The sequence below is a fragment of the Microbacterium insulae genome (assembly GCF_042677065.1).
GTDB lineage: Bacteria > Actinomycetota > Actinomycetes > Actinomycetales > Microbacteriaceae > Microbacterium > Microbacterium insulae.
The window spans coordinates 563,977-619,783 of record NZ_JBHTII010000002.1; the positions used below are offsets into that span (position 1 = coordinate 563,977).

General features: G+C 70.6%; 53 protein-coding genes, 2 tRNA genes and 1 pseudogene (2 of these 56 running past the window's edge). 14 read left to right on the plus strand and 42 right to left on the minus strand.

Annotated features, from left to right (window positions below; all coding sequences use genetic code 11):
• The 4 genes from ACFQ0P_RS15295 to ACFQ0P_RS15310 form a co-directional block, all read right to left on the minus strand.
• Positions 1 to 347, minus strand: the 5' end (the start) of a protein-coding gene (locus ACFQ0P_RS15295) for a glycosyltransferase (RefSeq protein WP_378772738.1). 1,336 nt of this gene lie to the left of the window's left edge; 347 of the gene's 1,683 nt are visible here — the first part of the coding sequence; it begins with the start codon at positions 345 to 347; its stop codon lies beyond the left edge, outside the window.
• Positions 344 to 1,504, minus strand: coding sequence for a hypothetical protein (locus ACFQ0P_RS15300; protein ID WP_204979498.1), 1,161 nt, complete (start codon positions 1,502 to 1,504; stop codon positions 344 to 346). The genes ACFQ0P_RS15295 and ACFQ0P_RS15300 overlap by 4 nt, the downstream gene beginning before the upstream one ends.
• Positions 1,505 to 1,610: 106 nt before the next feature.
• The gene (ffh, locus tag ACFQ0P_RS15305; RefSeq protein ID WP_204979499.1) at positions 1,611 to 3,167 is read right to left on the minus strand and encodes a signal recognition particle protein; all 1,557 of its coding nucleotides are present in this window, start codon (positions 3,165 to 3,167) and stop codon (positions 1,611 to 1,613) included.
• 48 nt (positions 3,168 to 3,215) lie between these two features.
• Positions 3,216 to 4,217, minus strand: a complete 1,002-nt coding sequence (locus ACFQ0P_RS15310; RefSeq protein ID WP_204979500.1) for a TetR family transcriptional regulator — start codon at positions 4,215 to 4,217, stop codon at positions 3,216 to 3,218.
• An 81-nt stretch (positions 4,218 to 4,298) separates the two neighbouring features.
• Here ACFQ0P_RS15310 and lipB point away from each other — a divergent pair.
• Positions 4,299 to 4,943 (plus strand): annotated as a pseudogene (gene lipB / locus ACFQ0P_RS15315) (lipoyl(octanoyl) transferase LipB); the annotation flags it as partial.
• The gene (gene lipA, locus ACFQ0P_RS15320; protein ID WP_204979502.1) at positions 4,940 to 5,965 is read left to right on the plus strand and encodes a lipoyl synthase; all 1,026 of its coding nucleotides are present in this window, start codon (positions 4,940 to 4,942) and stop codon (positions 5,963 to 5,965) included. The pseudogene lipB and the gene lipA, both read left to right, overlap by 4 nt.
• A 105-nt stretch (positions 5,966 to 6,070) precedes the next feature.
• Here the strand turns inward: lipA and ACFQ0P_RS15325 are convergent, their stop codons facing one another.
• The 3 genes from ACFQ0P_RS15325 to smc form a co-directional block, all read right to left on the minus strand.
• Positions 6,071 to 6,571 (minus strand): DUF2004 domain-containing protein, encoded by a 501-nt coding sequence (locus ACFQ0P_RS15325; protein ID WP_204979503.1) that lies wholly within the window; start codon positions 6,569 to 6,571, stop codon positions 6,071 to 6,073.
• Between the two features lie 87 nt (positions 6,572 to 6,658).
• Positions 6,659 to 7,531: a signal recognition particle-docking protein FtsY gene (gene ftsY, locus ACFQ0P_RS15330; RefSeq protein ID WP_204979504.1), complete on the minus strand. Its 873-nt coding sequence runs from the start codon at positions 7,529 to 7,531 to the stop codon at positions 6,659 to 6,661.
• 25 nt (positions 7,532 to 7,556) lie between these two features.
• Positions 7,557 to 11,105 carry a chromosome segregation protein SMC gene (smc, locus tag ACFQ0P_RS15335; RefSeq protein ID WP_204979505.1) on the minus strand — a complete coding sequence of 1,183 codons (3,549 nt, stop codon included), beginning with the start codon at positions 11,103 to 11,105 and terminating at the stop codon, positions 7,557 to 7,559.
• A 528-nt stretch (positions 11,106 to 11,633) separates the two neighbouring features.
• Between smc and ACFQ0P_RS15340 the strand changes: the two genes are divergently transcribed.
• The 3 genes from ACFQ0P_RS15340 to ACFQ0P_RS15350 all read left to right on the plus strand — a co-directional run bounded on the left by ACFQ0P_RS15340 (position 11,634) and on the right by ACFQ0P_RS15350 (position 14,145).
• Positions 11,634 to 11,891, plus strand: coding sequence for a hypothetical protein (locus ACFQ0P_RS15340; RefSeq protein WP_204979506.1), 258 nt, complete (start codon positions 11,634 to 11,636; stop codon positions 11,889 to 11,891).
• Positions 11,892 to 11,977: 86 nt separating this feature from the next.
• The gene (locus ACFQ0P_RS15345; RefSeq protein ID WP_204979507.1) at positions 11,978 to 13,051 is read left to right on the plus strand and encodes a GNAT family N-acetyltransferase; all 1,074 of its coding nucleotides are present in this window, start codon (positions 11,978 to 11,980) and stop codon (positions 13,049 to 13,051) included.
• The gene (locus ACFQ0P_RS15350; protein WP_204979508.1) at positions 13,048 to 14,145 is read left to right on the plus strand and encodes a GNAT family N-acetyltransferase; all 1,098 of its coding nucleotides are present in this window, start codon (positions 13,048 to 13,050) and stop codon (positions 14,143 to 14,145) included. The genes ACFQ0P_RS15345 and ACFQ0P_RS15350 overlap by 4 nt, the downstream gene beginning before the upstream one ends.
• Positions 14,146 to 14,155: 10 nt before the next feature.
• On the opposite strand, the gene mutM is transcribed toward ACFQ0P_RS15350, so the two are convergent.
• The 6 genes from mutM to ACFQ0P_RS15380 are packed head-to-tail and all read right to left on the minus strand — an operon-like array spanning position 14,156 to position 19,299.
• Complete coding sequence (gene mutM, locus ACFQ0P_RS15355) at positions 14,156 to 15,067, minus strand: bifunctional DNA-formamidopyrimidine glycosylase/DNA-(apurinic or apyrimidinic site) lyase (protein WP_204979509.1); 912 nt, start codon at positions 15,065 to 15,067, stop codon at positions 14,156 to 14,158.
• Positions 15,060 to 15,761 carry a ribonuclease III gene (gene rnc, locus ACFQ0P_RS15360; RefSeq protein WP_204979510.1) on the minus strand — a complete coding sequence of 234 codons (702 nt, stop codon included), beginning with the start codon at positions 15,759 to 15,761 and terminating at the stop codon, positions 15,060 to 15,062. The genes mutM and rnc overlap by 8 nt, the downstream gene beginning before the upstream one ends.
• A gap of 15 nt (positions 15,762 to 15,776) precedes the next feature.
• A complete protein-coding gene (gene rpmF / locus ACFQ0P_RS15365) occupies positions 15,777 to 15,986 on the minus strand; it encodes a 50S ribosomal protein L32 (RefSeq protein WP_127818873.1) in 210 nt (69 codons plus the stop codon).
• Between the two features lie 2 nt (positions 15,987 to 15,988).
• Complete coding sequence (locus tag ACFQ0P_RS15370; RefSeq protein ID WP_204981446.1) at positions 15,989 to 16,543, minus strand: YceD family protein; 555 nt, start codon at positions 16,541 to 16,543, stop codon at positions 15,989 to 15,991.
• A gap of 59 nt (positions 16,544 to 16,602) precedes the next feature.
• Entirely contained in the window at positions 16,603 to 17,100 is a 498-nt protein-coding gene (gene coaD, locus ACFQ0P_RS15375) for a pantetheine-phosphate adenylyltransferase (protein WP_204979511.1), read from the minus strand.
• 36 nt (positions 17,101 to 17,136) lie between these two features.
• Entirely contained in the window at positions 17,137 to 19,299 is a 2,163-nt protein-coding gene (locus ACFQ0P_RS15380; protein ID WP_204979512.1) for an ATP-dependent DNA helicase RecG, read from the minus strand.
• 76 nt (positions 19,300 to 19,375) lie between these two features.
• On the opposite strand from ACFQ0P_RS15380, the gene ACFQ0P_RS15385 reads away from it, so the two are divergent.
• Both ACFQ0P_RS15385 and rsmD read left to right on the plus strand, forming a co-directional pair.
• The gene (locus tag ACFQ0P_RS15385) at positions 19,376 to 19,957 is read left to right on the plus strand and encodes a 1-acyl-sn-glycerol-3-phosphate acyltransferase (protein WP_204979513.1); all 582 of its coding nucleotides are present in this window, start codon (positions 19,376 to 19,378) and stop codon (positions 19,955 to 19,957) included.
• Between the two features lie 22 nt (positions 19,958 to 19,979).
• Positions 19,980 to 20,546: a 16S rRNA (guanine(966)-N(2))-methyltransferase RsmD gene (gene rsmD, locus ACFQ0P_RS15390; RefSeq protein ID WP_204979514.1), complete on the plus strand. Its 567-nt coding sequence runs from the start codon at positions 19,980 to 19,982 to the stop codon at positions 20,544 to 20,546.
• 1 nt (position 20,547) lies between these two features.
• Here the strand turns inward: rsmD and thiL are convergent, their stop codons facing one another.
• Entirely contained in the window at positions 20,548 to 21,537 is a 990-nt protein-coding gene (thiL, locus tag ACFQ0P_RS15395) for a thiamine-phosphate kinase (RefSeq protein ID WP_204979515.1), read from the minus strand.
• A gap of 55 nt (positions 21,538 to 21,592) precedes the next feature.
• On the opposite strand from thiL, the gene ACFQ0P_RS15400 reads away from it, so the two are divergent.
• Positions 21,593 to 22,072, plus strand: a complete 480-nt coding sequence (locus ACFQ0P_RS15400) for a DUF3515 family protein (RefSeq protein WP_204979516.1) — start codon at positions 21,593 to 21,595, stop codon at positions 22,070 to 22,072.
• 3 nt (positions 22,073 to 22,075) lie between these two features.
• Here the strand turns inward: ACFQ0P_RS15400 and ACFQ0P_RS15405 are convergent, their stop codons facing one another.
• From ACFQ0P_RS15405 to ACFQ0P_RS15435, 7 genes are all read right to left on the minus strand, one after another.
• Complete coding sequence (locus ACFQ0P_RS15405) at positions 22,076 to 23,167, minus strand: D-alanine--D-alanine ligase family protein (protein ID WP_204979517.1); 1,092 nt, start codon at positions 23,165 to 23,167, stop codon at positions 22,076 to 22,078.
• Positions 23,067 to 24,203 carry an NAD(P)H-dependent glycerol-3-phosphate dehydrogenase gene (locus tag ACFQ0P_RS15410; protein ID WP_204979518.1) on the minus strand — a complete coding sequence of 379 codons (1,137 nt, stop codon included), beginning with the start codon at positions 24,201 to 24,203 and terminating at the stop codon, positions 23,067 to 23,069. The genes ACFQ0P_RS15405 and ACFQ0P_RS15410 overlap by 101 nt, the downstream gene beginning before the upstream one ends.
• Positions 24,193 to 24,963, minus strand: a complete 771-nt coding sequence (locus ACFQ0P_RS15415) for a lysophospholipid acyltransferase family protein (RefSeq protein ID WP_378772926.1) — start codon at positions 24,961 to 24,963, stop codon at positions 24,193 to 24,195. The genes ACFQ0P_RS15410 and ACFQ0P_RS15415 overlap by 11 nt, the downstream gene beginning before the upstream one ends.
• Entirely contained in the window at positions 24,960 to 26,327 is a 1,368-nt protein-coding gene (gene murA, locus ACFQ0P_RS15420; protein WP_204979519.1) for a UDP-N-acetylglucosamine 1-carboxyvinyltransferase, read from the minus strand. The genes ACFQ0P_RS15415 and murA overlap by 4 nt, the downstream gene beginning before the upstream one ends.
• Before the next feature lie 74 nt (positions 26,328 to 26,401).
• The gene (gene leuD, locus ACFQ0P_RS15425; RefSeq protein ID WP_204979520.1) at positions 26,402 to 26,998 is read right to left on the minus strand and encodes a 3-isopropylmalate dehydratase small subunit; all 597 of its coding nucleotides are present in this window, start codon (positions 26,996 to 26,998) and stop codon (positions 26,402 to 26,404) included.
• Between the two features lies 1 nt (position 26,999).
• On the minus strand, positions 27,000 to 28,478 hold the full coding sequence (gene leuC / locus ACFQ0P_RS15430) for a 3-isopropylmalate dehydratase large subunit (protein ID WP_204979521.1): 1,479 nt from the start codon (positions 28,476 to 28,478) through the stop codon (positions 27,000 to 27,002).
• A gap of 153 nt (positions 28,479 to 28,631) precedes the next feature.
• On the minus strand, positions 28,632 to 29,750 hold the full coding sequence (locus ACFQ0P_RS15435; RefSeq protein WP_204979522.1) for a TerC family protein: 1,119 nt from the start codon (positions 29,748 to 29,750) through the stop codon (positions 28,632 to 28,634).
• A gap of 278 nt (positions 29,751 to 30,028) precedes the next feature.
• On the opposite strand from ACFQ0P_RS15435, the gene ACFQ0P_RS15440 reads away from it, so the two are divergent.
• Positions 30,029 to 30,583, plus strand: a complete 555-nt coding sequence (locus tag ACFQ0P_RS15440) for an RNA polymerase sigma factor (protein ID WP_204979523.1) — start codon at positions 30,029 to 30,031, stop codon at positions 30,581 to 30,583.
• A complete protein-coding gene (locus ACFQ0P_RS15445; RefSeq protein WP_204979524.1) occupies positions 30,580 to 31,746 on the plus strand; it encodes a DUF4349 domain-containing protein in 1,167 nt (388 codons plus the stop codon). Before ACFQ0P_RS15440 ends, ACFQ0P_RS15445 begins: the two co-directional genes overlap by 4 nt.
• Positions 31,747 to 31,790: 44 nt before the next feature.
• On the opposite strand, the gene ACFQ0P_RS15450 is transcribed toward ACFQ0P_RS15445, so the two are convergent.
• A tRNA-Glu gene (locus ACFQ0P_RS15450) sits at positions 31,791 to 31,863 on the minus strand.
• A 107-nt stretch (positions 31,864 to 31,970) separates the two neighbouring features.
• On the opposite strand from ACFQ0P_RS15450, the gene ACFQ0P_RS15455 reads away from it, so the two are divergent.
• On the plus strand, positions 31,971 to 32,609 hold the full coding sequence (locus ACFQ0P_RS15455; RefSeq protein ID WP_204979525.1) for an MBL fold metallo-hydrolase: 639 nt from the start codon (positions 31,971 to 31,973) through the stop codon (positions 32,607 to 32,609).
• Between the two features lie 84 nt (positions 32,610 to 32,693).
• Here ACFQ0P_RS15455 and ACFQ0P_RS15460 read toward each other — a convergent pair whose 3' ends face one another.
• Genes ACFQ0P_RS15460 through ACFQ0P_RS15475 form a run of 4 tightly spaced genes read right to left on the minus strand, consistent with a single transcriptional unit; the run spans position 32,694 to position 36,849 of the window.
• Positions 32,694 to 32,963 (minus strand): HPr family phosphocarrier protein, encoded by a 270-nt coding sequence (locus tag ACFQ0P_RS15460; protein ID WP_204979526.1) that lies wholly within the window; start codon positions 32,961 to 32,963, stop codon positions 32,694 to 32,696.
• A gap of 36 nt (positions 32,964 to 32,999) precedes the next feature.
• Entirely contained in the window at positions 33,000 to 35,087 is a 2,088-nt protein-coding gene (locus ACFQ0P_RS15465; RefSeq protein ID WP_204979527.1) for a PTS fructose transporter subunit IIABC, read from the minus strand.
• Between the two features lie 29 nt (positions 35,088 to 35,116).
• Entirely contained in the window at positions 35,117 to 36,073 is a 957-nt protein-coding gene (locus ACFQ0P_RS15470) for a 1-phosphofructokinase family hexose kinase (RefSeq protein WP_204979528.1), read from the minus strand.
• Positions 36,070 to 36,849: a DeoR/GlpR family DNA-binding transcription regulator gene (locus ACFQ0P_RS15475; RefSeq protein WP_204979529.1), complete on the minus strand. Its 780-nt coding sequence runs from the start codon at positions 36,847 to 36,849 to the stop codon at positions 36,070 to 36,072. Before ACFQ0P_RS15475 ends, ACFQ0P_RS15470 begins: the two co-directional genes overlap by 4 nt.
• Before the next feature lie 85 nt (positions 36,850 to 36,934).
• Between ACFQ0P_RS15475 and ACFQ0P_RS15480 the strand changes: the two genes are divergently transcribed.
• A complete protein-coding gene (locus tag ACFQ0P_RS15480) occupies positions 36,935 to 37,852 on the plus strand; it encodes an aminoglycoside phosphotransferase family protein (protein ID WP_204979530.1) in 918 nt (305 codons plus the stop codon).
• Here ACFQ0P_RS15480 and ACFQ0P_RS15485 read toward each other — a convergent pair.
• The 4 genes from ACFQ0P_RS15485 to ACFQ0P_RS15500 all read right to left on the minus strand — a co-directional run bounded on the left by ACFQ0P_RS15485 (position 37,801) and on the right by ACFQ0P_RS15500 (position 41,352).
• Positions 37,801 to 38,634 (minus strand): hypothetical protein, encoded by an 834-nt coding sequence (locus ACFQ0P_RS15485; RefSeq protein ID WP_204979531.1) that lies wholly within the window; start codon positions 38,632 to 38,634, stop codon positions 37,801 to 37,803. The genes ACFQ0P_RS15480 and ACFQ0P_RS15485 overlap by 52 nt on opposite strands.
• 88 nt (positions 38,635 to 38,722) lie before the next feature.
• Positions 38,723 to 38,794, minus strand: a tRNA-Gln gene (locus ACFQ0P_RS15490).
• 69 nt (positions 38,795 to 38,863) lie between these two features.
• Positions 38,864 to 40,378 (minus strand): glutamate--tRNA ligase, encoded by a 1,515-nt coding sequence (gene gltX / locus ACFQ0P_RS15495; protein ID WP_204979532.1) that lies wholly within the window; start codon positions 40,376 to 40,378, stop codon positions 38,864 to 38,866.
• 11 nt (positions 40,379 to 40,389) lie between these two features.
• On the minus strand, positions 40,390 to 41,352 hold the full coding sequence (locus tag ACFQ0P_RS15500) for a LysR family transcriptional regulator (protein WP_378772756.1): 963 nt from the start codon (positions 41,350 to 41,352) through the stop codon (positions 40,390 to 40,392).
• A 98-nt stretch (positions 41,353 to 41,450) separates the two neighbouring features.
• On the opposite strand from ACFQ0P_RS15500, the gene ACFQ0P_RS15505 reads away from it, so the two are divergent.
• Positions 41,451 to 42,527: an aminotransferase class V-fold PLP-dependent enzyme gene (locus tag ACFQ0P_RS15505; RefSeq protein ID WP_204979534.1), complete on the plus strand. Its 1,077-nt coding sequence runs from the start codon at positions 41,451 to 41,453 to the stop codon at positions 42,525 to 42,527.
• Between the two features lie 21 nt (positions 42,528 to 42,548).
• On the opposite strand, the gene ACFQ0P_RS15510 is transcribed toward ACFQ0P_RS15505, so the two are convergent.
• From ACFQ0P_RS15510 to ACFQ0P_RS15530, 5 genes are all read right to left on the minus strand, one after another.
• Positions 42,549 to 43,829 carry an MFS transporter gene (locus ACFQ0P_RS15510; protein ID WP_204979535.1) on the minus strand — a complete coding sequence of 427 codons (1,281 nt, stop codon included), beginning with the start codon at positions 43,827 to 43,829 and terminating at the stop codon, positions 42,549 to 42,551.
• Between the two features lie 8 nt (positions 43,830 to 43,837).
• A complete protein-coding gene (locus tag ACFQ0P_RS15515; protein WP_204979536.1) occupies positions 43,838 to 44,605 on the minus strand; it encodes a fumarylacetoacetate hydrolase family protein in 768 nt (255 codons plus the stop codon).
• Between the two features lie 9 nt (positions 44,606 to 44,614).
• Entirely contained in the window at positions 44,615 to 45,721 is a 1,107-nt protein-coding gene (locus ACFQ0P_RS15520; protein WP_204979537.1) for a branched-chain amino acid aminotransferase, read from the minus strand.
• Between the two features lie 63 nt (positions 45,722 to 45,784).
• The gene (locus ACFQ0P_RS15525; RefSeq protein ID WP_204979538.1) at positions 45,785 to 46,837 is read right to left on the minus strand and encodes a 3-isopropylmalate dehydrogenase; all 1,053 of its coding nucleotides are present in this window, start codon (positions 46,835 to 46,837) and stop codon (positions 45,785 to 45,787) included.
• A gap of 7 nt (positions 46,838 to 46,844) precedes the next feature.
• Positions 46,845 to 48,386, minus strand: a complete 1,542-nt coding sequence (locus ACFQ0P_RS15530; RefSeq protein ID WP_204979539.1) for an MFS transporter — start codon at positions 48,384 to 48,386, stop codon at positions 46,845 to 46,847.
• Between the two features lie 63 nt (positions 48,387 to 48,449).
• On the opposite strand from ACFQ0P_RS15530, the gene ACFQ0P_RS15535 reads away from it, so the two are divergent.
• A complete protein-coding gene (locus ACFQ0P_RS15535; RefSeq protein WP_204979540.1) occupies positions 48,450 to 48,995 on the plus strand; it encodes a TetR/AcrR family transcriptional regulator in 546 nt (181 codons plus the stop codon).
• A 106-nt stretch (positions 48,996 to 49,101) separates the two neighbouring features.
• On the opposite strand, the gene serA is transcribed toward ACFQ0P_RS15535, so the two are convergent.
• The 7 genes from serA to ilvD all read right to left on the minus strand — a co-directional run.
• Positions 49,102 to 50,706, minus strand: coding sequence for a phosphoglycerate dehydrogenase (gene serA / locus ACFQ0P_RS15540; protein ID WP_204979541.1), 1,605 nt, complete (start codon positions 50,704 to 50,706; stop codon positions 49,102 to 49,104).
• A 131-nt stretch (positions 50,707 to 50,837) separates the two neighbouring features.
• A complete protein-coding gene (locus ACFQ0P_RS15545) occupies positions 50,838 to 51,203 on the minus strand; it encodes a bacitracin resistance protein (protein ID WP_378772762.1) in 366 nt (121 codons plus the stop codon).
• A complete protein-coding gene (locus ACFQ0P_RS15550) occupies positions 51,200 to 51,733 on the minus strand; it encodes a DNA polymerase III subunit gamma/tau (RefSeq protein ID WP_204979542.1) in 534 nt (177 codons plus the stop codon). Before ACFQ0P_RS15550 ends, ACFQ0P_RS15545 begins: the two co-directional genes overlap by 4 nt.
• A gap of 205 nt (positions 51,734 to 51,938) precedes the next feature.
• Positions 51,939 to 52,964, minus strand: a complete 1,026-nt coding sequence (ilvC, locus tag ACFQ0P_RS15555; protein ID WP_204979543.1) for a ketol-acid reductoisomerase — start codon at positions 52,962 to 52,964, stop codon at positions 51,939 to 51,941.
• A gap of 31 nt (positions 52,965 to 52,995) precedes the next feature.
• Positions 52,996 to 53,505 carry an acetolactate synthase small subunit gene (ilvN, locus tag ACFQ0P_RS15560; protein ID WP_204979544.1) on the minus strand — a complete coding sequence of 170 codons (510 nt, stop codon included), beginning with the start codon at positions 53,503 to 53,505 and terminating at the stop codon, positions 52,996 to 52,998.
• 5 nt (positions 53,506 to 53,510) lie between these two features.
• Positions 53,511 to 55,313: an acetolactate synthase large subunit gene (locus ACFQ0P_RS15565; RefSeq protein ID WP_204979545.1), complete on the minus strand. Its 1,803-nt coding sequence runs from the start codon at positions 55,311 to 55,313 to the stop codon at positions 53,511 to 53,513.
• 35 nt (positions 55,314 to 55,348) lie between these two features.
• On the minus strand, positions 55,349 to 55,807 hold the final stretch of the coding sequence (gene ilvD, locus ACFQ0P_RS15570) for a dihydroxy-acid dehydratase (RefSeq protein ID WP_204979546.1). It continues 1,248 nt past the right edge of the window; the window shows 459 of its 1,707 coding nt (coding positions 1,249-1,707); the start codon falls outside the window, past its right edge — the gene reads right to left on this strand; its stop codon occupies positions 55,349 to 55,351.

A 55,807-nucleotide genomic window follows, 5' to 3' on the forward strand; every position in this document is an offset into this window, starting at 1 on the left:
ATGACGAGCAGGAGGACACCGATCACCTTCTGCGACGTGGACAGCACGTAGCGGGCGGAGAGCACCGGGTCCAGTCGATAGAGGCCATCGGCCGCCTGCTCAGCGTACTCGGCGCGGAAGACCTCGGTGAGAGCGGCGACGATCGCGCCCTGCTCGACCCGTCGCTCCTGGATGGGCGCGTCGACGATCTGCTCGATGCGCGCGCGCCGACGCGGGGCCAGCGGGCTGGATGCGGCCACCTCGACGACGCCGGCGACCCGGCGTACGGGCATCCAGCCCTCGTTCGCGTAGGTGACCCGAAGCTGCGGGTCCAGCAGCCGCCGGTCGACCTCGATGGCGTCGGTCACCACGCGCCTCCCGTCAGCGTCCGCATCCACGCGGCCACGGTCGCGTTGTCGAATGCCTGAGCCCACCCGATCACCCACAGCAGCACCGAGGTCGCGCAGACCACCACGACGCTCGCGACCGTCGCCGGCTGGGGCACGACCGCCACCGCGACGAGGAGCATCAGAAGGTAGTTGATGCCCGCGACCCCCGGAGGCGTCAGCCCCACGATGAAGGCGACGAGGATCATCGCGGTCATCACCGGGGCGACGAGGCCCACGCCGGGATACCTGAGCGCGAGGGAGGTGAGCACGACGACGACCGTCGGGGCCAGATAGAGCAGACCGGAGGGGCTCACGAGGTACGAGGAGACCTCCGCGGCGCGGTCGGGGTTCCACTCCACGGTGCCGCCGACCATCGCGAGCGGGCCGAGCCCGAACGCGACCCCCAACAGGACGAGCGAACCGATCAGCGCAACGGTCGGAAAGGCGACGACGATCGCGTTGGCGGTGCGCGAGGCCGAGCGCGAGCGCACGAGGAAAGCCGCCGCCACGGCCGCCGCGATCGCGACGAACAGACCGGTGGAGTCGGACAGCGCCGAGCACGCGAAGAGGAGGCCGGCGCGGAATCCGGCCTGGGTGTTCGCGTATGTCACGAAGCGCACGAGATCGACCATCCCCACCCCGAAGAAGGTGAGGCCGAGCGCTGCCTCGAAGCTCGTGGTCATCACGTACGCGAACATGGGAGTCAGCGCGAGGGTCAGGATGAACACGACCCGTACCGGCCGGGAGAAGTCCTTGCGCTGCATGGACTGGATGATGAGCTGGATCAGGAAGCCGCCGACCAGGGCACCCGCGATTCCGAGACCGAAGGCGCCGCCGGGGATGATCACCGCGAGAACACTGGTGAGCATGGGGTACAGCTCGGCAAGAGCCACGACGTCGGACGAGCCCCAGGGCAGACTGTCCACCCGCTGCGCGAGCGCGCCGTTGGCCGTTCCGCTCCAATCGCCGCCCGACGCGATCTGGAACCAGACGGCGACGGCCACGAACGGCAGCGCAGCGAGGAGCCGCAGCCCCCAGCGCAGCGACGCCCTGCGCGGGTACTTCTGGATCCGCCCCGAGTCGCTCTCGACGAACAGCGGCGCGTCGCGGGCGAAGACGCTTTCCACCGTGGTCACTTCGTCCTGCCGATCCCCCCAGATCGATTGCGGTCCCCAGTGCGCCGAAACGCTGTCTCCCCCACCGTAGCGAACCGGAGCAGGATCGGGGACGCGTGCGCGCGGGTCAGCCCTTGCCGAGCATCTTCTGCAGCTCGGCGAGGTCCGCCTCGCTCGGTCCGCCCTGTGCGCCGCCGAGGCCGAAACCCGACCCGGTGGGTGCGGCGGGGGCGGCAGCGATGCCGGCGTTCTCGGCGGCGCGCTTGGCCGGGTTGCCCGACCGCGAGCCCTTGGCCTTCTGCTGCTTGCCGCGCTTGGCCGAGGCGCCCGGTCGTCCGGCGCCGGGAATCGGCCCCATGCCGGGGATGTTGGGCACCCCGCCGCGCGCAACGGTCTTCATCATCTTGGCCGCCTGATCGAAACGCTGTACGAGCTGGTTGACGTCGGTCACCGTCATCCCCGAGCCGCGGGCGATCCGCAGTCGGCGAGAGCCGTTGAGCACCTTCGGGTTGCGACGCTCGACCGGGGTCATGGAGCGGATGATCGCCTCGGTGCGATCGATCTCGCGCTCGTCGAAGTTCTCGAGCTGGTCCTTCATGGATCCCATGCCGGGGAGCATCCCCAGCATCTTCTTCATGGAGCCCATCTTCTTCATCTGCTGCATCTGCTCGAGGAAGTCCTCGAGCGTGAAGGTCTCGGTCGCGATCTTCTCGGCGACCTTCATCGCCTCCGCCTCGTCGAACGCCTGCTGGGCCTGCTCGATGAGGGTGAGGATGTCGCCGAGGTCGAGGATGCGGCTCGCCATGCGATCCGGGTGGAAGGCCTCGAGGTCGTCGAGCCCCTCGCCCGTGGAGGCGAAGATGATCGGCCGCCCGGTGACCGAGGCGACCGACAGCGCCGCACCGCCGCGGGCATCGCCGTCGAGCTTGGACAGCACGACCCCGGTGAAGTCGACGCCGTCTTGGAACGCTTTGGCGGTGTTGACGGCGTCCTGACCGATCATCGCGTCGATGACGAACAGCACCTCGTCGGGGTCGGTGGCCTTGCGGATGTCCGATGCCTGCTTCATCAGCTCGGCGTCGACGCCGAGGCGCCCGGCGGTGTCGATGATGACGACGTCGTGCTGCTGACGGCGGGCGACCTCGACTCCGTCGCGCGCGACGCGCACGGGGTCTCCGACGCCGTTACCGGGCTCGGGTGCGTAGATCGCGGCGCCGGCGCGCTCGGCGACCACCTGGAGCTGGTTCACGGCGTTGGGACGCTGGAGGTCGGCGGCGATGAGGAGCGGCGTGTGGCCGTCCTTCTCGAGCATCTTCGCCAGCTTCCCGGCGAACGTCGTCTTGCCGGAGCCCTGGAGTCCGGCGAGCATGATGACGGTGGGCGGGTTCTTGGCGAACCGGAGTCGGCGCTGCTCGCCGCCCAGGATCGCGACGAGCTCTTCGTTGACGATCTGCACGACCTGCTGGGCGGGGTTCAGCGCCCGATTGACCTCGTCCCCCAGCGCCCGTTCGCGCACCTTGGCGGTGAATTCCTTCACCACCGGCAGCGCGACATCCGCGTCGAGCAGGGCGCGGCGGATCTCGCGCACGGTGCCGTCGACGTCGGCGGGCGTGAGCTTGCCCTTGGTGCGCAGATTGCGGAAGGTCTCGGTGAGCCGGTCGGAGAGAGTGCCGAATGTCGCCATGGTTCCCCGATTCTACGCGAGCGGATGCCGCATCCCGGCGCGGCGAGGTCAGTCGGCCGGTTCGGGCCCGAGCTCCTGGAACAGGGTGAGCTGCAGGTCGGCGGGACCGCGCAGACGGGCGTTCAGCGAGCGCCACGGCGTGAGGCGGACGGATGCCTCGACCTCGGCTCCGGCATCCGACAGGCGTTCGGCCGCGGACGCGGTGTCGTCGACTTCGAGCGCGATCCGGATGCGCTCGCTCGGCGCGTCGCCGTCGGTCTCGACGCGGTCGATGAACGCGACCTGGCCGGGGTTGGCGATCTCGAGCGTCGCCCGCCCGGCATCGAGGATCGCCACCCGCGCGCCACCCTCTGCCTCGTACGCCTCGGCCTGCGGCATCCCCACGACGTCGCGGTAGAACGCGAGGGTGTCGTCGAAGTCCGGAGCCTGCACCACAACGCGCAGCTGGCGCACGGCGCCGCGCGTGTGCGACACATCGATCCCCGAGGCCGCGTCGGCGGCGCGCGCGAGGAAGCGCACGAGCGAGGTCACCCCCGCGCCGTCGTGGGACCACGCCTCGATCGCGGAGAGGACCGCCCCGCCCCACGCCGCGCCCGCGACGTCGGCGCGCAGCCGATCGGCTCCGCCCCGTGAGAGACGCGCCGCGACCGTGTGCGCGATGCGCGAGCGCCGGAGCGAGGCCTCGCGCTCCAGTTCGGCCTCGAGCCCCATTGCCGTCGCGTTGACGACGGCGAGAGCCAGGCTGTCCGGCGCGAACCCCGAGGCGATGTCGAGGACCGCGGCGCGCACGGCTGCCGAGGCATCCTCGCCGTCGTCCGCCGCGAGGCGTGCGTCGAGGAGGTCCAGCCGCTCGTCGAGGCCCGCCCAGAGGATGTCCGACTTCGAGCCGAAGTAGTTGAAGAAGCTCGAGCGGCTCACGCCGGCGCGCGTCGTGATGTCGGCGATCGACGTCTGTTCGAAGCCCTTCTCGAGGAAGAGCTCGCACGCCGCCTCGGCGAGCGTCGCGCGCGAGGAGGCCTTGGGCCTGCCGACCCGTCCCGTGCTGCTCATGCCCACACGTTAGCGGTGCACCCGGACGGCGGCGTGGTGGCGTAATCTTGGACGCGATCCAGAAATAGCCGCGAACGAAGGAGCGTCGTGCTCGCCATCCAGACGATCGGCCTCGCCCCCGACTACGTTCCCTACCTCGACGGCTGGAGTCTGCAACGCCGTCTCCACGCCGAGATCGCGTCCGGTGAGCGGGACGACACGCTCCTGCTCCTGGAGCACGAGCCCGTGTACACCGCGGGCGCGCGGACCGCCCGGCACGAACGTCCGACCGACGGCACGCCGGTGATCGATGTCGATCGCGGCGGCAAGATCACGTGGCACGGTCCCGGACAGCTCGTCGGCTACCCGATCGTGCGGCTCGCCGAGCCTGTGGACGTCGTCGCTCACGTGCGCCGCCTCGAGCATCTGCTCATCGAGGCCCTCCGCGAGCACGGGGTCACGGGCTACCGGGTCGAGGGACGGAGCGGCGTGTGGGTGCGCCGCCCGCTCGGCGAGGACAAGGTGGCCGCGATCGGCGTTCGGGTGCAGCGTGGTGTGACGATGCACGGGTTCGCGCTCAACTGCGACAACACTCTCGCGGGGTTCCGCGGCATCATCCCGTGCGGCATCACCGACGCGGGCGTGACGACGATGAGCGAGATCCTGGGCGCGGATGTCTCACCCCGGGACGTCGTGGGGACGGTGTCGCGGGTCTTCGCGGCCGATTTCGCGGCGGTGGCGGCATGAGTGCATGCGGAACCGGCGCAGCCGCACCGTCGACCGGCCCCGACGGGCGCAGGCTCCTGCGCCTGGAGGTGCGCAATGCGCAGACGCCGATCGAGCGCAAGCCGGAATGGATCAAGACCCGCGCGAAGATGGGGCCCGAGTACCAGGCTCTCCACTCGCTGGTGAAGACCGAGGAGCTGCACACGGTCTGCCAGGAGGCGGGGTGCCCGAACATCTACGAGTGCTGGGAGGACCGCGAGGCCACCTTCCTCATCGGCGGCTCGCAGTGCACACGACGGTGCGACTTCTGCCAGATCGACACCGGCAAGCCCGCGGACTACGACACCGACGAGCCGCGGCGCGTCGCGGAGAGCGTCGTGCGCATGAACCTGCGCTACGCGACGGTGACGGGAGTCGCACGAGACGACCTTCCCGACGGCGGTGCCTGGCTCCACGCCGAGACGGTCCGTCAGATCCACGCGATGAATCCCCACACCGGCGTCGAGATCCTCGCGACGGATTTCAACGGCGACCCGTCCCTGCTCAATGAGGTGTTCGACAGCCGCCCCGAGGTCTTCGCCCACAACGTCGAGACCGTCCCGCGCATCTTCAAGCGCATCCGGCCCGCGTTCCGCTACGAGCGCTCCCTGGACGTGCTCACGCAGGCCCGCGCCGCCGGCCTCATCACGAAGTCGAACCTCATCCTCGGCATGGGCGAGGAACCCGAGGAGGTGGTGCAGGCTCTTCAGGACCTGCACGACGCCGGGACCGACATCATCACGATCACGCAGTACCTGCGCCCCTCGCCGCGGCACCTCCCCGTGGCCCGCTGGGTCAAGCCGGACGAGTTCGTCGCCTTCAAGGCCGAGGCGGAGCGCATCGGGTTCCTCGGGGTGCTGGCCGGGCCGCTGGTGCGGTCGTCCTATCGTGCAGGCCGGCTGTGGGCGCAGTCCGTGCTCTCGAAGGGACGCGACATCCCGGCGCACCTCTCCCACATCGCCGAAGGCGTCGACGTCGAGGCCGGGTTCGCGCAGGCGGTGTAACCGCCGGGGCGAACGGCCCGGTTGTCGAGTGCGCCCGAAGGGCGTGTATCGAGACACGCGCAGGCCGTGTGACGCCCTGGGCCGGTGCTGCTGCGCGGCGGGTGGTCACTCCGCGCTGGTGACCGTGAGCACTCCGCCCTCGGAGTCGAGGTTCACCAGCAGCACGTCGTCGGTCGCATCCGGGTCCAGCGCGTACTCGAGGACGGCGAACGGATCCGAGCCGCCGTGCTCATCCGCGAGGATCGTCATGCTCATGAGCTGGAGCGAGCGGATGACGTCGATGTGCACGTCGCCCGAGATGTCGACCAGCAGATCCTCGAGGTCCTCGCCGAGCGTCTCCTGCTGCTGGAGGATGTACTCCGTCACTTCGCTCGTGCGATCGCTGAGCTCGTTCACCATGGCGTTGCGGGCGCTGCGGTCGATGTCCTCGATCGCGGAGATGAGTCCCGCGGCGACGTCCAGCGCCGCTTCCGAGACGTCGTCCTGATCCGGCGCGGTGAGGTCGACCGTGACGGACTGATCCCCCAGCTCGACGTTCTCGGACCAGAAGATCGACCCGTCCGGGCCGGATTCGAGGAGTCCGAAGTAATCGTGCTCGATCGCCATGCCCCCATGAAACCAGCCCGCGCGCCCACACGATAGTCCTGCCCCCGTGTGGCGCGAATCCGTTACACGCGCGACATCCGGGATGGTTCAGTCGACCAGCGCCGAGGCGAAGACGTGGGGGGTGAAGCCCGTGAGATCGCCGATGCCCTCGCCCTGCCCGAGCAGCTTCACGGGGATCCCGGTACGCTCCTGCACGGCCAGCACGAATCCGCCCCTGGCCGAGCCGTCGAGCTTCGTGATGACCAGCCCGGTGACCCCCGCGTGCTCGAGGAACGCCTGGGCCTGCATGACCCCGTTCTGGCCGGTCGTGGCATCCAAGACGAGGAGCACCTCGCTGATCGGCGCCTGCTTCTCGATCACGCGCCGGATCTTCGTGAGCTCGTCCATGAGCCCGCCCTTGGTGTGAAGCCTCCCCGCCGTATCGACGAGCACGATCTCGGTGCCGGTGCGCTTGGCGAACTCGATGGTCTGGAAGGCGACGGATGCCGGATCCTGCCCTTCCTGCTGCGGGCGGACGATCGCGGCGCCACCCCGCTCCGCCCACGTCGCTAGCTGGTCGACGGCCGCCGCACGGAAGGTGTCGGCGGCTCCGACGACGACCGATCGCCCGTACCGCTGCAGGAATTTGGCGAACTTGCCGATCGTGGTGGTCTTCCCCACGCCGTTCACCCCGACGACGAGGACCACGGCGGGTCGTTCGGTGAGCCGCAGCGTCGTGTCGAACTTCGCGAAGTGCTCCTCGAGCGTCTCCTTCAGCATGCGCTGGAGGTCGCGGGGGTCGGTCGTGCGATAGCGCTCGACCTTCTCGCGAAGCTCGTCCACGATGCGCTCGGTGATGTCGGGACCGAAGTCGGCCGTCAGCAGGGCCGTCTCGAGGTCGTCCCACGTGGTCTCGTCGATGGTCGGCTTGACGAACATTCCGCGCAGCGCGCGGCCGAGCGACCAGGAGCTCTCTGCCATGCCTCCAGCCTATGGCGCGGGAGTCTCAGCTCGCCGCGCGCTCGGCGAGCCTCTGGCCGACGACCGCCGACACGCCGTCCTGGCGCATCGAGACGCCGTACAGCGCGTCCGCGATCTCCATCGTCCGCTTCTGATGGGTGATGACGATGAGCTGGCTCGAGGCGCGGAGCTGCTCGAACACCCCGAGAAGCCGACCGAGGTTCGCGTCGTCGAGCGCCGCCTCGACCTCGTCGAGGATGTAGAACGGGCTCGGACGGGCTTTGAAGATGGCGGTCAGCAGCGCGACGGCCGCGAGCGATCGCTCTCCGCCGGACAGCAGCGAGAGGCGTTCGATCTTCTTGCCGACCGGTCTCACGGAGACCTCGATCCCGGTGGTGAGCGGATCATCGGGGTTCGTGAGGGAGATGCTCCCCGACCCGCCGGGGAAGAGGATCGGGAACACCTCGCCGAACGCGGTCCTCGTGTCTTCGAAGGCCGCGAGGAAGATGGTCTGCATGCGCTCATCGAGTTCCTCGATGATCGTGAGCAGGTCCTGTCGGGTCTGGGTGAGGTCCGCCAGCTGCTCGGTGAGGAACTTGTGCCGCTGCTCGAGCGCGGCGAACTCCTCGAGCGCGAGCGGGTTCACGCGTCCGAGCTGAGCGAGCTTCCGCTCCGCCTCGTGAAGACGCCGTCGTTGCTGCGACCGGTCGTACGGGATGGATGCCTCGGCCGGAACATCGCTCTCGATACCCGACTCCTCGGCGCCGGCGGCGACAGGAATCGGCTGATCCGGGCCATATTCCGAAACGAGAATCTCCTCGTCGAGGCCTAGCTCGGATTGGGCGCGTTCCACGAGTCCGGAGACGTGCAGGCGCTTCTCGTGGATCTGGAGCTCGAGGCTGTGGACGCTCTCGGTGAGCCCCGCCAGTCGCTCGCGCGTCTGCGCCTCCTGGCGTCGGAGTTCGGCGAGCTCCGCCGTGAGCGCCGTGCGCTCGGATTCGGCCTGCGCGAGTTCGACGCGCGCCTGCACCAGCGACCGCTCGACCGAGTCGAGCACCGCGGGCAGCTGTGCGGCGACGCCGGCGGCCGTCTCGCGCTGGGCGCGCCGCACCACGGCGCGTCGCGCCGCTTCGGCCGCAGCGACGCGCTCGCGTTCGCGTTGACGCTCGAGAGCTGCGACGCGCGCCTCGCCCGCCCGGATCCGCTCCTTCAGCGTCTCGACATCCAGGCGCGCCCGCATCTCGGCGTCCCGCGCGGCCTCCAGCGAGGCGAGCATGCCGTCGCGGGCGGACGCATCGAGGATCGGGCGCGGCGCTTCGAGAGCCGACGTGAGCTGGTCCTCGGCCGAACGCGCGGACGCTTCGGCTTCGTCGACGGCGGCGGCCGCCTGCGCGAGACCCGCCGCCAGCCGGTCGCATTCCGCCACGGCCGCCTCGTGACGAACGGTGACGCGGTTGACCTGCTCGGTGTGCGCCGCGAGAGCGGCGTCGTGCTCGCGCAGCGTCGTGAGCGCGGACTTCGTCCGCTGGCGTGCCGCCTCGAGACCACGGGTCGCATCGGCGAGGGCCTCGCGCAGCGAGTCCGCGACGACGGTGATCTCGTCCCGGCGCTCGGCCGCGGCATCCCGCTCCGCCGCCAGCTCGAGGCGCGAGCGGCCTTGACCCGAGCCCGCGCGCACCGTGTACTCGGTCACGACCTCGCCCGCGCGCGTGACCACGGTCACCGGACCGCCCACCGGGGCGGCAGCCAGGAGGGAGCCCGCGGCGATCGCCGCGTCGAGATCGTCGGCGACGACGACGTGCGACAGGATGCCGAGCACGCCGTCGGGCGCCGAGACGACGTCGCGCGCCGGGACGACGCCGGCGATGACCGGGAACTCCGGCCTGGTCACGGCAGCTTCCGCGACCGCGATGTCAATCGTGCCGAGGTCGCCGTCGCGGGCGAGCCGCGCCGTCGCGACGGCCTCATCGCGGCTGCCGACCAGGACGCCCTCGACGAGCGGACCGAGGGCGGCGGCGATCGCGGCTTCGTATCCGGCCGTGATCCGGACCGAGTCGCCCAGCAGACCGCGAACCCCCGCCGCGCCGCGCGCCACGATCTCGGCCGCGGCGTTCTTGCCGTCCAGGGCTCGCCCGAGGGCCGATGTCTGCGCCGTCAGCGCCTCGATCTCCCGCTCGGCAGCATGGAGCCGCTCGCGCAGCGTGCCGACCGTGGACTCCGCCTCGGTCGCCTCTCGCTGCGCCCGATCGTACTCGCTGGCGTACTGGGCGGCCGAGCCCTCGGGCACGAGGTCCGGATCGACGCCGGCCAGGGCCTCCTCGGCCTCCGCTCGACGCGCCAGCGCCGCGTCGAGCGCGCGCTGCTGCCGCTCGACACCTGCTCGGACAGCGGCGAGAGCGGATGCCGCGGCCTCCGCCGTGCCGCGGAGAGCCGTGATGCGCATGTCATGCTCGGACACCAGGGCGCTCTGCGCGGCGATGTCGGTGTCGAGGGCGTCGAGCTCGGCCCGCGCGCGGACGACCTCTCGCGAGGCCTCGGCCGCGGCATCCTGCGCGCCACCGAGCCCGTCGCCGATCTCGTCGATCTCGGCGCGCGCCTCGTCGATCGCGGCCTGGGAGACCGTCGTCAGCTCGATGCGCCCGTCGTCCTCCGCTTCGCCCAGCAATGCGAGGCGCTGACCGGCGAGAGCGTAGAGGCCGCGAAGTCGCTCCTGCACCCGCTCGAGTCCGTACGCGACACGCCGCGCCTCGTCCACGATCTCGGACCGCTGCTCCGTCTCGAGCTGCTCCATGCGTCCGCGGACGTTCTCGAGCTGATCCTGCAGCACGAGTCGTTCGGCATGGCGCTCCTGCTCGCTGCGGGAGTGGGCGGCGAGCTCGGCGCGCAGGCCCACGATCTCGTCGGCGAACAGTCGGGCCTTGGCGTCGCGCACGACGGCGGCGATCGTCGCCGCTTCACGCGCGATCTCGGCCTGCCGGCCGAGTGGCTTCAGCTGGCGTCGCAACTCTCCCGCGAGGTCGCTCAGCCGCGTGAGGTTGGCCTCCATGGCTTCGAGCTTGCGGAAGGTCTTCTCCTTGCGACGGCGGTGCTTGAGGATGCCGGCGGCCTCCTCGATGAAGCCGCGCCGATCCTCCGGCGATGCCTGGAGCACGGTGTCCAGTCGGCCCTGGCCCACGATCACGTGCATCTCGCGCCCGAGGCCCGAGTCGCTCAGCAGCTCCTGCACGTCGAGGAGTCGGCACACCTCGCCGTTGATCGCATACTCGCTCGCACCGTTCCGGAAGAGGGTTCGGCTGATCGTGACCTCGGTGTACTCGATCGGGAGGGCGCCGTCGCTGTTGTCGATCGTCAGCTGCACCTCGGCACGGCCGAGCGGCCCGCGTGTCGCGGTGCCCGCGAAGATGACGTCCTCCATCTTGCCGCCGCGGAGGGTCTTCGCCCCCTGCTCGCCCATCACCCAGGCGAGCGCGTCCACGACATTCGACTTGCCCGAGCCGTTGGGCCCGACGATGCAGGTCACTCCGGGCTCGAGCGCGAACGTGGTCGGCTGGGCGAACGACTTGAACCCTTTGAGCGTCACGCTCTTCAGGTGCATCCGTTCGCCTCCGCGCTCACGCCCGCCCCGGCCGGGGACACCCGATGATCGTCGGGCGTCCCCAGGCTACCGGAGCACGGCGACGCTCCCGGGAGGCGAGGCCGGGGCGCCGGGGATGTCCCGACCCGCCGCGACACGCCCGTCGTCCCCCGAATCTGCAAGAATGCTTGACGCGACCTGGCAAACCACGCTAGTGTCACTGCTCGCGTCTGAAGTCGAGAAAGGAGGTCCCGAGATGATGCACATGAACACCACTGGAGTCACCGCCCCCACCGGCGGAATCGCGACTCGTCTGTGCGCCTTCGGGACCGTCTCCTTCGGCGCCTTCCAGAACAGCGGCTTCCACACCGCCGGCTGACCCCCGCAGGGGAGAACTCTGCCCGTTCGCGGGCATGATCCTCCTGCGCCGCCCCGTCTCCGGGTGCTGAGCGCGCATCCTGCCATCCGCCCGTCGTGCTGCGGCATGACATCCCCGCCCGACCGCGCGCGGTTCCGGGCATCCACCTCCCTCCACGGAAGAGATCCACCATGAACACCACACTTCTCGCGCCGCAGCGCCCGTCGGGCATCCCCGATACGCTGCGGCTCCCGAGCCGCGACACCCGGACCACGCTCCTCGACCGCATCGCACTCCACATCGGACTGCGGCTGCTGATCTGGGGCACGCGGTCCCCACGGCTCGCCGACGACCGCGAGCGCCACGCTCGCGCCCGCCGTGCGCACGAGGCCAACGCCGCGCGCCAGCACGGATACCTCCGCGAGGCACTCCTCGCGCCCCGGCCATGACGGCCACCGGGGTCCGCCGACCCGCACCCGGCTCGGCGGACCCCACCCCCTCGACATCCGAAATCATCGCGAAAGACGCAACGACCATGAACACCCTCACCGACATCGAGTTCCGCCCGCTCGTGATCCCCGCATCCATCGACGCCCCCGACGCCGCCGACTTCCTCGAGATGGTCCGCGTGCGCAACCTCGTGTACCGCCAGATCTCCGGTCACGACGACCACGCCATCGCCGCCGACGAGCTGCTCCCCCACTTCGCGCCGAGCGAGTACGAGGAGCGGAACATGTGGATCGTCGTCGACGGCGACGCCGTCATCGGACGCGCCGCCATCGACTTCCCGCTCGAGAACGACTCGAAGGTCGGGTTCTGGCTGATCGAGCTCCAGCAGGATTCCTGGAGCCGCGGCATCGGCACGGCCGCGTACGAGCTCATCGAGCGCACTGCGCGTGATCGCGGCCGCTCCGTGCTTCAGTCCTGGGCGGAGCATCCGGCTGCCCTCGGACCGACCCTCGCCCCGCCGACGGGCTTCGGCACGATTCCCGAAGATCACGCCGCTCGCTTCTTCCTGCGCCACGGCTATTCGCTCGAACAGGTCGAGCGCAACAGCGCCTTCGACCTCACGGCACCGTTCGACACCGTCGAGCGGCTTCTCGCCGAAGCTCGCGCGGCCTCGCCCGAGTATCGCGTCGTCCAGTGGTTCGCCCCCACGCCGGCCGAGTACGTGGACGGATACGCCTGGATGAAGTCGCGCATGGTCACGGATGCGCCAGCGGCCGGGCTCGAGTTCGACGAGGAGACCTGGGATGCCGCGCGCATCGCCGAGCACGACGCCAAGTACGTCGGTCGCACGATGCAGGTCACGGCCGCCCAGCACATCGCCACCGGCGAACTGTGCGCGTTCAACGAGCTCGTCATCGGCAAGGACCGCACCGAAGCCAGCCACCAGGAGGACACCCTCGTCCTCAAGGAGCACCGCGGGCACAAGCTCGGCACGCTCGTCAAGTGCGCGGGGCTTCTGTCGTGGCGCGAGGTCGCTCCTCTGTCGCCTCGCGTCATCACCTACAACGCCGAGGAGAACCGGCCCATGCTCGACATCAACGAGGCGATCGGGTTCGCGCCGATCGCGTACGAAGGCGCCTGGAAGAAGGTCCTGTCATGAGCGATCTCGCATCGCCCGCCACCCTCGTCGTCCATCCCATCGCCGTCCCCGACTCGGTCGACGCCCCCGATGCCGGTCCGTTCCTCGAGATGGTTCGCCTCGCCAACGCGGTGTGCCTCGCGGACGCCGGACACGACTACCTGCGCGAAGAGCCCGAGGAGATGCTCGGCTTCTTCCAGGACCAGTCGGACTGGACGCAGCTCGCTTTCCTCGCCGAGCGAGACGGCAGGGCGATCGGCGCCGTGAAGATGATGATCTCGAAGGAGCCCGGCACGACCGCGCTCGAGTTCGATCTCATGACCGATCCCGACCGCTGGGGCGAGGGGGCCGGGGAGGCGCTGCTCGGCGAGGTGGAGCGCGTCGCGCGCGAGCGCGGCCTCTCCGTCATCCAGACGTGGACACTCCACCGACCCTCGCAGCCCGGCGAGCTCCGGCCGTCGACGGGGTGGGGCGCGGTTCCGGCGAGCGACCGTCAGACGCTCTTCGCGACCGAGAACGGCTTCACATTGGAGCAGGTCGAGCGCAACAGCGTCTTCGATCTCACGGGAGACTTCTCGCTGGTCGAGCGGATGCTCGCGGAGGCCGTCGACCATGCGGGACCGGACTACCGGAGGGTGGAGTGGACCGCGCCGACGCCCGAGCACCACCGGGAGGGATTCGCACGGGTGCTCGCTCGCATGTCGACCGACGCACCGCAGGGCGGCATGGTGGTCGAGGAGCAGCACTGGGACGCCGCCCGCGTGGAGCGGCGTGACCTGCGCCAGCAGCGTCAGGGTCTCACCGTCTCGGTGGCCGCCGTCGAGCACGTGCCCACCGGGACCATCGCGGCTTACAACGAGCTCGTGATCTCGGAGGATCGCACCGGAGCGACCCAGCAGTACGGCACCCTCGTGCTCACCGAGCACCGCGGGCGTCGGCTGGGCACGATCGTGAAGTGCGCGAACCTGCTCCGGTGGCGCGAGCTCGTGCCGGAGTCGCCGCGCGTGTCGACTTTCAACGCCGAGGAGAATCGGCACATGCTCGACATCAACGAGGCGATCGGGTTCGTCCCCGCCTCGTATGCCGGGGCGTGGAAGAAGCTGCTCGACCTCTGATCAGGCCGCGCTAGCGCGGCATCCGCTGGCAGTGAGCGCAGAAGTGGCTCGAGCGGTTGGTGAACGACACGCGCACGATCGGACGGCCGCACCGCGGGCAGGGCTCGCCGGTGCGGCCGTACGCGTTGAGGGAGTGAGCGAAGTAGCCGGCCTGCCCGTTGACGTTGACGTATTGCGAGTCGAAGCTCGTGCCACCCTCGGCGAGTGCCTTCTCGAGCACCTGCCGGATCTCGGCGAGGAGGCGGCCCACGGTGCGGCTGGACAGGTCGCGCGCCACCGCCTCGGGGTGGATCCGCGCCGCCCACAGCGCTTCGTCGGCGTAGATGTTGCCGATGCCGCTGACGACGGTCTGGTCCAGGAGCACGCGCTTGACGGCGGAGGCCTTGCGCCCTAGTGCGCGGCGAAAGGCCGCGTCCGAGAAGGCCGGATCGAGAGGGTCGCGGGCGATGTGCGCCACCTGACGAGGGAGGGATGCCGCGTCCGTGCCGAAACCGCCGGGCGCGCCGTCGGCGGTGGGCACGAGTTCGTCGACCGCGAGCGAGCCGAAGGTCCGCTGATCGGCGAACACGACGGCGATCTCGCCGTGGACGGGATGAGAAAGATCGAGCCGCACGCGCTCATGCCTCTCCGGGGCGGCGCCCGGGGCGCGCAGCAGGAGCTGCCCGCTCATGCCCAGGTGCCCGACGATCGCTTCGTCGGGGGCTCCTGGGGCTCGCGTATCCAACGGCATCCACAGGAACTTGCCGCGCCGGGCGGCTCCCTGGATCACCCGCCCCGTGAGCACGGACTCGAAGTCCGCTCCCCCGCCGTCGTGACGCGTGAGGGCCCGCTCGTCGAGAACGGTGACCGCCAGGATCGTCGCGCCCGTCACCGCGGGTGCGAGGCCGGATCGGACGACCTCGACCTCGGGAAGCTCAGGCACGCCCGCTGAGCTCCTGCCAGGCGCGCAGTGCGGCGGACATCTCCGCCGTCTTCTTGCTCGAGCCGACGCCCTCGGCCGTCACGTCGCCCACCGCGACGATCGCCGTGAATCGACGATCGTGGTCGGGTCCGGTCGACGAGACCGAGTAGGCGGGGGGCTGCACCCCGCTGCGTGCGGCGAGCTCCTGAAGGCTCGTCTTGGGATCCATCGCGGCGCCATAGCGCTCGGGGTCGGCCAGCAGCGGCTCGACGAGTCTCAGGACGAGGGCGGTCGCGGCATCCGGACCCGCCGACAGGTAGGCCGCGCCGATGACGGCCTCCATCGTGTCGGCGAGGATCGAGTCCTTGTCGCGACCGCCGGTGAGATCTTCGCCGCGCCCGAGCCGCAGGTGAGCGCCCAGCCCGATGCCGCGCGCGATCTCTGCCAGTGCGACCGTCGACACGACGCTCGCACGGCGCTTGGCGAGCGCCCCCTCTTCGAGTTCGGGGTGCGCGGTGAACAGGCGAACCGTGACGGCCTGGCCGAGGACGGAGTCGCCGAGGAACTCGAGCCGCTCGTTGTGGGGCACCTGGCCGTTCTCGTATGCCCACGAGCGGTGCGTGAGAGCAAGCGACAGAAGCTCGGGGTCGATGTCGACCCCGAGCTTCTGCGTGAGTTGGGTGAGCGCGCGGCGCTCAGCGATGACGTCGGTCACGTCGCCGGTGGGCGATCAGACGTCGGCGACCTTGCGGCCCTTGTACTCGAGGAACAGCTCCGTGCCCTGCGAGTCGGTGACGACCTTCGCCTGGTGAGGACGGCTGTAGACGACCTTGCCGTTCTCGACCGTCTTGACCAGCGTGGGGGCCTCGGCCTTCCACTGCGCGCGACGCGAGCGCGTGTTGGAACGGGAGACCTTCCGCTTCGGGGGGTTGCCTGCCATAGCTAGCTCTCTTCTGTGTTCTCGACGTCTGGGCGCGGTGCTTCGTCGTCGTGGTCTGTGGTGTAGCCCTGGAGCGCGGCCCAGCGAGGATCGAGGGGCTCGCGCTGCTCTGTGCCGGTGCTCGTGGTCATCCGCTCACCCGTGGCCGGATCGAGGCCGGGGCAATCCGGCTGACACACCGGCTGAAACGGAAGCGACAGGACGATCGCATCCCTGACCAGAGTTTCAAGATCCACGTGGTCGTCTTGAACCTCGAAGTCAGTTGCTTCGTCCCCAGGATACGCGAAAAGCTCCTGAAACTCGACTTGGACGCCCTCGGCGATGTCGGTGAGGCACCGGCCGCAGACTCCGCTGTACTCCGCGTCGGCGGTTCCCGACACGAGAATCCCCTCGTGCACGGACTCCAGGCGCACGTCCAGATCGACCGGGGACTCCGCCGGGACCGACACGAGACCCTCGCCCCATTTCTCGGGGGCGGGCACCTCGAACTCGAACTCCCGCATCTCGCCGGGGCGATGAACGATGTCGCGGACGCGGATCGAGAAGGGACCCGTCACATGCTGTCTGACCACGGTCACCCATCGTAGCCGTGGCCCGCTGTGCACGGCCCGAGCGCTCAGATGTCGCGTGCGCCGGTGTCGAGGAAGCGCGCGACGGCCGGTGGGACGAACGGCGCCACATCGCCGCCGAGCGACGCGACCTGGCGCACGAGCGAGCTCGACACGAGTGCATGCGCCGGATCGGGCAGGAGGAAGACGGTCTCGACGTGCGCGAGGTGCCGGTTCACGATGGCCATGGGAGTCTCGTACGCCACGTCGACCTGCGACCGGATGCCCTTCACCAGCACGCCGGCGTCGACATCCGTGGCGTAGTCCACCAGCAGGCCCATGCTCCACGAGGCGACCACGACATCGCCCTCGATGTCGCTCTCCTCGATGGACTGTTCGAGCAGCGACAGCCGCTGGGCGATCGGCAGCATGGCCTCCTTGCCCGGGTTGTGCACCACGAGGACGTGCAGCTGATCGTAGAGCGACGCCGCACGGCGGATGACGTCGAGATGACCGAGGGTCGGCGGATCGAAGGATCCGGGGACGACGGCGATCCGGCTGTTCATTCGGCCAGCCTATCGGCCGCGGCAGGACCGTCGCCGTCAGCTCTTGGCGAGAGCCGCCCGTTCCTCGGCTCCCACACGCCGCTCGAGCGCGGCGGACAGTCCCGGGTGCCGCGCCAGGGCGGGATCGTCGGCGAGCACGCTCTCGGCCGCCGTGCGCGCTTCCGCGATCACGTCGGCGTCCTTCACCACCCGCAGGAGTCGCAGCGAGGAGCGCGCACCCGACTGCGCGTCGCCGAGGACGTCGCCTTCGCCGCGCAGCTCGAGATCCACTTCGGCGAGCTCGAAGCCGTCGAGCGTCGCGGCGACCGCCTCAACGCGCTGACGCGCGGGGGACCCGGCGGATGCCTCGGTCACGAGCAGGCACAGCCCGGGGACGCCCCCTCGCCCGACGCGGCCGCGCAGCTGGTGCAGCTGGGAGACGCCGAACCGGTCGGCCTCGAGGATCGCCATCGTCGACGCGTTCGGGACATCCACTCCGACCTCGACGACGGTGGTCGCCACGAGCACCTGGACCTCGCCGCGCGCGAAGGCCTGCATGACGGCGTCCTTCTCGTCGGAGGGCATCTTGCCGTGCAGGATCTCCACGCGGATGTCGGCGAAGGCCGGATGCCGCGACAGCAGCTCGCCGACCTGGACGACGCCCCACCGCATGCGGCTCGACTCGCCCTCGTCCGAACCCGCGGGTTCGTCGGCCGTGTCGTCCTTGGTCAGAGCCTCGGCGTCGATCGCCGCGCAGACGACGAACGCCTGCCTTCCGGCGGCGATCTCCTCGGCGATGCGCTCCCACACCCGGCCGAACCATCCCGGTCGCTCGGCAAGAGGGGCGACGAATGTCTGGATGCCCGCACGACCCTGCGGCATGGTGCGGATCGTCGAGACATCGAGGTCGCCGAAAACCGTCATCGCCACCGTTCGCGGGATCGGCGTGGCGGTGAGCACGAGCGCGTGCGGCGAGGACCCCTTGGCGCGCAGCGACTCGCGCTGATCGACGCCGAAGCGGTGCTGTTCGTCGACGACGACGAGCCCGAGATCGGCGAAGGTCGTGCTCTCGCTCAGGAGGGCGTGGGTCCCGACGACGATCCGGGCCTGACCGGACGCCGCCCGGAGGGCCGCCTTACGCCGCTCCGCGGCCGGCAGCTGCCCGGTGAGCAGTGTCGGCATGAGTTCGGGCGCGAGCTGCGGGCCCAGCATCCGCGCGATCGAGCGGACGTGCTGGGCGGCCAGCACCTCGGTCGGAGCGATGAGCGCGGACTGACCGCCACTTTCGGCCACCTGGAGCATCGCGCGGAGGGCGACGAGCGTCTTTCCCGAGCCGACCTCACCCTGCACGAGGCGGTTCATCGGCCAGTCGCCCTGGAGGTCGCGCTCGACCTGCTCGCCGACGCTCACCTGGTCGGGGGTGAGGGGGAACGGCAGCGCGTCGTCGAACTTCGCCAGCAGGGGGCCCGGTGCGCGGGGCGTCGCCGACAGAGCGCGCACGAAAGCCCGCTGCTGAAGCAGGGCGACCTGCAGGACGAACGCCTCGTGCATGCGCAGCGTTGCCCTCGCCGGCTCGATCTGCTCCTCGAAGTCGGGACGGTGGATGCGCTCGATCGCGGTCCGGGCCTCCAGCAGGCCCTCTCTCGCGCGCAGTTCATCGGGCAGGGGGTCTTCGACGGGGCCGAGCCCGTCGAGGACGAGATCGACGATCTTCTTGATCTGCCAGCTGGCCACGGTGCTCGTCGCGGGATAGATCGGGATCGGCAGGTTGGCGTTCGCCTCGGCCGTCAGGCGTGCCGTCGCCTCGTCGTCGAAGAGCTCGTAGTCGGGGTGAGTGAGCTGCTTCGTACCGCGGTACTCCCCCACCTTGCCCGCGAAGATCCCGCGGCGTCCGGGCTGGAGATCCTTGATGCGCCAGGACTGGTTGAAGAACGTGAGCGACAGATCGCCCCGACCGTCGCTGATGACCACTTCGAGGATCGAACCCCGGCGGTTCTGCATCCGCCGCTCCCCCGCTCGGCGCACCTCGGCCACGATCGTCACCGGCTCCCCGACGGGCAGCGACGAGATCGGCGTCAGCTCGCCGCGCTTGGCGTACCGGCGCGGATAGTGCGACAGCAGGTCTCCTACGGTTCGCATGCCGAATGCGCGCTCGAGCGCCGACGCCGTCTTGCCGCCGACCGCGCCGTCCAGGCGCGACTCGAGGGTGAACGACGGCATGGGACGAGTCTAGGGATGCCCGGCGACGGCGCACCCTCGCCGGAGAACCCCAGCCACGTGGCGTACGGTTGCTCGCATGCTCCGGCGACTCGTCTCCCGCGTGTTCTGGGCGTTCAGCCGCTGGAAGCTGACCTCCGAGCCCGCCCCCACCCGACCCACCATCCTTCTGGGCGTGCCGCACACCTCGAACTGGGACTTCGTGCTGATGCTCGGCATCGCGTGGCGGCTGGGGCTGAAGATGCGCTGGCTCGGCAAGTCGAGCCTGTTCCGCGGTTGGCGCGGTCCCGTCATGCGCGCGCTCGGCGGTATCCCGGTCGACCGCTCGGACCCCTCGCGGGTCGTCGCCGACGTCGTCGCCCGCATCCGCTCGGGAGAGACGTTCGGTCTCGTGGTGACACCCGAGGGCACGCGCGGCGGAGGCGGGATGTGGAAATCCGGCTTCTACCGGATCGCCCGCGAGGCCGGTCTCCCCGTGACGCTCGGCTACGTCGACCGCACGACCATGACCACCGGGCTCGGCCCGACGATCGACCTCACGGGCGATGTGGCCGCGGACATGGATCGCATCCGCGCCTTCTACGCCGACAAGTCCGGGGTGCGTCCGGAGCGGCGGACCGAGCCGCGTCTCCGCGAGGAGGGCACCGCCGCCGGGTTGTGAGTGGCCCGGCTATCGTGGGCGTGTGACCCGCATCATCGCCGGCCGGGCCGGTTCGCTCACGCTCGAGGTGCCCGATGCCGGGACACGTCCGACGAGCGACCGGGTGCGTGAGTCGCTCTTCGGCGCCTTGGAGTCCGCCGATGCGCTGCGCGGCGCCGCCGTGCTCGACCTCTACGCGGGCTCGGGCGCCCTGGGTCTGGAGGCGGTGAGCAGGGGCGCCGCACGCGCCGACCTCGTCGAGAAGTCGCCACGCGCGGCATCCATCGTCCAGCGCAACGCCGCGAAGGTGCGCAAGGCCGTCGCGCGGGAGGTCGATCTCGCGGTGCACCGCGCGTCGGTCACCGCCTTCCTCCAGACGCCCCGCGGCCCCTTCGACCTCGTCTTCCTCGACCCGCCCTACGACGTGGGCGAGGCCGAGCTCACGACCGCGCTGGGACTTCTCGTTCCTTCGCTGGCACCGGGGGCGATCGTCGTCATCGAGCGCGCCTCGCGCTCTCCGGAGCCGTCGCTGCCTGAGGGCCTGACCGCAGACCGCTCCAAGCGCTACGGCGACACCGCGCTGTGGTGGGCCGCCGCGGCCGGCGACTGACTCAGCCGGTCCGCGCGTCCCAGTCCTGGTAGGGGTCCCACCCGCCGCGCCCGTCGTGGGGGCGGCCGTCGACGAGCACCGCGTGCTCGCCGCGTTCCTCGACGCGGCCGATCGCCCGGAAACCCTCGGCGGGGGTGCCGGGGAAGGTCGCGAGGAGCGCGTGGTCCTCACCGCCGGCGAGTGCGCGCGCGCTATCGGCGCCGAGCACGGCGGCGTCGATGTGGAGGGTGACGCCGGATGCCTCCGCCATCCGGGACGCGTCGAGCACGAGGCCGTCCGACACGTCCATCATCGCGGTGGCCCCTGCCCCGGCGGCGAGCGGACCGAGCGCCAGCGGTGGCGCGGGCCGCAGTTGCGCCGCCAGATCTGCGGCCTCGTCGGCGCCGAGCACGCTCGGGTCCACCGCGATCGGGGCGCCCGAGGCATCCCGGAACCGGTCGAACAGGATTCCCAGACCGCGTGCGGCCCGGCCGAGCTCCCCCGCCACCGCGACGACGTCGCCCGGCCGCGCTCCCGAGCGGAGGACGGGCGCTCGGCCGTCGAGCGACCCCAGCGCCGTGACGGCGAGAGTGAGGGTGTCCGAGACCGTGAGGTCTCCCCCCTCGACACCGCAGCCCGGCGCGAGTGCGTCGCACGCTGCGCGCAGCCCCGCAGCGATCTGCTCCACGAACGACAGCCGGGTGGCGTCGGGCATCGCGAGCGCCACGAGCAGCGCCGTCGGGCGCGCGCCCATCGCCGCGACATCCGCGAGATTCACCGCCGCCGCCTTCCAGCCGAGGTCGAACCCGCTCGACCACGCGAGCCGGAAGTCCGGACCGTGGACGAGCGTGTCCACGGTCGCCACCACGCGTCCGTCCGGAGCGGCCAGCACCGCCGCGTCGTCCCCGGGGCCGACCTCTGCGCGAGAGCCATCGAGCTGCTCCAGGATCCGACGCAGGACGGCGCCCTCGGACAGGTCTCCGACGGCGGGATCCGGATGCGGGGAGCTCATCGCTCCACGCTACCGCCGGGGCATCCGCGCACCACACGCGGGTTAGCCTGGAGGGGTGCCCCGTCCGTCCCGCGTCGCGTCCGCCGTCCTCGTCCTCGTCGCCGCCGTCGGCGTCACCGGATGCTCCACGACGGTGTCGATGGACCCCGCCCCGGACGCGAACGACCCCGCGTGCGCGGAGGTGACCTCCCGCCTTCCCGGTTCGCTCGCGGGCGAGCCGCGGCGCTGGACCGACGCGCAGGCCACCGGCGCGTGGGGCGATCCGGCTGCGGTCCTGCTCACGTGCGGCGTCGAGCCGATCGGCCCGACGACACTCCCCTGCCAGACGGTCAACGGCGTGGACTGGGTGATCGACGAGTCGGAGGCACCCCGTTACCGCGTGACGAGCTTCGGCCGGGTTCCCGCGGTCGAGGTGTACCTCGACAACGACGTCGTGTCCAGCGCCGACGTTCTGGACTCCCTGTCGGTCCTCGTGGCCCGGCTTCCCACCGACGGGGCGACGTGCCTCGCCCGTGAGGACGCGACCGCCGGCTGAGCGCTACGCCGAGCGCTCGAGCGCCGTGTCGATCAGTTCGGCGACCAGCTCGGGGTAGGTCATCCCCGAAGCGATCCAGCACGTGGGAAACATCGAGATCGGCGTGAACCCCGGCATCGTGTTGACCTCGTTCACGAAGAACTCGGTGCCGGTGTAGAAGAAGTCGACGCGGGACAGGCCCTCGCCGCCCAGCGCCTCGAAGGCCTGGGCCGCGATCCGCTGCATCTCGGCCAGTTCGGCGTCCCGCAGATCGGCGGGACACACGAGATCGATTCCCGGCGCATCGAGGTACTTCGCCTCAAAGTCGTAGAAGTCCCGGCCCGACACGACGATCTCACCCGCGACGCTGACGCGCGGCTCCCCGCCGTCGCGCCCGGGAAGGACGCCGCACTCGAGCTCGCGGCCCGTGACCCCCTGCTCGACCAGGACGGTGTCGTCCTCGGCGAACGCGGTCTCGAGCGCGGCGTCGAGCTGGTCCCACTCGGAGACCTTCGACACGCCCACGCTCGAACCCGCGCGGTTCGGCTTGACGAAGACCGGAAGGCCCAGGGACCGCATCCGCCGCCGCCACAGGTCGGACCGGCGGCTCAGCTCGCCCCGGGTGACGGCGACCCAGGGCACGACCGCGACGCCGGCAGCCTTGAGCACGCTCTTGGCGACGTGCTTGTCCATGCCGATCGCCGACATGAGGACTCCCGCGCCGACGTACGGGAGGCCGAGGAGCTCGAGCATCCCCTGGATCGTGCCGTCCTCCCCGAATCGACCGTGGAGGATCGGGAAGACGACGTCGACGTCACCGAGCGAGCGCACCGAGCCGTCCGCGTCGACCACCCGCAGTTCACGGGTCAGGGTCGAGTCCGGCCACAGGATGCGCGTGCCGTTGTCGACGACCTCGGGGAGCCGCGCGGCATCCAGCGCGAACTTGTCGGGGTCGTCGTCCTCGAGCACGAACGCGCCGTCGCGCGTGATCCCGATCGGGATCACGCGGTAGCGATCACGGTCGATCGCCCGCAGCACCCCGCCCGCCGTGGCGGAACTGATCGAGTGCTCGCTGGATCGACCGCCAAAGAGCACCGCCACCGCCGGCCTGTCCATTCTGCGTCCTCTCGCCCTTCGGGGTGTCGTCGTCCGTCGTCAGATGCGGCGCGATGTCGCGCGGATTCATCGTCCCGTCCAGCACCATCTTGACCTGCTCCACGATCGGCATGTCGACGCCCACCTCGCGAGCGAGCTGGAGCACGGGCGCGACCGAAGCCAGCCCCTCCGCCGTCTGGTTCATCTGCTTGACGACGTCGTCGAAGCGGTAACCCTGGCCGAGCAGCCGCCCTGCGGTGTTGTTGCGGCTGAGGGGCGACTGGCACGTCGCGATGAGGTCCCCGAGCCCGGCGAGGCCCTGCAGCGTCTCGGGGTGCGCGCCGAACGCCACCGCGAAGTCGGTCATCTCGACCAGTCCGCGCGTGATGATCGACGCCTTCGTGTTCTCGCCGTAGCCGACGCCGTCGACGATGCCGATCGCGACGGCGATCAGGTTCTTCAGCACCCCGCCGAACTCCGTGCCGATCACGTCCGTGTTGACGAAGGTGCGGAAGTAGGCGTTGCGCGCACGGCGCGCCACGGCGTCGGCGGTCTCCTGGCTCGTTGACGAGATCACGGCGGCCGTCGGCTGCTCGCGTGCGATCTCGAGCGCGAGGTTCGGCCCGGACGCCACCGCGATGCGGGCGGGGTCGCAGTGCAGCTCCTGCTCGATGACCTGGCTCATTCGGAGCCCGGTGCGGCGCTCCACCCCCTTCATGAGCGACACGATCGGCACGTCCGTGCGCGACACGAGCGGCCTGACCGCCTTGAGGTTCTGCCTCACAGCCTGGCTCGGGATCGACAGGTACACCTGCTCCGCACCATCGAGCGCCTCGGAGAGGTGATGCGTGGCGTGCATCGTGCGAGGCAGATTGATCCCGGGGAGGTACTCGCTGTTGCGCTTGCCCTCCTGGATCTCGCTGGCGAGCTCGGGGCGACGCGCCCACATCATGACGTTCGCGCCCCCGTCGGCGAGGATCTTGCCGAACGTCGTCCCCCAGCTGCCGGCGCCGATGACGGCGACCCGGGGGCGCGCGGCATCCGTTCTACGACTCAAGGCGGCCCGTCTCCTTCTGACCGTGGTCGGCCGGGTTCCAGCGCTCGGCCGGAGCCGGTTCGCCGCGCAGCCCCGACAGGAGGCCGGAGATCTCGGCCATGAGGACATCGGTGGCCGCGACGAGGGTCGCGGGCTGAGACGCCGTTCGCTCGTACGCCGAGAGGTCGACCGGGTCCCCGACGACCACGCTCACGCGGCGACGCAGCGGCCACAGCTTCAGCTTGCCGTAACGGGGCAGCACCTGCTCCGCGCCCCACTGCGCCATCGGGATGAGCGGGATGCCGCCCGCCAGCGCGAGCCGGACGGCACCGGTCTTGCCGCGCATCGGCCACAGGCCGGGGTCGCGCGTGAGCGTGCCCTCCGGGTACACGATCACGCCGCGGCCGTGACGGACGAGCGTCTCGGATGCCTCGAGCGTCGCTCGCGACGCGGCAGCCGAGGTCGACCGGGCCACGGGGACCATGCCGGTCACGCGCAGCACCCAGCCGAGCACCGGAACGCGGAAGAGGCTCTCCTTCGCCATGAAGCGCGGGGCGCGGCCCATCCGCCACACGGCCAGGGCGATGACGATCGGGTCGATCTCGCTGGCGTGATTGGGAGCGAGCACGTAGGCACCTTCGCGCGGCAGCTTGTGCCGGTCGCGGATCTCCACCTTGAACAGCAGGCTGGCCAGCGGCACGACGATCGCGGCGAGCGGCCAGAAGATGCTGGGGCGCGTCTTCTCCGGCGAAGCGCGCAGTCGTCCGGTCGTCACGGCTATCCGATGACGTCGAAGTCGGCGCCGAGCGCCTCGAGCTTGGCTAGGAACTTCTCGTATCCGCGGCGGATGATGCCGACGTTGCGCACGATCGACTCCCCTTCGGCGGCGAGGGCGGCGATGACGTAGCTGTACCCGCCCCGGAGGTCGGGCACCACGACGTCGGCGCCGTGGAGCGGCGTGGGGCCCGTGATGACAGCGGCCTGCTCCAGCTCGCGACGAGGCACGCGGCGATCGGGCGCCTCGATGCCGTGCGGATGCACAACGATGTCGGCGCCCATCTGGTTGAGGGCGGTGGTGAAGCCGAGTCGGTTCTCGTACACCGTCTCGTGCACGGTCGAGCGTCCGTCCGCCTGGGTGAGCGCCACGATGAGCGGCTGCTGCCAGTCGGTCATGAACCCGGGATGCACGTCGGTCTCGACCACGACGGGCTTGAGGGCGCCGCCGCGCCGGAACTGGATGCCGTCCTCGTGGATGTCGAACCATCCGCCCGCCTTGCGGTAGACGTTGAGGAAGGTGAGCATCTCCTGCTGCTTGGCCCCGCCGACGAAGATGTCGCCGTCGGTCGCGAGCGCCGCGCAGGCCCAGGACGCTGCCTCGTTGCGGTCGAAGATCGCACGGTGGTCGTACCCGCGCAGCTCGTCGACCCCCTCGATGAGGATGACGCGGTTGGGCTCGTACGAGATGATCGCGCCCATCTTCTGCAGGACGGCGATGAGGTCCATGATCTCGGGCTCGATCGCGGCGTTGCGCAGCTCGGTCGTGCCCTTCGCCTTGACGGCGGTGAGCAGCACCTGCTCGGTGGCGCCCACGCTCGGGTACGGCAGCTGGATGTTCGCACCGTGGAGACCGTCGGGGGCGGTGATCCGGATGCCCTCGTAGCTCTTGTCGACGATCGCGCCGAACGCGCGCAGCGCATCCATGTGGAAGTTGATCGGACGGTCGCCGATCCGGCATCCTCCGAGGTCGGGGATCAGCGCCTCGCCCAAGAGGTGAAGCAGCGGACCGCAGAACAGGATCGGGATGCGCGAAGCTCCCGCGTGCGCGTCGATCTCTTCGAAGTGCGCCGACACCGCGCCGCTGGGGTCGAGATGCAGCGTGCCCTCTTCGTCGCCGTCGTCGACGCGGACGCCGTGCACCTCGAGCAGCGAGCGGACCACCTGGACGTCGCTGATGTCGGGGACATCGCGCAGCGTGCTCGTCGTCTCTCCCAGCAGCGCCGCCACCATCGCCTTGGTGACGAGGTTCTTCGCGCCCTTGACCTCGACGCGCCCCGACAGGGGACGCCCTCCGCGGATGGCGAGGACCTCGCCGGCCGGTTCGCTCCCTGCGGGGGTGCTGGGCGTAACGCTGAGAGCGGACTTCATCCGGTGGACCTCACTTGTGTCATTCGAGGGGCGGCAGGTGCGGATCGGGCGCCCTGGTGGGGCGTCGTCCTGGCTTACGGAACGGGGAGTGTCCGCGGCCGCCATGCCTCGCGGCGAGCCTCGAACTGCGCGATCTTGTCTTCTTCGCGCAGCGTGAGCCCGATGTCGTCGAGCCCTTCGAGAAGCCGCCACCTAGTGTAATCATCGATCTCGAAAGCAACCTGGCGATCGCCGATGGTGGCGGTTCGCGCCTCCAGATCGACGGTCATCCGAATGCCGGGCTCCGCCTCGATGTCAGCCCAGATCGACTCGAGATCCGCCTCGGAGATGACCCCCGTCACGAGGCCCTGCTTGCCGGCGTTGCCCCGGAAGATGTCGGCGAACTTCGGGCTCAGCACGACCTGGAAGCCGTAGTCGCGCAGCGCCCACACCGCGTGCTCCCGGCTGGAACCGGTGCCGAAGTCGGGACCGGCGACGAGGATGCTGGCCCCGGCGTACGCGGGCTGATTGAGGACGAACTCGGGATCCTGACGCCAATTGGCGAACAGGGCGTCCTCGAAGCCGGTCTTCGTCACGCGCTTGAGGTAGACGGCGGGGATGATCTGGTCGGTGTCGACGGCCGAGCGCTGGAGCGGGGCGGCGACGCCGGTGTGCGTGGTGAACTTCTCCATGTCAGGCCTCCGCCCCGGCGCCGATGTGCGCATCCGACGGCATCGGTTCGAGATCGCCGGGGCTCGACAGCGTGCCGCGCACCGCGGTCGCCGCCGCGACGAGGGGCGAGACGAGGTGAGTGCGACCGCCCTTGCCCTGGCGTCCCTCGAAGTTCCTGTTGCTCGTCGAGGCGCAGCGCTCCCCCGGTGCGAGCTGGTCGGGGTTCATGCCGAGGCACATCGAGCAGCCGGCGAAGCGCCATTCCGCACCGAACTCGGTGAAGATCCTGTCGAGCCCTTCGGCCTCGGCCTCGAGCCGCACGCGTGCGGAGCCCGGGACGACCATCACCCGCACACCATCGGCCTTCGTGCGGCCCTTGATCACCGACGCGAAGGCGCGCAGGTCCTCGATGCGGCTGTTCGTGCACGAGCCCATGAAGACCGCGTCCACGGCGACGTCCTTCAGCGGCGTCCCGGGTCGCAGGTCCATGTACTCGAGCGCCCGCTCGGCGGCGGCGCGCTCGTTCGCGTCGGCGATGTCGGCGGGCGTGGGCACGACGTCCGACAGGGAGACTCCCTGCCCGGGGTTCGTGCCCCACGTCACGAAGGGCTCGAGCTCGTTCGCGTCGAGGAAGACCTCGGCGTCGTACACGGCGCCCTCATCGCTCGGCAGGGTGCGCCAGTAGGCGACGGCATCCTCCCAGTCCTTGCCCTTCGGGGCGTGGTCACGGCCCTTCACGTACGCGAAGGTCGTCTCGTCGGGAGCCACCATGCCGGCACGGGCGCCCGCCTCGATCGACATGTTGCAGATCGTCATGCGGCCCTCCATCGAGAGCGCGCGGATCGCGCTCCCGCGGAACTCCAGGACGTAGCCCTGCCCGCCGTTCGCGCCGATCTTGGCGATGATCGCCAGAACGATGTCCTTCGCCGTCACCCCGGGCTTCAGCTCGCCCTCGACCGTGATCGCCATCGTCTTGAAGGGCTTGAGCGGGAGCGTCTGGGTGGCCAGGACGTGCTCGACCTCGCTCGTGCCGATCCCGAAAGCCATCGCGCCGAACGCTCCGTGTGTGGAGGTGTGGCTGTCGCCGCACACCACGGTGATGCCCGGCATCGTGAGGCCCAGCTGCGGACCGACCACATGGACGATCCCCTGCTCCTTGTCGCCGAGCGAGTGCAGCCGGACGCCGAATTCCTCGGCGTTGCGGCGCAGCGTCTCGATCTGCGTGCGACTGGTGAGGTCGGCGATCGGCTTGTCGATGTCGATCGTCGGCGTGTTGTGGTCCTCGGTCGCGATCGTGAGGTCGAGTCGGCGCACCGGGCGACCCTCGGCGCGCAGGCCGTCGAAGGCCTGCGGGCTCGTGACCTCGTGCACGAGGTGCAGATCGATGTAGATCAGGTCGGGCTGGCCGTTCTCGCCCTTCACGACGAGGTGGTCGTCCCACACTTTCTCCGCCAGGGTGCGCGGACGATCGGGGATGACGGACGTCTGGATGCTGCTCACTGCTCGGTTCTCCTCTGGAAGCGACTGCGCCCTCTCGGGTGTGGCCCGCGACGAACTCCGCGACGAGTGAGGCCTAGAACGAGGACTCGTCGCGGCCGCTAAGGAGAAGGCGAGCGATCCGCACGGGCCCAGGTTACCACCCGGTCGGTGCGGTCAGCGCTCCGGACCGCCGTGCGGGGGTTCCACCGTGGGGGGCGTGCCCTTCTCGTCGGCGACCACGGCGGCCGCTTCGGCGGCGGACTCCGTGCCGGCCGGAGCGTCGACCGCGGTCGGGGCATCCGTCTTCCCCACCCGCTTGTCGCGCGCCGATGCGATCAGGCTCGCGACCGTCGCGACCGTCATCGCGACCACGATGACCGCGAGCGACATCCACGTCGAGATCTCGGGCGCCCACTCGATGTGCTCGCCGTTGTTGATGAAGGGCAGCTCGTTCACATGCATCGCGTGGAAGACGAGCTTCACGCCGATGAAGGCCAGGATGAACGCGATGCCGTAGTGGAGGTAGCGCAGACGGTCGAGGAGATCGCCGAGCAGGAAGTAGAGCTGGCGCAGGCCCATGAGGGCGAAGATGTTCGCCGTGAAGACGATGAACGGACTCTGCGTGATGCCGAAGATCGCCGGGATCGAGTCGATCGCGAACAGCAGGTCGGTGACCCCGATCGCGGCGAACACGATGATCATCGGCGTCCACATCTTCTTGCCGCCGACGACCGTGCGGATCTTCGCACCGTCGTAGTGGTCGCTGATGTCGATCGTGCGACGGAGCAGCCGCACGATGAAGTTCTCCTGCTTGACGTCGGAGTCGTGGTCGCCGCCGGGGAACGCCTGCCGCCACGCGGTCCACACGAGGAACGCCCCGAAGATGTAGAACACCCAGCTGAACTGCTCGATGATCGCGGCGCCGAGAAGGATGAAGAGGCCGCGCAGCACGAGGGCGATGATGATCCCCACCATCAGCACCTCCTGCTGATAGCGACGCGGCACGGCGAACTGGCTCATGATGAGCACGAACACGAAGAGGTTGTCGATGGAGAGGCTGTACTCCGTCAGCCACCCGGCGACGAACTGGCCGGCGTACTCGGGACCCGCGACGACCCACATGATGCCGGCGAAGAGGAGCGCGAGGGTCACGTAGAAGACGACCCACAGCGTGGATTCGCGCGTGGACGGGATGTGGGGGCGCTTGAGGATCAGCAGCAGATCGCCCAGGAGGATGAGCGAGAGCAGCACCAGCGATCCGATCTCGAACCACAGCGGGAGGACGAGGTCCATGGAGGCCTTTCGGGGCGGAAGCGTCGACGTGTACCGAAAGTCTCTCCCCGCGGATCCGATGTCCGCGGCGCGGACCCGGGGCCGCCCTGTCGAGGCCCGTGATGACGGATGCGCGCTTCCGGGATACTCCCTCTCGCCCGTTCAGGATACAGGCAGGCGGATGCCCGGCCCCGCGGCGAGACGATCCGCTCCCGCGCGACACTGACACCGTGAGAGACAATGGTGCCCCCAGGCCACCCCCCTCATCGGGGATCGCCGCCGGGGCCGGAGGGCGAGGCATGCAGGAGAGCGAGCGCGACGACGCGACCCTCGTGGCGCAGGCAGCGGGCGGCAGCGAACACGCCTTCCGCTCGCTGTACCGCGCGTACGTGCGTCCGGTGTACTGGCTCGCCCACGGACTCGTCGGCAATGCGGCGGATGCCGAGGACGTCACGCAAGAGACCTTCCTCGTCGCGTGGCGCAAGCTGGCGGGCCTCGAGCTCGCCGGTGAATCGCTGCTTCCCTGGCTCGCGACGGTGTGCCGCTTCCAGGCGGCCAACCGCATCCGTCGGCAGAAGCGCGATCGCGAGAACACCGCCGCAGCGGCCGATGAGGCACTGGCCTCGACCGTGAACGTCGAGGAGCAGGTGATCGGCGCGGACCTCGCCGACCGGATACTGCGCGAGGTGGCCGGACTCAGTCCGCTCGACCGCGACATCTTCCGCCTCTGCGCGGCCGAGGGCTACGCCTACCAAGCCGCCGCCGAGGAGCTCGGCGTCGCCCACGGCGTCGTCCGCAACCGTCTCTCCCGCATCCGCACGAGACTGCGGACCGTTGTGAAGGAGAGCACATGAGCACCCAGCAGCCCTCGGGCGCGGCGGCCGAGCTTCCGGAGCTCGACGACCGGCGCATCGACGAGATCGAGCAGGCGCTGTTCGCCGACATCGCCCGCGATCGTGACGCGGCACGCACCCGGAGCGCCCGACGCGGTCGGCGGTGGCTCGCCGGCGGAGCAGCAGCGGCCGTCATCGTGGTGGCCGCGATCCTGGCCCCTTCGATCGTCCCGCTGGTCTCGCCCGTCAACGAAGCCGGCGGCTCCAGCGACTCCGCGATCGAGCCGGGCATCGCGCCCGATGCGCCGGTCACGGAGTCGGACGGGGGCGGCGCGGTGACGGGCGACGACCTCGGGGACGCCACGGACGGCGGCGCAACGCTCGCCGAGCCGGATCCGGCAGCGCGCGACATCATCACGACCGCGTCCGCGACGGTCGTCGTCGACGACGTCGCCGTCGCCGCGCAGCAGGTGGGCGAGCGCGCCGTCGCGCACGACGGATACGTCGAAGCGATGAGCGTCGGCACGAGCGGCGCTCCGGCTGATCCCGGCTCCGGCGTCGTCTCGGACTCCACCTCCCCCTATCCCGCCCCGTATCCCTCGGACAATGCGTGGATCACGGTGCGGGTCCCCTCGGCGGAGCTGCCGGCGTTGATCGACGAGCTGTCGGGGATCGGCGAGGTCACGACGTCGGCGATCGACCGTCAGGACGTGACGGAGCAGACCGTCGATCTCGAAGCGCGGATCGACGCGGCGCAGGCATCGGTGGACCGCCTTCTCGGTCTCATGGCGGAGGCGACGTCGACCGCGGACCTCCTCGCCGCCGAAGCTGCCCTCGCGGAGCGCCAGGCGCTGCTGGAGTCCTACCAGCAGCAGCTCGAGAGCCTCGAGGGCCTGGTCGCGATGTCGACGCTCACGATCACGCTGACGCCGGACGTCGTGCCGGTCGAGGCGGACCCCGCCGGCTTCACGGACGGGCTCGCCGCCGGATGGAACGGCCTCGTGGCCACGCTCAACGGCATCGTCGTCGCCCTGGGGTTCCTCCTCCCGTGGCTCGCCGTGGCAGCGGTCGCGGCGCTCATTGTGTGGGCGATCGTGCGCGGCGTGCGCGGCCGTCGCGATCGACGGCGGACGGATGCCGCCCCCGCCGCGCGCGCCGGCGCCTCGGTCGACGACCCACGGTGAGAAACGAAGAAGCCCGGTCTGCGAGACCGGGCTTCTTGGTGTTGTGACCCCAGCGGGATTCGAACCCGCGTTACCGCCGTGAGAGGGCGGCGTACTAGGCCGCTATACGATGGGGCCGTTTTGGCAACCGTTCGATTATGCCATGTGCTTCATCGCTCTCCAAATCCGGCCGAGATCCCTGGGCGATGCTTGTCCGGGAGCGTACGGAGCGGTTGACTCGGGGCATGCGAGTGACCAAGTTCGAGCACGCCACCCTGACCCTCCTCGACAGCGGGCGCACGCTCGTCATCGATCCCGGATCGTTCACCTCGCCGCTCGCCGACCTCGAGGACCTGGTGGGAATCGTCCTCACCCACGAGCATCCCGACCACTGGACGCCCGACCACCTGGACCGGCTGCTCAAGGCGTTCCCCGGCACGCCGATCTACGGGCCCGAGGGCGTCGCCCGCGCGGCCGCCGGGTACGACGTCACGGTCGTCCACCCGGGCGACACGGTCGACCTCGACCCGTTCCGCCTGGAGTTCTTCGGCGGGCAGCATGCCGTCATCCACGACTCGATCCCGGTGATCGACAACGTGGGCGTGCTCGTCAACGACGAGTTCTACTACCCGGGCGACTCGTACGCCGTGCCGACCGGGAAGAAGGTGCGGCTCCTCGCCGCGCCGGTGGGTGCGCCGTGGCTCAAGATCGGCGAGGCCATGGACTTCGTGCTCGCCGTCGCACCGCGGCAGGCCTTCGGGACCCACGACATGACCCTTTCGCGCATCGGCAACGACATGGGACGAGCCCGGCTGCGGTGGGCGGTCGAGCAGGACGGCGGCGAATTCCTCGCGCTCGAGCCGGGCGACTCCACCGACATCTGAGCGCGGCGCTGCCCGGGATGCCGCGAAGACGACGGATGCCGCGCGGCTTCGTCCCGCGGCATCCGTCGTCCGGCTCTGCGCGCTCTACTGCGCGTCGAGATCGGTCTGGAGCAGTTCGACCAGTTCGTCCAGCGCCTGCTCGGCGCCCTCGCCCTCAGCCTTGAGCGTCACTACGGTGCCCTGGGAGGCGCCGAGTCCCATGAGCGAGAGGATGCTGCCCGCATTCAGATCGGGGCCGCCCTCCACCGCGATCGTCACCGGGACGCTCTTCTCCTGGACGGCCTGCACGAACAGCTTGGCGGGGCGGGCGTGCAGCCCGGAGCTGCTGGCGATGGTGGCCTGGCGTTCTGCCATGTGTCTCTCCTTTGATCACTCGGTGTGCGCGGTCGGTCACGCGGGGACGGCCTCGAAAGGCGCCTCCGCCTGCTCCAGCTCCTTGCGGCCGACCCAGCGCTTGAGCGCGACGACGAGGAGTGCCGTCACGACGGTACCCGCGGCGATGGCCACGAGGAAGCCCCAGAACGGACTGATCGCGAAGAACACGAACACGCCGCCGTGCGGAGCGAGGGACTCGACGGCCAGAATCATGCTCAGACCGCCCGTCACGGCGCCGCCCACGAGGGAGGCGGGGATCACGCGCAGCGGGTCGGCCGCGGCGAACGGAATGGCGCCCTCCGAGATGAACGCGGCGCCGAGCAGCCAGGCGGCCTTGCCGTTCTCGCGCTCGATCGCCGGGAACATGTTGCGGGCGAGCACGGTCGAGGCGAGAGCCATGGCCAGCGGCGGGACCATTCCCGCCGCCATGACGGCGCCCATGATCAGCCAGGGGGTCGGATTCTCAGGGCTGCCCGCGGAGAGTCCGGCGACGGCGAAGGCGTAGGCGACCTTGTTGACGGGACCGCCGAGGTCGAAGCACATCATCAGCCCGAGGACGACGCCGACGATCACGATGCCCGACGTGCCGGCGAGATCGTTGAGCCAGACCGTCAGCCACTCCATGAGGGTCGCGATCGGGCGCCCGAGGAAGAGGATCATGAGCCCGGACGCCACGACCGACGCCAGCAGCGGGATGATCACGACCGGCATGAGGCCGCGCAGCCAGCGCGGCACGCTCCAGGTCGAGATCCACCACGCCGTCACGCCGGCCAGGAGACCGCCGACGATGCCGCCGATGAATCCGGCGTTCATGAGCACCGCGACGGCGCCCGCGACGAAGCCCGGCGCGATACCGGGACGATCGGCGATCGCGAACGCGATGTAGCCCGCCAGCGCCGAGACGAGGAAGCCCATCGACGTCGCGCCGATGGTGAAGAACACCGACCCGAGGTAGAGGCTCAGGCCTCCCGGCGGCAGATTCCACAGCGAGTACTGCACGACCACAGACGCGGCTTCGCCCGTGGCCTCGTAATTGTCACCGAAGAAGAGGAAGCCGAGGGCGATCAGCAGACCGCCGCCCGCGACGAACGGGATCATGTAGCTGACGCCGGTCAGCAGAATGCGCTGGATTCGGGCGCCCCACGACACCGACTCCGCCGCCGTGGGCGCGGCCGACGAGTCGGCGGCGCCGGTCACCCGGGTCGCGTCGGGGTTCTTCGCCGCCGCCACCGCCTCGGCGATGAGCTCCTTCGGCTGCTCGATGCCGCGCTTGACGCCCGACCGGACGACGGGCTTGCCCGCGAAGCGGCCGAGTTCACGCACGTCGACGTCGGTGGCGAAGATGACGGCATCGGCGGCGTCGATGACCTCGCGTGGAAGCGCCTGGTAGCCGCTGGATCCCTGTGGCTCGACGGCGAGGTCGACGCCGGCGGCCACGCCCGCCGCGCTGAGCGCGTCGGCGGCCATGAAGGTGTGGGCGATTCCCGTCGCGCACGAGGTCACCGCGACGATGCGGACGGGGTGCCCGTCGACCTCGGGGCCCGTCTGCGCGGCGGCGGGAGCGCCGGCGGCGGGGGCGGGCGCTGCGGGGGCGGGCGCTGCGGGGGCGGGCGCTGCGGGGGCGGGCGCTGCGGGGGCGGCCGCGGCATCCCCCTCCCCGATGGCGCCGCGCACGATCGCGACGACCTCGTCCTCGGTGTGCGCGGCGCGCAGGCCGCGGGTGAAGTCGTCCTGCATGAGGCTCCGCGCGAGCTTGGAGAGGACGGCGAGGTGCGCCTCGGCGGCACCCTCCGGCGCGGCGATCAGGAAGACGAGGTCGGCGGGACCGTCCGGCGCGCCGAAGTCCACGCCGGGCGTCAGCCGGGCGAACGCGAGCGAGGGCACGGTGACGGCCGCGCTCTTCGCGTGGGGGATGGCGATGCCGCCCGGGAGTCCCGTCTCGTCCTTCTCTTCGCGCGCCCACGCGTCGGCGAAGAGCGCCTCGGCGTCGGTGGCACGGCCCTGCGCGACGACGCGCGTGGCGAGCGAGCGGATCACGTCGGCCTTGTCGGCGCCGAGGCCGACGTCGAGGCTGACGAGTTCGGGGGTGATGGTGTCGGACACGGTGACCTCCATGGTCGGGGTGGGGCGAATCAGGCGGAAACGGGAGAGAGGCGCGTGACGGGCACGTCGTCGGAGGGAAGGTCTGCGGGGGTGGGCGCCTGCGTGCCGGGAAGGGATGCCGCGGCCGCCCCGTAGCGGACGGCGCTGCGCAGGCGATCCTCGGGCGAAGCGCCGGCGACGTCGGCGAGGAGATAGCCGGCGAGCGAGCTGTCGCCCGCGCCGACGGTGCTCGCGACGCGGATCCGCGGCGGCACGGCGACCCACGCGCCCTCGGCGTCGATGAGGACCGCCCCGTCGGCTCCGAGGGTTACGAGGGCGGCGGACACCCGGCCGGGGACGAGTCGTCGTGCGACCGACGTCACCGCGGCGGGGAGGTCCCCCGAGGGCAGGGCCTCCCCCGCCAGCTCGGCGAGCTCGTCGTCGTTGGGCTTGATCAGATCGGGGCGTCCGCGCTCGACGACCGCGGCGAGGGCCGCTCCGGAGGTGTCCACGGCCATGCGCGGGGCGCGGGTGCCGAACCGGGCGCGGACCGCTTCGATCACCGTCACGTAGAAGTCGTCGGGGGCGCCGGGCGGAAGGGAGCCCGCCAGGACGAGCCACGCCGCGCCGTCGGCGGCCTCGGCGACCGCGCTCACGACGGCCGAGGCATCCATCGACGTGAGCGGGGCACCCGGCAGGTTCAGCTTCGTCGTGACGCCCTCCGGGTCGGTGATGGTGACGTTGGCGCGCGCCGAGCCGTGCACCGGCACCGCTCGGGTCGCGATGCCCGTCGCCGCGAGGGCCGCGGCGTAAGGGTCTCCGCCGGCGAGGGGCAGCACCGCGAGCGTCTGCAGGGCCGCCGCCGCGACGACCCGGGACACGTTGATGCCCTTGCCGCCGGCGTCCTCGCGGGCGCCGATCGCGGACTGGACTTCACCCGGGCGCAGCGGGGCGTCGAGGGTGATGGTGCGGTCGAGGGACGGATGCGCCGTCAGGGTCACGATCATGCGAGCCACACCTCCACGCCCGCGTCGGCCAGCGCCGCGGAAAGCTCGGGCCCCGGTGGGGCGTCGGTGACGAGGACGTCCACGTCCTCCAGCGGCGCGAAGCCGACCAGCAGCTCGCGGTCGTGCTTGTCGGCGTCGGCGACGACGACGACGCGACGCGCGGCTCGGACGATCGCACGCTTGACCGCCGCCTCGTCGGGGTCGGGAGTGCTCAGCCCGAATCCGGCCGACACGCCGTTGGTGCCGAGGAACGCGACGTCGGGGCGAAGCCCCTCGATCGTCCGGGCGGTGTCGGCGCCGACGGCGGCGGCCGTCAGGCCCCGCACACGCCCGCCGATGACGGTGAGCGCGGCGTTGGGGACGGACGCGAGCGCGTGGGCGAGGGTGAGCGCGTGCGTGACGACCTCGATCCCACCGTCCCCCAGCCGAGGCGCGAGAGCACCCGCGACCGCAGCCGTCGTGGTCCCGGCGTCGAGGTAGACCGACCCGCGGAATCCGCCGCCGAGCGCGTCCAGCGCGCGCCGGCCGATGGCTGACTTGGCGGCGCTGTGGCGTTGGAGCCGTTCGGCGAGGGCCGGCTCCGCGGTGCTCTCGCGGTCGGCGGGCACCGCACCGCCGTGGACACGGCGAAGGCTCCCGTTCGCTTCGAGCTGCGCGAGATCTCGCCTGACGGTCTCGGTAGTGACGCCGAATGTCGCCGCGAGATCGACGACGCTCACACGACCGTCGGCTGCGAGCCGGCGCTCGATTGCATCGTGGCGCTCCGTTGCGTACATGTTGACCCCTCGTCGGATTCCCACACACTACAACACATATCAACATGAAACAAGATGCGGGCGCTGAGATCAGTACGCTCGATCCGTGGCCGACAAACCCGCGGGCGAAGTGGTGATCGACGAAGCCCTCGTCAGGCAGCTCCTACGCGAACAGGCAGGAGCCCTCGAAGGCGCGACGTCCCTGCCGCTTGCTCGAGTGAGCGCCGGCTGGGACAACGAGGTCTGGCGCCTGGGTGAGGACTGGGCGGTGCGGCTCCCCAGGCGCGCCGCGGCCGCCTCTTTGATCGTGCACGAGCACCGGGCGCTGCCGCTCGTCGGACCCGCGATCGAGGCCACCGGTGTGCGGGTGCCGATGCCGGTGGTGCGTGCGGAGCCCGGTTCGTCGTTCCCGTGGCGATGGTCCGTTGCGCCCTGGATCGAAGGATCCCGCGGGATCGACGTGCCGTGGAAGGTGCGGACGGGATGGGCGGAATCGCTCGCCGCCGCTCTCGGGGCGCTGCACGTCGCGGCGCCGCCCGACCATCCGCCGAACCCCGTGCGGGGCGTCCCGCTCCCCGAACGCGCGGATTCGTTCACCGCACGACGGGAGGCACTCGTCGCCGCCCGCCTCGTCACCGACGCGGAGGAGCGGGCCGTGACGACGGCATGGGAGGACGGTCTCGCCGAGCCACCCTGGACGGGGCCGCCGGTGTGGATCCACGGCGACCTCCACCCCGGAAACATCGTCGCCGATGCGGCGCGGCTCGTCGGCATCATCGACTTCGGCGATGTCACCGCCGGTGACCCCGCCTACGATCTCGCCGTGGCGTGGCTGGCCTTCGACGCCAACGGGCGCGAGCGGTTCAGGGCGGCCACCGGTCCTCGGTACGACCTGGCCACCTGGACCCGTGCGCGGGCCTGGGCGGCGGCGGTCGCCGTGCTCCTCCTCGCGCACAGCGACGACGAGCCCGACTATGCCGCGCTGGGCAGGTCGGCGCTCGACGAGATCGTCTCGGGATCCTGACCGCCCGGCGGGCGGACCCACACGTCGACCGAGCCCTCGTGCCCGACGAACCGGATGATCGTCCCCACCGGCAGCGGGTTCTCGAAGTCCAGCGACATGCCGTCGTAGATCGTGAAGTCGAGCACCGGATCCAGGCCCGATCCGCTGCAGGTGGCACTGAGGAACGATCCGTCGTGCGAGAGCAGCAGGCACCGGGACTCGTCGATGCCGAGCGCCGTCCACACCTGGATCGAGTCGAACCCCTCGTGCGGCACGACGGTGCCCGCATCCACGCCCCAGTAGTCGAGGTTCTCCGTGAACCCGGCCCCTCGTTCCCCGCCGGTCGGGTCGACGCCGAGCGTGAGATCGGGCGGCGGGCCGTCGCCGGACGGCCACGTGAACCCGATCGCCGCACCGATCGCGATACCGACGATCGCCGCGACGGCCCAGAGGGGCACACGCCGCCACCACGCGCGCTCCGTCGTGCCAGCGGGTGGGGAGGTGGATGCTGCGGGCACGCCGGCGCTTTCGCTCGGCGGGGCGGCGACGGCCCCGCCGTGTGAGCGCTCCGCCGACGGATCGGCGAAGAGATCATCGTCCGGGTCGGGCGCGACCCGGTGCGCGGGCGCCGGGCGGTGAACATCGTCGACGTTCGCCTCGGCGGCGTGGGCCAGTGCTTCCAGTTCGAGCAGCCGCTGCTGGGCTACGGGATCGCTCGCGATGTCGGCGTCGGGGCCGTAGGCCCTGCGCCGGAGCGCGGCGAGCTCGGTCGATCGCTCGGGCGACAACGACGGCGCGTCCATGAGCCCATTATCGTCCGGCTCCGACTCCCCGGGTCGGTTGTCCGGAAGAAACGACGAAACCCCCGGTTGACCGGGGGTTTTCGTACTGCTGGGGTACCTGGACTCGAACCAAGAACAACTGAACCAGAATCAGCCGTGTTGCCAATTACACCATACCCCAAGGCGTTCGGCCGGAGCCGTGCCGAGGGTCAAGCTTAGCCGACCCCGGCACGTGCTCCAAACCAGAGGGTCAGGCCGTGCGGCCCGCAAGGGCTCCGAGCCGGTCGAGGGTGACCGCCTTGCCCAGCAGCTCGATCGACTCGAACAGCGGCGGTGACACCCGGCGCCCACTGAGGGCCACCCGGAGGGGCCCGTATGCCACACGGGGCTTGAGTCCCAGCCCGTCGATCAGCGCCGCGGAGAGGGCATCCTGCACCGCCGCGGCCGTGAACTCGGACTCCGGCACGAGCTCGAGCGCCCCGACCGAGGCGACGAGCACCTCCGCCGCGTTCACCGGCAGGGACGAAAGAGCGTCCTCGTCGTACACGACCTCGTCGCGGAAGAGGAACCCGAGGAGTCCGGGGGCCTCGCCGAGCAGCTGCATGCGCTCCTGCACGAGCGGCGCGGCCGCGCCAAGGATCGCACGCTGCGGCGTCGTCGGCGGATCGGAGACGAGCCCCGCGGCCGCGAGATAGGGCACGAGGCGGTCCGCGAAGTCGTCGGGCTGCAGCATCCGGATATGGTCGCCGTTGATCGACTCGGCCTTCTTCTGATCGAAGCGGGCCGGATTCGGATTGACGTCGGCGATGTCGAACGCCGCGACCAGCTCGTCGAGCGAGAAGACATCGCGGTCGGGCGCGATCGACCAGCCGAGCAGCGAGAGATAGTTGAGCAGTCCCTCGTGGATGAAGCCCTTCTCGCGCTGAAGGAAGAGGTCGGCCTTCGGGTCGCGCTTCGAGAGCTTCTTGTTGCCCACCTCGCCGAGCACGAGCGGCATGTGCGCGAATCGCGGGATGAACGTCGTGACACCCGCGTCGACCAGGGCCTGGTACAGCGCGAGCTGACGTGCCGTCGAGGGCATGAGGTCTTCGCCCCGGATCACGTGCGTGATGCCCATCAGGGCGTCGTCGACCGGGTTGACGAACGGATACAGGGGCACCCCGCCCGCGCGGACCAGCACGAAGTCCGGGAACGACCCCGCCGGGAAGGTCACCTCGCCGCGGATGAGGTCGACGTACGTGAGGTCTTCGTCGGGCACCCGCAGGCGCCACGCCGGCTCGCGACCCTCGGCGCGGAACGCGGCGCGCTGCTCGTCGGTCAGGTCGCGGTCGAAGTTGTCGTAGCCGAGCTGCTTGGCGCGCCCGTTCGCCTCGTTGCGCGCGTCGATCTCCTCGGCCGTCGAGTAGCTCTCGTACACGGCGCCCGACGCGATCAGCTTGTCGAGGACCTCACGGTAGACGTCGTGTCGCTGGGACTGGCGGTAGGGCGCGTGCGGACCGCCGACCTCGACCCCCTCATCCCAGTCGATCTCGAGCCAGCGCAGTGCGTCGAGCAGCTGCTGGTAGCTCTCCTCGCTGTCGCGGGCGGCGTCGGTGTCTTCGATGCGGAAGACGAGCTTCCCGCCGTGGTGGCGCGCGTAGGCCCAATTGAAGAGGACCGTGCGGATGAGTCCGACGTGCGGCAGACCCGTCGGCGAGGGGCAGAACCGCACGCGCACATCGGCGCCGGTCGCGGTGGTGGTGCGGGGATCGGGTGAAGAGGACATCGCGCTCCAGTCTAGGCGCGCGCCGTCTGCACCTCCGTGGGGGTCCACTCGGCCACGAGCCGCTCGACAGCGTCCAGCGTCGCGCGCACCGCCGGCACTCGTTCGGCGCCGTGCGCGGTGACGACGTGCAGGGTGCGCGCCTCCGCTGGCGGGAGCGGCAGGGTGATGACCCCGGGCAGGCGCGGGAAGGATGCCACGGCCAGCGCAGGCAGCGTCGCCACGCCGATCCCTCGGGCCACGAGACCCTCGACGGCCACGAAGTTGTCGGTCTCGAACGCGATGCGCGGAGAGAAGCCGACACGAGCGCACAGCTCGAGCAGGTGGCCGCGGCACCTGGGGCATCCCGCGATCCACCGCTCCCCCGCGAGCGCCGGCAGGTCGACCTCTCCCCCGGCCGCGGCGGGATGGCCCTCCGGCAGGACGGCGACGAGATCGTCGGTGCCGATCGCGCGCACCGACAGGCCGCGCGCGCTCGCCCCGTGCGGGTCGTCGCGATCTCCGGGGTACGAGAACGTCAGCGCGATGTCCGCCCGGTCCTCCTTCACGGCCTCGACCGCCTCGGGCGGTTCGGCCTCGAGGTAGGTGAGACTCACTCCGGTGTGGCGCGCCTCGAGGTCGGCCAGCAGCCGAGGGACGATCGTCGGGGATGCGGACGGGAAGCCGACCAGTCTCACGCGACCGGTGCGAAGTCCCCGAAGCTCGGCCAGCTCGCCGGCCGCGGCATCCAGCGCCGTCGTCACGGCCGGCGCATGCCGTGCGAGGATGCGACCCGCCTCGGTGAGGCGCACCGAGCGGCCGACGCGTTCGACCAGCGGAAGCCCCAGCCGCATTTCGAGACGCTTGAGCTGCTGACTGACGGCCGGCTGGCTGTAGCCGAGGGCGGCGGCCGCGCCGGTGATCGAGCCCTCATCGGCGATCGCCTTCACGACGCGCAGCGCCTGCGCGTCCAGATCGGGGTCGTCGAGGAGCGTCACACGCACAGCATAGGCGGGTCTGTCACATCACGCCACGTGATGTGAGACATGTGACACCTCCTGTAGACGAATGGGTTCCGGAAGGGGACGCTGGACTCATGGCACTGCACACGCTTCCCGCGCCCCCACCCACCGTCGCCGCGGCGCGCCGCGAGTTCACCGGCGGGCGGGGGTATCTCGCCGCGTGCACCGTCGGCCTCCCGACGCGCGCGACGAGGGCGGCCGTGATCGCCGAGCTGGATGCCGCGGCCTCCGGCCGGCCGGATCCCTCGGCCGCGTCCGCCGCCGTCGAGCGCTCGCGCGGCCTCTTCGCACGGCTCGTCGGCGTCGAGCCCAGCCGCGTCGCGATCGGTTCTCAGGTGTCGGTCGCCGTGGCTCTCGTCGCGGCCTCCCTCCCGGACGGAGCCGAAGTGCTCGTGGCCGACGGCGACTTCTCCTCCGTCGTCCTGCCGTTCGTCCACGCCGGTCGATCGCTGCGCGTCCGGAGCGTCCCGCTCGCGGAGCTCGCCGAGTCCGTCGGGCCCTCGACCGCCCTCGTCGCCTTCTCCCTCGTCCAGTCGGCGACCGGCGAGGTCGCGGACGCCGACGCCATCCTCGCCGCCGCTGCACGGTACGGCGCACGCACGCTGTGCGACGCGACCCAGGCCGTCGGGTGGCTGCCGGTGGAGGCATCCCGCTTCGACGCCGTCGTGTGCCACACGTACAAGTGGCTCTGCGCGCCGCGCGGCGTGTCCTTCCTCACGCTCTCGGACGAGCTCGCGCGCGACATCCCGCCGCTCTTCGCAGGGTGGTACGCAGGCGCGGATCCGTGGTCGTCGTGCTACGGCGGCGACGTCGAACTGGCGCCGGACGCGTCGCGGTTCGACGCGTCACCCGCGTGGCAGGCGTTCGTCGGCGCCGCTCCCGCGCTCGCGCTCTTCGCCTCCCTCGACGCCGAGGCGCTGCGCGACCATGCGACCGGTCTCGCCGCGGCGTTCCGGCTGCGGCTGGGACTCGCCCGCCCTGCGCGGGACAGTGCCATCGTCACGTGGGCCGACCCCGACGGCGCCGACCTCGCTCGGATGGCGAACGCCGGAATCGTGGCATCGGGCCGCGCGGGACGCGCGAGGGTGGCCTTCCACGTCTTCAACGACGAGGAGGACGTCGACCTCGCCGTCCGGGCCCTGGGCCGCTGACCGCACCTTCCGACCGAAGGGTCAGACGGCGACGCGGGTGCGCCGACCGAACGGCGCGAAGAGCACGGTCGCCACGACCAGCACACCGACCACGAGCGCCAGGCCCCCGTAGCCGATCCACGACAGCACGACGCCCGCGAGGATCGCGCCGATCGCACCGACGAGACTCATGGTCAGGTCGCTGAGGCCCTGGCGACGGGTGCGCTGGGACTCGGACGACGCCTCGGTGAGCAGCGTCGAACCCGCCACCGTCGTCGCACTCCACCCGAGTCCGAGCAGCACGAGCGCGACGGTGACGATCGCCGACGTCTCCGCACCGAAGGACGCCGTGAGCAGCGCCGCGACGAGAAGCGCTTGCCCGATGAGGATCGTCGGCAGGCGGCCCGCACGGTCGGCGAGGATGCCGAACACGGGCGACAGGGCGTACATGCCGGCGATGTGGAGGCTGATCGTCAGCCCGATGATCGACAGCGACGCGCCGTGATGCAGCAGATGGACCGGCGTCATCGCCATGACCGACACCATGACGCCGTGCGCAGCGGCGACGGCGAAGATCGCGTACCGCGCGACAGACGGGTTGTCGGGCTTGGCGATCGCGCTCGTCGCCTCGCGCGACGCGGCCACCACCCGCTGCGCGAGCAGTAGCGGATCGGGCCGCAGCGCGACGAGGTAGAGCGCGATCGCGAGCACCTGGGCGACGACCGTGATGAGGTAGGGGCCGGTGAGCGGCGGCATCCCGACGGCATCCCCGAGCACCTCCCCCGGACCCGTCAGGTTCGGACCGAGGACCGCCCCGATCGTCGTCGCCCACACGACGATCGACAGGTCGCGGCCGCGCGTCGCATCGGTGGCCAGGTCGGCCGCCGCGAACCGCGTCTGCAGATTGGCCGCCTGCCCCGCCCCGACCAGCGCGAACGCCACGAGCAGAAGGGGGAACGACGACACCGACACGGCCAGCACCACGAGCATCACCCCCACGAGGGCGAGCGACATCCCGGTGGCGAGGGAGACGCGCCGGCCCCGGCGACGCGCGAACGCGGCGAGCGGCACCGCCAGGGCGGCCGTGCCGAGGGTCACGCCCGCCGCGGCGAGACCCGAGAACGCCTCATCGCCGGAGACCTCGGCCGCGAGCACGGCGCCGAGCGAGAGCGTGGCGCCGAACGCGAGGCCGCCGAGGATCTGCCCCGCCGAGAGCACCAGGACACTGCGTCGCTGCACGCGCGCGACCTCGGCGGGTGCGAGGTCCGCGGCATCCCGGTCGGAGGCCGAGGACCGCGACGGGTCGGCGGACGCGGAGGCCATGGCCCGGCTCAGGCCGCGCGGGCGGTGTTGCGGAGCGTGCCGAGTCCGGTGATCTCGACCTCGACGGTGTCGCCCGCGACGAGCTGACCGACGCCGGCCGGCGTTCCGGTGAGGATCACGTCGCCGGGAAGGAGTGTGAATGCCGCCGACGCGTACTCGATGATCTCGGCGAGCGAGAAGATCATGTCGCTGATCGGCCCCTGCTGGCGGACCTCGCCGTTGAGCCGCGTCGTGATCACGGCCTCGCCGTCCACGTCGAACTCGGTCTCGATCGCGGGACCGAGCGGGCAGGACGTGTCGAAGCCCTTCGCCCGCGCCCACTGGCCGTCGCTCTTCTGCCAGTCCCGCGCGGTGAGATCGTTCGCGATCGTGTACCCGAACACGTGGCCGAGAGCATCCGCCGCCGACACGTTCTTCGTGATGCGCCCGATCACCGCCGCCAGCTCACCCTCGTAGCTCACGAAGTCGGAGTGGCGGGGAAGCACCACCGCGTCGCCCGGCCCGACCACCGAGGTGTTGGGCTTGAAGAAGAGCATCGGCGCGGTCGGCACGTCGTTGCCGAGTTCCGCCGCGTGGTCGCGGTAGTTGCGGCCGACGCACACGACCTTCGAGCGCGGGATGACCGGGGCGAGCAGCGCCACGTCGGCGAGCGGGACGCGCTCCCCCGTCGTGTCGTACCCCGCGAACATCGGATCCCCGGCGAGGACGACGAGCTCGCCCTCGTCGACGATCCCGAACCTGATGACGTCGTTGTGGCTGAAGCGCGCGATCCTCACCCGACGACCCTATCCGTCGAGGCGGAGGAGCCAGCCGTGCTTGTCCTCGCGACGCCCGTACTGGATGTCGGTGAGCTCCTCGCGCAGCGACAGGGCCAGCTCGCCCGTCGGCTGCTCGTCGACGAAGTCCTTGCCCTTGAGCAGTCCGATCGGCGTCACGACGGCGGCGGTGCCGCACGCGAACACTTCGACGATTTCGCCGGATGCCACGCCCTGCCGCCACTCGTCGAACGAGACCGCGCGGCCCTCGACTTTGTGGCCGCGGTCGCGGGCCAGCTGGAGGATGGAGTCGCGCGTGATGCCCTCGAGGATCGAGTCGGACTGCGGCGTGACGAGGGTGCCGTCCTTGTAGACGAACACGACGTTCATGCCGCCGAGCTCCTCGACGTTGCGGTCCTGGTCGAGGAACACGACCTGGTCGCACTCGTTCTCGTAGGCCTCCGACTGCGGAAGCAGGCTCGCGGCGTAGTTGCCGCCGGTCTTGGCCGCGCCCGTCCCGCCCTTGCCGGCGCGCGCGTAGTCCTCGCTGAGCCAGATCGACACGGGCTGGACGCCGCCCTTGAAGTAGGCGCCGGCGGGCGACGCGATGACGTAGTAGCCCACTTTGTGCGCGGGTCGCACGCCCAGGAACGCCTCCTTGGCGAACATGAACGGCCGCAGGTAGAGGCTCTGGTCGGCACCCGACGGAACCCAGGCGCCGTCGACGGCGATCAGCTCGCGCAGCGACTGGATGAAGTACGTCACGGGGAGTTCGGGCAGTGCCAGCCGGCGCGCGGAGCGCTGCAGGCGGCGACCGTTCTGGTCGGGGCGGAACGTGTGGATCGACCCGTCGGCGTGGCGATAGGCCTTGATCCCCTCGAAGATCTCCTGGCCGTAGTGCAGCACCGCGGCGGCGGGATCGAGCGACACCGGCCCGTACGGCTGCACGCGCGGGCGGTGCCAGCCCCCGCCGACGGACCAGCAGATGTCGACCATGTGGTCGGTGAAGCTCGTGCCGAAGCCGGGGTTGGCGAGGATCTCGGCACGCTGCTCGGCGGACTTCGCCTGCAGGTTGCGGCTGACGGCGAACTCGAGCGGGGTGAGTCCGGTGTCGGGATCGGTGTCGATGAGCGTCATGACGGGCCTGTGCTTTCGTGAGGAGCGGGTGCTCCCGGGATGGCGGCGCTTGCCGGTTCCAGGTTACGCCCGGAGGCGGGCGACGATGTCGTCGCCGATCTGCGCCGTGGTGCGGGATGCCGAACCGCGGTCCGCGATGTCCGCCTCGACCGCGCGGGTGACGGCGAGGGACTCGCCGTGCAGCCCGAGGTGGTCGAGCAGCAGGGCGGTGGAGAGGATCGCGGCCGTGGGGTCGGCCTTCTGCTGACCTGCGATGTCGGGCGCCGATCCGTGCACGGGCTCGAACATCGAGGGGAACGCGCCGTCGGGGTTGATGTTGCCCGAAGCGGCGAGGCCGATGCCACCGGTGACGGCGCCGGCCAGGTCGGTCAGGATGTCGCCGAAGAGGTTGTCGGTGACGATCACGTCGAATCGGCCCGGGTTCGTGACCAGGAAGATGGTGGCCGCGTCGACGTGCAGGTAGTCTACGGCGACGTCGGGGTGCTCGGCGGACACCGCGTCGACGATCCGCTTCCAGATGCCGCCCGCGTGCACGAGGACGTTCGTCTTGTGGACGAGCGTGACCTTCTTGCCACGTCGCTCGGCGAGGTCGAAGGCGTATCGCACGACCCGCTCGACACCGAAGGCGGTGTTGACCGAGGTCTCGTTGGCGACCTCGTGCGGCGTGCCACGGCGGATCGAACCGCCGTTGCCGACATAGGGACCTTCGGTGCCCTCGCGGACGACGACGAAGTCGATGTCGCCCGGTTCGGCGAGCGGACCGGGCACTCCCGGGTACAGCTTGGACGGACGCAGGTTCACATAGTGGTCGAGTTCGAAGCGCAGCCGGAGCAGCAGCCCGCGCTCGATGTTCGCGTCCTTGAGGCGCGGGTCTCCGGGCACGCCCCCGACGGCGCCGAGCAGGATCGCATCGTGCGCGGCGATCGAGACGAGGTCGGCGTCGGTGAGCGTGTCGCCCGTCTCGAGGAACCGTCCGGCGCCGAGCGAGAAGTGGGTCTTGTCGAAGCGGATGCCGCTTGCCGCGGTCGCCGCGTCGAGGACCTTCTCCGCCTCGGCGATCACCTCCGGCCCGATCCCGTCGCCGGGGATGACGGCCAGCTTCACGACACGCGACATGGTGCTCCTAGGAGTTCTTGCGGGACCCTCCCAGGGTAGTGGCCGCGATCACTCCCGCGATCACGACGAGCGCCGCTCCGAGGAGTGACGTCACGACGACGCCGGCGTCGAATGCCGTGGCGGCGGCGGCGAAGAGCGCATCGCCGGCGACCCCGCCGATCTCGTCTGCGGCATGGACCGCGCCGGCGAGGGTCTCTGCTGCGGCCGAGGCTGCGGCATCCGGAACCCCCTCGGGAATCACGAGATTGGCGCGGTAGAGCGCCGTGAGGATTCCGCCCAGCACGGTGGTGCCGAGCACGGCTCCCAGCTCGTAGGCGGTCTCGGAGACCGCACTCGCGGCTCCGGCCTTGGCCGGAGGCGCACTGGAGAGCACGAGTTCATTGGAGACCGTCTCGGCCGCGCCGATGCCGATCCCGAGCGACACGAACGCCGCGACGAGGGCGGCGATGCTCTCGGTCCCGCTCGTGAGGGCGACGGTGACGTAGCCGGCGACGGAGAACACGAGCGCCGTGGGAACGACGACGCGAGCAGGCCACCTCTTGGCGATCGGCACGATCGCGAGCCCCGCCGCGATCATCATCGCGAGGCCCGGCACCAGGGCGAGCCCCGCCTGCATGGGTGATAGACCGACGATGAGCTGCAGGTGCTGCGCGACGAAGAACAGGAAGCCCACGAGCGCGATGACGCTCAGGAGGTTGACCAGCAGCGCTCCGCTGAAGGTGCCGCGCCGGAACAGGCGCATGTCGAGCATCGGCGCCCGCGCGCTCAGCTGGCGCCTCACGAAGATCACGCCGAAGCCGACACCCGCGAGCATCGGCAGCCAGGCGGCGGTGACGAGTCCGTGCACCGCGAGCTCCTTGATGCCGTAGACGATCGGGATCATCGTCGCCATGGACAGCAGGATGCTGAGCGGGTCGATGCGCCCGGGCTTCGGGTCGCGGCTCTCGGGCACCAGGAGGGGCGCGAACACCAGCAGCGGGACGAGCACCGGGACGGAGAGGAGGAAGACCGAGCCCCACGCGAAGTGCTCGAGCAGCAGCCCGCCCACGATCGGACCGAGGGCGGCGCCGGCCGAGAACATCGCCGCCCACACGGCGATCGCCAGGCGCCGCTGATCGCGGTCGGTGAAGATGCTCCGCAGCAGCGACAGCGTCGAGGGCATGAGCATCGCGCCGAAGACTCCCATGGCCGCACGCGCGGCGATGAGCCAGGCGGCGCTGGGAGCGAAGGCCGCGAGCACCGAGACGGCGGCGAAGCCGATCGCGCCGATGAGCAGCATCCTGCGACGCCCGAAGCGGTCGCCGAGCGTGCCCATCGTCACGAGCAGTCCGGCGAGGACGAGCGGGTACGCGTCGATGATCCAGAGCTGCTGGGCACTCGTGGGCCCGAGCTCGAGCGCGATCGACGGGAGCGCGAAGCTGAGCACGGTGTTGTCGACCGACACGAGCAGCACCGGGAGCATGAGCACGACGAGCGCGGCCCAGCCGCGCCAGCCGACCCGCTGCCCGCGAGCCTCGGCGAGGGAGAGTTCTTGAGTGAGAGTCATCATTTCTATACCGTCCGGTCGGTATAGTATCAGGATGCTGCACGCCCTGTCGATACGATCGACCCCATGAGTCGCCCCCCGCTCGCCCGCGAAAAGGTGATCGACGCGTTCGAGCAGCTCCTCATCGAGGAGGGTGAGCGCGCGGCGACGATGGACGCCACGGCCCGCGCCGCCGGGGTCTCCAAGGGCGGCCTCCTCTACCACTTCGGCTCGAAGGACGCTCTCGAGGGCGGGCTTGTCGAGCGGCTCACGGCGCTCGTCGAGGAGGACGTCGCCGCGATGACCGCGGCGCCGGAAGGGGCGATCGCCTACTTCCTGCACACGTCGGTGAACTCGAACGACCCCATCGACCGGGCGATTCTCGCCACGGCCCGCCTCGCGCAGGGCGGCAACATCGCCGCCGGCGAGGCCCTGCGCAGCATCCGCGACCAGTGGGCCGAAGCCCTGCGGCCCCACACGAAGGACGAGACGGCGCTCGACCTCGTCATGCTCGTGAGCGACGGCCTCTACTTCAACAACGCACTCTCGGGAGGATCGATCCCGGGGCCGGTCCCCCGCGGCGAGGCGCTCCGCGCCCTCATCGCGCTCGTGGAGCGCGCCGCGCGCGTGTGAACGGGCGCGCGGCCGGTTGCGCTGCAGTTTCCGGCAATCGCTCCGTCGCGCGACGCAGCGCGTGCCGCGAACTGCAGCGCGCGCGTGTGCCCGCGGGCCGGACGCCTCAGGACTCGGTGATCTCGATCTGCCGGAAGAGGCCGGCGTGGATCGCCGAGCTCACCTCTTCGAGCAGCGCATCGGGCACCGGCGAGTCCACCGTCAGGACCGACAGCGCCTGACCGCCGGCCTCGCGGCGGGCGATCTGCATCCCCGCGATGTTGATGCCCGCCTCGCCGAACTTCTGCCCGTAGATCGCCACGATTCCGGGGCGGTCGGTGTAGACCATCACCACGTGGTGCTGCTCGATGGGCAGCTCGATCGCGTAGTCGTTGATGCCGACGAGCTTCTCGATCTGCTTCGTGCCCGTGAGCGTGCCCGAGACCGACAGCTGGGAGCCGTCGGACAGCGCGCCGCGCAGCGTGATGATGTTGCGATACTCGGGGCTGTCGTCGTCGACGAGGAGCCGCACCTCGACGCCGCGCTGCTCGGCCAGGAGCGGCGCGTTGACGTACGAGACCGTCTCGCTCACGATGTTGGTGAACACGCCCTTGAGGGCCGCGAGCTTGAGGACGCTCACGTCGTACGAGTTGAGCTCGCCGTGCACCTCGACGTCGAGACTCGTGAGCGGCGAGTGCGCGAGGGCCGCGAAGATCTGACCGAGCTTCTCGACGAGCGGGATGCCGGGACGCACGTACGGGTCGATGACACCGCCGGCGACGTTGACGGCATCCGGGACGAGCTCGCCGCCCAGCGCGAGGCGCACGGAGCGGGCGACAGAGACGCCGGCCTTCTCCTGCGCCTCCTCGGTCGAAGCGCCCAGGTGCGGGGTGACGACGACGTTCGGCAGGTCGAGCAGCGCACGGGCCGTTCCGCCCTCGGCGGGCGGCTCGCTCGTGAACACGTCGAGCCCCGCGCCCGCGATCTCGCCGGTGGTGAGCGCCTCGTGGAGCGCCGCCTCGTCGATGAGGCCGCCGCGCGCGACGTTCACGACGTAAGCGGTCGGCTTCATGACGCGGAACTGCGCCGCGCCGATCATCCCGGTCGTCTCGGGGGTCTTCGGCATGTGGATCGTGACGAAGTCGCTCTGCTCGAGGAGCTCGTCGAGGCTCACCAGCTGCACGCCGAGCTGCTGAGCGCGCGCGCTCGTCACGTAGGGGTCGTACGCGACCACGCGCATGTCGAACGCCTGCAGCCGCGCGGCGATGAGGGCGCCGATCCGGCCGAGCCCGATGATGCCCACGGTCTTCTCGAACAGCTCGGTGCCCGTGTAGGCGCTCCGCTTCCACTGCCCTTGCGCGAGCGAGGCGTGCGCCGCCGGAATGCGGCGGGCGAGGCTCAGGATGTGACCCACGGTGAGCTCTGCGGCCGAGATGATGTTCGAGGTCGGCGCGTTGACGACCATGACGCCGGCCGTGGTCGCCGTCTTGATGTCGACGTTGTCGAGCCCGACGCCGGCACGGGCGACCACCTTGAGCCGAGGCGCCGCCTCGATGGCCTCGGCGTCGATGCGGGTCGCAGAGCGGATCAGCACCGCGTGTGCGTCGGCGAGAGCGGACAGGAGTGCCGGGCGGTCGGTGCCGTCGACGCTGCGCACGTCGAAGTCGGGACCGAGGGCGTCGATCGTCGCGGGAGACAGTTCTTCGGCGATCAGCACGACAGGCTTCGTCACGGGTTCATCCTTCGGGGGGCGGTGCGCGAAGGCGCAGTGCAGAGCGGATGCCGCGCCGCACGCCATGGGGGCGAGGCCGTGTCCCACCCTATCGCGGGGGCGCGGGCCTCCCCGACCGTGTGACGCCGCGTTCAGCCCAGCAGGGACGCGCCGTACACCGCCGCGTACGCGATGACGTTGAGCCAGAACACCGACACGACGCACAGCCCGGCGAGCAGCACCAGCGCAAACTGCCACCACACGCGGCGCCAGCCGAGGGCGAACGCCACTCCGAAGGCGATGAGCGGGAAGACGACCGCCAGCAGCAGCACGAACCAGCCGTAGCCGTTGAGCCCGAGCGGGCCGGTGGCCTGTGAGATGAGGAACGCCACCGCGTTCCACAGCGCGTACGCGTAGAAGAGCCCGAACAGCACCGAGATCGCCACGACCGCCCAGGTCGGCATCGCCCGGCGGCCGGCAGAGGTGGATGCCGCGGCATCCCCGAGGGAATCCGTCATTGTCCGATCGCCCCCACCATGATGAACGGCCACGGGACGAGGAGGACGACACCGGCGATGAGCCACGTGAAGCGCACCCACCGGCGGGAGTCCCGGGTGAGGAGCAGCACGGCGCCGAACCACACGAGCGGCGCGGCGACGGCGAGCCACAGACTCACCTGGTAAGCCAGCGGCGCGACGAGGAACTCGGCCGTCCCCTGGAGTCGCAGGCCGCCGATGATCCAGCCGACGGCGAAGAGCAGCGAGAAGCCGCCCAGCACGCCGAGGGAGATCAGCTCGGCGTTGCCCATCGCGGGCTGGGCATCGTCCTCGACGGTCGACGCGTCGTCCGATTTCGTCTGCGGTTCTGCCGCTTCGGCGACCGACTCGCTGCCCTTCCCGACGGCGGTGTAGCCGTCCGGCAGCGCCGCCGGATCGAAGGCTGGCGGCGGGTCGGAGGGGGCTGCGTCTTCGCCGGCGGGCGCGCCGACGTCGAGGGTCGGATCGTCGTCTCCCCAGGTCAGGGCATCGTCGTCGCGTCCGGTCGGCACTCCCCCAGCGTAGCGAGGCTCGCCGTCCGACTCGCCGAGGGAGCAAAACGAAAGCGGCCCGATGACCGCCGCCCCGATCGGGGGTGGCGGCCATCGGGCCTGGAGCCGTTCCGGTGGGTACGACTGGCTCGATGGAAGGTCAGCGCGCCGCGCTGCCCTGGTTTCGATACGCGGCTTCGCCGCTACTCAACCTGAACTACCTCGGTCAGCGCGCCGCGCTGCCCTCGGTGTAGTCGGCGTCCTGCTGCTTCCAGGCGAACAGGCCGCGGAGGTCGCGGCCGACCTCCTCGATCGGGTGCTGGGCGGCCTTGGCGCGCAGCTCCTGGAACTCGACGGCGCCGTTGTCCTGGTCGTCGATGAAGCGCTTCGCGAACGCACCCGACTGGATGTCGGCGAGCACGGCCTGCATGTTCTCCTTGACGTGCGGGTCGATGACGCGCGGGCCCGAGACGTAGTCGCCGTACTCCGCCGTGTCGGATACCGACCAGCGCTGCTTGGCGATGCCGCCCTCCCACATGAGGTCGACGATGAGCTTGAGCTCGTGGAGCACCTCGAAGTAGGCGATCTGAGGCTGGTAGCCGGCCTCGGTGAGCGTCTCGAAGCCGTACTGGACGAGCTGCGAGACACCGCCGCACAGCACGGCCTGCTCGCCGAACAGGTCGGTCTCGGTCTCTTCGGTGAACGTCGTCTTGATGACCCCGGCGCGCGTGCCGCCGATGGCCTTCGCATAGGACTTGGCCGTCTCCCACGCGGTGCCCGACGCGTCCTGCTCGACGGCGATGATGTCGGGGATGCCGCGCCCGGCGACGTACTCGCGACGAACCGTGTGGCCCGGGGCCTTGGGGGCGACGAGGATCACGTCGACGCCCTCGGGAGCCTCGATGTAGCCGAAGCGGATGTTGAAGCCGTGCGCGAAGGCGAGCGTCTTGCCCGGAGTGAGGTGCGGCTTGATCTCGTCGTTGTAGATGCCTCGCTGGTGCTGGTCCGGCGCGAGGATCATGATCAGGTCGGCCCACTGGGCGGCCTCGGCGACCGACTTGACCTCGAAGCCCTCGTCCTGCGCCTTCTGGGTCGACTTCGAGCCCTCCTTGAGGGCGATGACGACCTCGACGCCCGAGTCGCGCAGGTTCTGCGCGTGGGCGTGGCCCTGCGAGCCGTAGCCGACGATCGCGACCTTCTTGCCCTGGATGAGCGACAGGTCGGCGTCGTCGTCGTAGAAGAGTTCAGCCATGGTGTGTGTTTCTCCTTGATGGGGGTGGATGTCAGCCGCGCAGAACGCGCTCGGTGATGCTCTTGCCGCCGCGGCCGATCGCGAGCAGGCCGGACTGGGCGAGCTCCTTCACGCCGAACGGCTCGAGGGCACGCAGCAGGGCGTCGATCTTGCCCTTGTCGCCCGTCACCTCGACGACGAGCGCGTCGGCGGCGTAGTCGACGACCGAGGCGCGGAAGAGGTTCACGACCTCGAGAACGCTCGATCGGGTCTGATTGTCGGCGCGCACCTTGATGAGCATGTGCTCGCGCTGGACGGATGCCGCGGGGTCGAGTTCGACGATCTTGATGACGTTGACGAGCTTGTTGAGCTGCTTCGTCACCTGCTCCAGGGGCAGCTCGTCGACGTCGACCACGACGGTGATGCGCGAGAGGCCGGGGACCTCGGTCACGCCCACCGCGAGCGACTCGATGTTGAAGCCGCGGCGCGCGAACAGCCCCGCGACACGGGTCAGCAGACCGGGCTTGTCCTCGACGAGGAGGCTCAGCACGTGGGTGGTCATGCGGCTCAGTCCTCCTGCTCGAACGCGGGCGCGTGGTCGCGGGCGTACTGGACGTAGCTGTTGCTGACCCCCTGCGGCACCATGGGCCACACCATCGCGTCGGCGCTCACGACGAAGTCGATCACCACGGGGCGGTCGTTCGTCTCGAGCGCGGTCTGGATCGCGGCATCCACGTCCTCCTCCTTCTCGACGCGGATCGCGAGGCACCCGTACGCCTCCGCCAGCTTCACGAAGTCGGGGATGCGGATGGTGTCGTGCCCGGTGTTGAGGTCGGTGTGCGAGTAGCGGCCGTCGTAGAACAGCGTCTGCCACTGCCGCACCATGCCGAGGGACGAGTTGTTGATGATCGCGACCTTGATCGGGATCTTGTTGATCGCGCAGGTGGCGAGTTCCTGGTTGGTCATCTGGAAGCATCCGTCGCCGTCGATCGCCCACACGTGGCGATCCGGCTGGGCGACCTTCGCACCCATCGCCGCCGGCACCGAGTAGCCCATCGTGCCGGCGCCCCCGGAGTTGAGCCATGCGTTCGGCCGCTCGTACTTGATGAACTGGGCGGCCCACATCTGGTGCTGACCCACGCCCGCGGCGTAGACGCCCTCGGGCCCGGTCAGCTCGCCGATGCGCTGGATCACGTACTGCGGCGACATGAGCCCGTCGCTCGGCTGCGTGTAGCCGAGCGGGAACTCGTCGCGCAGCCCGTCGAGGAACGACCACCACTCCGCGATGTCGGGGCTCGTGGACGCGGCCGCCTGGCGGAAGGCCACATCGAGGTCGACGAGCACCTCCTTGAGGTCGCCGACGATCGGCACGTCGGCCGTGCGGATCTTGGAGATCTCCGCCGGGTCGATGTCGACGTGCACGACCTGCGCGTGCGGCGCGAACAGCGCGGCCTTGCCCGTCACCCGGTCGTCGAACCGCGCGCCGAGCGACACGAGGAGGTCGGCCTCCTGGAGCGCGAGGACCGCGGGCACGGTGCCGTGCATGCCGGGCATGCCGAGGTGCTGCGGGTGCGAGTCGGGGAACGCTCCGCGCGCCATGAGCGTCGTCACCACGGGTGCGCCGGTCGACTCGGCCAGCGCACGCAGCTCGTCGGAGGCCTGCGCGCGGATGACGCCGCCGCCGACGTACAGCACGGGCTTCTTCGCCGCGGCGATCAGCTGCGCCGCCGCCTGGATCTGCTTGCCGTGGGCCTTCGTCACCGGCCGGTACCCCGGCAGGTCGATCTTCGGGGGCCACACGAACGGGACCTCGGCCTGCTGCGCGTCCTTCGTGATGTCCACGAGAACCGGTCCGGGTCGTCCTGTCCCCGCGATCTCGAACGCGGCCGCGATCGCGCCGGGGATCTCGGCGGCGTCCTTCACGAGGAACGAGTGCTTCGTGATCGGCATCGTGATGCCGACGATGTCGGCCTCCTGGAAGGCGTCGGTCCCCATGAGGTTGGAGAAGACCTGACCGGTGATGCACACGATCGGCACGGAGTCCATGTAGGCGTCCGCGATCGCCGTGACCAGGTTGGTCGCACCCGGGCCCGACGTCGCGATGGCGACGCCGACCTTGTTCGAGGCAGCCGCGTAGCCCTCGGCCGCGTGGCCGGCGCCCTGCTCATGGCGCACGAGGATGTGGCGGAGGTCGCTCGAGTCCATGAGCGGGTCGTACACGGGAAGAATGGCGCCGCCCGGCAGCCCGAAGACGTCGGTGACGCCGAGCAGCTCGAGCGAGCGGACGACCGCCTGCGCGCCCGTGAGCACGGGCGCGGCGGCGGTGCGAGCGGGGGGCCGGGGAACGGCCGCAACGGTTTCGGCGGGCATGGTGGGATTCCTCGAGGGTGAGTAGTCGGACGCCATCAGCCCGTCGTCGCGCCCTCTGCAGCAGAGCGCACGAGACGGGAGTATTTGGCAAGGACGCCACGGGTATAGCGCGGAGGAAGAGGCTCCCAGCCAGAGCGGCGGGAGTCGAGCTCTGCATCGTCGACGAGTAGGTCGAGACTGCGAGCCGCGATATCGACCCGTATCAGATCACCATCGCGCACGAAGGCGATGGGACCTGCGTCCACCGCTTCGGGTGCTATGTGGCCGATGCACAGGCCGGTTGTGCCGCCTGAGAATCGTCCGTCCGTCAACAGTAGTACATCTTTTCCGAGCCCCGCGCCCTTGATGGCGGCGGTGATCGCGAGCATCTCCCGCATCCCCGGGCCGCCCTTGGGGCCCTCGTAGCGGATGACGACGACATCGCCGGCGACGATCTCCCCCGCCTCCAGCGCGTCCATTGCGGCGCGCTCCCGCTCGAACACCCGGGCGGGGCC

Coding starts and splice junctions, on each gene's coding strand:
- murA (WP_204979519.1), bottom strand. CDS start 26,327: ATGAAGTCCGCTCTCAGCGTTACGCCCAGCACCCCCGCAGGGAGCGAA.
- ACFQ0P_RS15535 (WP_204979540.1), top strand. CDS start 48,450: ATGAGTCGCCCCCCGCTCGCCCGCGAAAAGGTGATCGACGCGTTCGAG.
- rpmF (WP_127818873.1), bottom strand. CDS start 15,986: ATGGCAGGCAACCCCCCGAAGCGGAAGGTCTCCCGTTCCAACACGCGC.
- ACFQ0P_RS15325 (WP_204979503.1), bottom strand. CDS start 6,571: ATGGCGATCGAGCACGATTACTTCGGACTCCTCGAATCCGGCCCGGAC.
- ACFQ0P_RS15385 (WP_204979513.1), top strand. CDS start 19,376: ATGCTCCGGCGACTCGTCTCCCGCGTGTTCTGGGCGTTCAGCCGCTGG.
- ACFQ0P_RS15510 (WP_204979535.1), bottom strand. CDS start 43,829: ATGGCCTCCGCGTCCGCCGACCCGTCGCGGTCCTCGGCCTCCGACCGG.
- smc (WP_204979505.1), bottom strand. CDS start 11,105: ATGCACCTGAAGAGCGTGACGCTCAAAGGGTTCAAGTCGTTCGCCCAG.
- ACFQ0P_RS15350 (WP_204979508.1), top strand. CDS start 13,048: ATGAGCGATCTCGCATCGCCCGCCACCCTCGTCGTCCATCCCATCGCC.
- ACFQ0P_RS15525 (WP_204979538.1), bottom strand. CDS start 46,837: ATGTCGCGTGTCGTGAAGCTGGCCGTCATCCCCGGCGACGGGATCGGG.
- ACFQ0P_RS15445 (WP_204979524.1), top strand. CDS start 30,580: ATGAGCACCCAGCAGCCCTCGGGCGCGGCGGCCGAGCTTCCGGAGCTC.
- ACFQ0P_RS15455 (WP_204979525.1), top strand. CDS start 31,971: ATGCGAGTGACCAAGTTCGAGCACGCCACCCTGACCCTCCTCGACAGC.
- coaD (WP_204979511.1), bottom strand. CDS start 17,100: ATGAACAGCCGGATCGCCGTCGTCCCCGGATCCTTCGATCCGCCGACC.
- ffh (WP_204979499.1), bottom strand. CDS start 3,167: ATGGCGACATTCGGCACTCTCTCCGACCGGCTCACCGAGACCTTCCGC.
- ilvC (WP_204979543.1), bottom strand. CDS start 52,964: ATGGCTGAACTCTTCTACGACGACGACGCCGACCTGTCGCTCATCCAG.
- ACFQ0P_RS15405 (WP_204979517.1), bottom strand. CDS start 23,167: ATGGACAGGCCGGCGGTGGCGGTGCTCTTTGGCGGTCGATCCAGCGAG.
- ACFQ0P_RS15475 (WP_204979529.1), bottom strand. CDS start 36,849: ATGTACGCAACGGAGCGCCACGATGCAATCGAGCGCCGGCTCGCAGCC.
- ftsY (WP_204979504.1), bottom strand. CDS start 7,531: ATGGCAGAGAGCTCCTGGTCGCTCGGCCGCGCGCTGCGCGGAATGTTC.
- ACFQ0P_RS15440 (WP_204979523.1), top strand. CDS start 30,029: ATGCAGGAGAGCGAGCGCGACGACGCGACCCTCGTGGCGCAGGCAGCG.
- ACFQ0P_RS15380 (WP_204979512.1), bottom strand. CDS start 19,299: ATGCCGTCGTTCACCCTCGAGTCGCGCCTGGACGGCGCGGTCGGCGGC.
- ACFQ0P_RS15435 (WP_204979522.1), bottom strand. CDS start 29,750: ATGGACCTCGTCCTCCCGCTGTGGTTCGAGATCGGATCGCTGGTGCTG.
- ACFQ0P_RS15460 (WP_204979526.1), bottom strand. CDS start 32,963: ATGGCAGAACGCCAGGCCACCATCGCCAGCAGCTCCGGGCTGCACGCC.
- ACFQ0P_RS15565 (WP_204979545.1), bottom strand. CDS start 55,313: ATGCCCGCCGAAACCGTTGCGGCCGTTCCCCGGCCCCCCGCTCGCACC.
- ACFQ0P_RS15545 (WP_378772762.1), bottom strand. CDS start 51,203: ATGACGGATTCCCTCGGGGATGCCGCGGCATCCACCTCTGCCGGCCGC.
- ACFQ0P_RS15310 (WP_204979500.1), bottom strand. CDS start 4,217: ATGAGCAGCACGGGACGGGTCGGCAGGCCCAAGGCCTCCTCGCGCGCG.
- ACFQ0P_RS15345 (WP_204979507.1), top strand. CDS start 11,978: ATGAACACCCTCACCGACATCGAGTTCCGCCCGCTCGTGATCCCCGCA.
- ACFQ0P_RS15485 (WP_204979531.1), bottom strand. CDS start 38,634: ATGGACGCGCCGTCGTTGTCGCCCGAGCGATCGACCGAGCTCGCCGCG.
- leuD (WP_204979520.1), bottom strand. CDS start 26,998: ATGGAGAAGTTCACCACGCACACCGGCGTCGCCGCCCCGCTCCAGCGC.
- thiL (WP_204979515.1), bottom strand. CDS start 21,537: ATGAGCTCCCCGCATCCGGATCCCGCCGTCGGAGACCTGTCCGAGGGC.
- ACFQ0P_RS15470 (WP_204979528.1), bottom strand. CDS start 36,073: ATGATCGTGACCCTGACGGCGCATCCGTCCCTCGACCGCACCATCACC.
- ACFQ0P_RS15340 (WP_204979506.1), top strand. CDS start 11,634: ATGAACACCACACTTCTCGCGCCGCAGCGCCCGTCGGGCATCCCCGAT.
- gltX (WP_204979532.1), bottom strand. CDS start 40,378: ATGTCCTCTTCACCCGATCCCCGCACCACCACCGCGACCGGCGCCGAT.
- ACFQ0P_RS15505 (WP_204979534.1), top strand. CDS start 41,451: ATGGCACTGCACACGCTTCCCGCGCCCCCACCCACCGTCGCCGCGGCG.
- ilvN (WP_204979544.1), bottom strand. CDS start 53,505: ATGACCACCCACGTGCTGAGCCTCCTCGTCGAGGACAAGCCCGGTCTG.
- ACFQ0P_RS15530 (WP_204979539.1), bottom strand. CDS start 48,386: ATGATGACTCTCACTCAAGAACTCTCCCTCGCCGAGGCTCGCGGGCAG.
- lipA (WP_204979502.1), top strand. CDS start 4,940: ATGAGTGCATGCGGAACCGGCGCAGCCGCACCGTCGACCGGCCCCGAC.
- ACFQ0P_RS15520 (WP_204979537.1), bottom strand. CDS start 45,721: ATGACGCTCATCGACACCGATCCCGACACCGGACTCACCCCGCTCGAG.